The sequence below is a fragment of the Chitinophaga sp. H8 genome, from assembly GCF_040567655.1.
GTDB classification, from domain to species: domain Bacteria; phylum Bacteroidota; class Bacteroidia; order Chitinophagales; family Chitinophagaceae; genus Chitinophaga; species Chitinophaga defluvii.
Genome location: NZ_JBEXAC010000002.1, coordinates 288,358 through 346,028, shown reverse-complemented (window position 1 = coordinate 346,028; position 57,671 = coordinate 288,358). Strand labels below are relative to the sequence as shown.

At 42.8% G+C, this 57,671-nt stretch carries 50 protein-coding genes and 1 pseudogene (1 of these 51 running past the window's edge); 21 read left to right on the top strand and 30 right to left on the bottom strand.

Annotation, left to right across the window (positions count from 1 at the left end; all coding sequences use genetic code 11):
• Positions 1-27 precede the first annotated feature (27 nt).
• Positions 28-702 carry a FadR/GntR family transcriptional regulator gene (locus tag ABR189_RS15185; protein WP_354661366.1) on the bottom strand — a complete coding sequence of 225 codons (675 nt, stop codon included), beginning with the start codon at positions 700-702 and terminating at the stop codon, positions 28-30.
• 125 nt (positions 703-827) lie between these two features.
• On the opposite strand from ABR189_RS15185, the gene ABR189_RS15180 reads away from it, so the two are divergent.
• Complete coding sequence (locus ABR189_RS15180; protein ID WP_354661365.1) at positions 828-953, top strand: hypothetical protein; 126 nt, start codon at positions 828-830, stop codon at positions 951-953.
• A gap of 132 nt (positions 954-1,085) precedes the next feature.
• Here ABR189_RS15180 and ABR189_RS15175 read toward each other — a convergent pair whose 3' ends face one another.
• From ABR189_RS15175 to ABR189_RS15135, 9 genes are all read right to left on the bottom strand, one after another.
• Positions 1,086-1,391, bottom strand: coding sequence for a hypothetical protein (locus ABR189_RS15175; protein ID WP_354661364.1), 306 nt, complete (start codon positions 1,389-1,391; stop codon positions 1,086-1,088).
• 203 nt (positions 1,392-1,594) lie between these two features.
• Positions 1,595-2,557 carry a hypothetical protein gene (locus tag ABR189_RS15170; protein ID WP_354661363.1) on the bottom strand — a complete coding sequence of 321 codons (963 nt, stop codon included), beginning with the start codon at positions 2,555-2,557 and terminating at the stop codon, positions 1,595-1,597.
• Between the two features lie 13 nt (positions 2,558-2,570).
• Entirely contained in the window at positions 2,571-3,668 is a 1,098-nt protein-coding gene (locus ABR189_RS15165) for a toxic anion resistance protein (protein WP_354661362.1), read from the bottom strand.
• A 32-nt stretch (positions 3,669-3,700) separates the two neighbouring features.
• Positions 3,701-4,312 (bottom strand): TerD family protein, encoded by a 612-nt coding sequence (locus tag ABR189_RS15160; protein WP_354661361.1) that lies wholly within the window; start codon positions 4,310-4,312, stop codon positions 3,701-3,703.
• 18 nt (positions 4,313-4,330) lie between these two features.
• Positions 4,331-4,885 carry a TerD family protein gene (locus ABR189_RS15155; RefSeq protein WP_354661360.1) on the bottom strand — a complete coding sequence of 185 codons (555 nt, stop codon included), beginning with the start codon at positions 4,883-4,885 and terminating at the stop codon, positions 4,331-4,333.
• A 317-nt stretch (positions 4,886-5,202) separates the two neighbouring features.
• On the bottom strand, positions 5,203-7,284 hold the full coding sequence (locus ABR189_RS15150; RefSeq protein WP_354661359.1) for a putative phage tail protein: 2,082 nt from the start codon (positions 7,282-7,284) through the stop codon (positions 5,203-5,205).
• Positions 7,285-7,393: 109 nt separating this feature from the next.
• Positions 7,394-7,762 (bottom strand): DUF1801 domain-containing protein, encoded by a 369-nt coding sequence (locus tag ABR189_RS15145; RefSeq protein ID WP_354661358.1) that lies wholly within the window; start codon positions 7,760-7,762, stop codon positions 7,394-7,396.
• A gap of 98 nt (positions 7,763-7,860) precedes the next feature.
• Complete coding sequence (locus tag ABR189_RS15140; protein WP_354661357.1) at positions 7,861-9,402, bottom strand: FAD-dependent monooxygenase; 1,542 nt, start codon at positions 9,400-9,402, stop codon at positions 7,861-7,863.
• A gap of 41 nt (positions 9,403-9,443) precedes the next feature.
• Entirely contained in the window at positions 9,444-10,262 is an 819-nt protein-coding gene (locus tag ABR189_RS15135) for an AraC family transcriptional regulator (protein WP_354661356.1), read from the bottom strand.
• Positions 10,263-10,352: 90 nt separating this feature from the next.
• Here ABR189_RS15135 and xth point away from each other — a divergent pair, with 90 nt between their 5' ends.
• Positions 10,353-11,126 carry an exodeoxyribonuclease III gene (gene xth, locus ABR189_RS15130; RefSeq protein ID WP_354661355.1) on the top strand — a complete coding sequence of 258 codons (774 nt, stop codon included), beginning with the start codon at positions 10,353-10,355 and terminating at the stop codon, positions 11,124-11,126.
• A gap of 197 nt (positions 11,127-11,323) precedes the next feature.
• On the top strand, positions 11,324-12,763 hold the full coding sequence (locus ABR189_RS15125) for an AAA family ATPase (protein WP_354661354.1): 1,440 nt from the start codon (positions 11,324-11,326) through the stop codon (positions 12,761-12,763).
• A gap of 285 nt (positions 12,764-13,048) precedes the next feature.
• Here ABR189_RS15125 and ABR189_RS15120 read toward each other — a convergent pair whose 3' ends face one another.
• A complete protein-coding gene (locus tag ABR189_RS15120) occupies positions 13,049-13,360 on the bottom strand; it encodes a hypothetical protein (protein WP_354661353.1) in 312 nt (103 codons plus the stop codon).
• Positions 13,361-14,536: 1,176 nt separating this feature from the next.
• Between ABR189_RS15120 and ABR189_RS15115 the strand changes: the two genes are divergently transcribed.
• On the top strand, positions 14,537-16,705 hold the full coding sequence (locus ABR189_RS15115) for a TonB-dependent receptor (protein ID WP_354661352.1): 2,169 nt from the start codon (positions 14,537-14,539) through the stop codon (positions 16,703-16,705).
• A 170-nt stretch (positions 16,706-16,875) separates the two neighbouring features.
• Here ABR189_RS15115 and ABR189_RS15110 read toward each other — a convergent pair whose 3' ends face one another.
• The 17 genes and pseudogenes from ABR189_RS15110 to ABR189_RS15030 all read right to left on the bottom strand — a co-directional run bounded on the left by ABR189_RS15110 (position 16,876) and on the right by ABR189_RS15030 (position 36,036).
• Complete coding sequence (locus ABR189_RS15110; RefSeq protein ID WP_354661351.1) at positions 16,876-17,457, bottom strand: hypothetical protein; 582 nt, start codon at positions 17,455-17,457, stop codon at positions 16,876-16,878.
• Positions 17,458-17,609: 152 nt separating this feature from the next.
• Entirely contained in the window at positions 17,610-18,593 is a 984-nt protein-coding gene (locus tag ABR189_RS15105; protein ID WP_354663595.1) for a DUF6371 domain-containing protein, read from the bottom strand.
• A gap of 165 nt (positions 18,594-18,758) precedes the next feature.
• Positions 18,759-18,917 (bottom strand): annotated as a pseudogene (locus tag ABR189_RS15100) (PG0870-related protein); the annotation flags it as partial.
• Between the two features lie 88 nt (positions 18,918-19,005).
• Positions 19,006-20,634, bottom strand: a complete 1,629-nt coding sequence (locus ABR189_RS15095) for a DNA primase family protein (RefSeq protein ID WP_354661350.1) — start codon at positions 20,632-20,634, stop codon at positions 19,006-19,008.
• Between the two features lie 3 nt (positions 20,635-20,637).
• Positions 20,638-20,934: a helix-turn-helix domain-containing protein gene (locus tag ABR189_RS15090; RefSeq protein WP_354661349.1), complete on the bottom strand. Its 297-nt coding sequence runs from the start codon at positions 20,932-20,934 to the stop codon at positions 20,638-20,640.
• Between the two features lie 74 nt (positions 20,935-21,008).
• Positions 21,009-21,872: a hypothetical protein gene (locus ABR189_RS15085; protein ID WP_354661348.1), complete on the bottom strand. Its 864-nt coding sequence runs from the start codon at positions 21,870-21,872 to the stop codon at positions 21,009-21,011.
• 88 nt (positions 21,873-21,960) lie between these two features.
• Positions 21,961-23,238 (bottom strand): site-specific integrase, encoded by a 1,278-nt coding sequence (locus tag ABR189_RS15080; RefSeq protein WP_354661347.1) that lies wholly within the window; start codon positions 23,236-23,238, stop codon positions 21,961-21,963.
• Positions 23,239-23,723: 485 nt separating this feature from the next.
• Positions 23,724-26,177, bottom strand: a complete 2,454-nt coding sequence (locus ABR189_RS15075) for an HD domain-containing protein (RefSeq protein WP_354661346.1) — start codon at positions 26,175-26,177, stop codon at positions 23,724-23,726.
• Between the two features lie 11 nt (positions 26,178-26,188).
• A complete protein-coding gene (locus ABR189_RS15070) occupies positions 26,189-26,833 on the bottom strand; it encodes a Shedu anti-phage system protein SduA domain-containing protein (RefSeq protein ID WP_354661345.1) in 645 nt (214 codons plus the stop codon).
• A gap of 3 nt (positions 26,834-26,836) precedes the next feature.
• Entirely contained in the window at positions 26,837-27,991 is a 1,155-nt protein-coding gene (locus ABR189_RS15065; RefSeq protein WP_354661344.1) for an RNA/DNA-binding domain-containing protein, read from the bottom strand.
• A complete protein-coding gene (locus tag ABR189_RS15060; RefSeq protein WP_354661343.1) occupies positions 27,979-30,633 on the bottom strand; it encodes a TrlF family AAA-like ATPase in 2,655 nt (884 codons plus the stop codon). The genes ABR189_RS15065 and ABR189_RS15060 overlap by 13 nt, the downstream gene beginning before the upstream one ends.
• Positions 30,633-30,938, bottom strand: a complete 306-nt coding sequence (locus ABR189_RS15055; protein WP_354661342.1) for a helix-turn-helix domain-containing protein — start codon at positions 30,936-30,938, stop codon at positions 30,633-30,635. The genes ABR189_RS15060 and ABR189_RS15055 overlap by 1 nt, the downstream gene beginning before the upstream one ends.
• Before the next feature lie 276 nt (positions 30,939-31,214).
• Positions 31,215-33,206, bottom strand: a complete 1,992-nt coding sequence (gene mobC, locus ABR189_RS15050) for a conjugal transfer protein MobC (protein WP_435575327.1) — start codon at positions 33,204-33,206, stop codon at positions 31,215-31,217.
• Positions 33,207-33,217: 11 nt separating this feature from the next.
• Entirely contained in the window at positions 33,218-34,525 is a 1,308-nt protein-coding gene (locus ABR189_RS15045) for a relaxase/mobilization nuclease domain-containing protein (protein WP_354661341.1), read from the bottom strand.
• On the bottom strand, positions 34,513-34,902 hold the full coding sequence (locus ABR189_RS15040; protein ID WP_354661340.1) for a plasmid mobilization protein: 390 nt from the start codon (positions 34,900-34,902) through the stop codon (positions 34,513-34,515). The genes ABR189_RS15045 and ABR189_RS15040 overlap by 13 nt, the downstream gene beginning before the upstream one ends.
• A 40-nt stretch (positions 34,903-34,942) precedes the next feature.
• Positions 34,943-35,140 carry a hypothetical protein gene (locus ABR189_RS15035; protein ID WP_354661339.1) on the bottom strand — a complete coding sequence of 66 codons (198 nt, stop codon included), beginning with the start codon at positions 35,138-35,140 and terminating at the stop codon, positions 34,943-34,945.
• Entirely contained in the window at positions 35,137-36,036 is a 900-nt protein-coding gene (locus tag ABR189_RS15030) for a DUF8464 domain-containing protein (RefSeq protein ID WP_354661338.1), read from the bottom strand. Before ABR189_RS15030 ends, ABR189_RS15035 begins: the two co-directional genes overlap by 4 nt.
• 174 nt (positions 36,037-36,210) lie before the next feature.
• Between ABR189_RS15030 and ABR189_RS15025 the strand changes: the two genes are divergently transcribed.
• Positions 36,211-36,498, top strand: a complete 288-nt coding sequence (locus ABR189_RS15025) for a hypothetical protein (RefSeq protein WP_354661337.1) — start codon at positions 36,211-36,213, stop codon at positions 36,496-36,498.
• Between the two features lie 34 nt (positions 36,499-36,532).
• Here ABR189_RS15025 and ABR189_RS15020 read toward each other — a convergent pair whose 3' ends face one another.
• The gene (locus tag ABR189_RS15020) at positions 36,533-36,931 is read right to left on the bottom strand and encodes a hypothetical protein (RefSeq protein ID WP_354661336.1); all 399 of its coding nucleotides are present in this window, start codon (positions 36,929-36,931) and stop codon (positions 36,533-36,535) included.
• A 33-nt stretch (positions 36,932-36,964) separates the two neighbouring features.
• Positions 36,965-37,171, bottom strand: coding sequence for a PH domain-containing protein (locus ABR189_RS15015; RefSeq protein WP_354661335.1), 207 nt, complete (start codon positions 37,169-37,171; stop codon positions 36,965-36,967).
• 368 nt (positions 37,172-37,539) lie between these two features.
• Here ABR189_RS15015 and ABR189_RS15010 point away from each other — a divergent pair, with 368 nt between their 5' ends.
• From ABR189_RS15010 to ABR189_RS14935, 16 genes are all read left to right on the top strand, one after another.
• Positions 37,540-38,145, top strand: coding sequence for an RNA polymerase sigma factor (locus tag ABR189_RS15010; RefSeq protein ID WP_354661334.1), 606 nt, complete (start codon positions 37,540-37,542; stop codon positions 38,143-38,145).
• Between the two features lie 57 nt (positions 38,146-38,202).
• The gene (locus tag ABR189_RS15005) at positions 38,203-39,321 is read left to right on the top strand and encodes a FecR family protein (RefSeq protein WP_354661333.1); all 1,119 of its coding nucleotides are present in this window, start codon (positions 38,203-38,205) and stop codon (positions 39,319-39,321) included.
• A gap of 195 nt (positions 39,322-39,516) precedes the next feature.
• Positions 39,517-42,963: a TonB-dependent receptor gene (locus tag ABR189_RS15000; protein ID WP_354661332.1), complete on the top strand. Its 3,447-nt coding sequence runs from the start codon at positions 39,517-39,519 to the stop codon at positions 42,961-42,963.
• A 6-nt stretch (positions 42,964-42,969) separates the two neighbouring features.
• A complete protein-coding gene (locus tag ABR189_RS14995; RefSeq protein ID WP_354661331.1) occupies positions 42,970-44,502 on the top strand; it encodes a hypothetical protein in 1,533 nt (510 codons plus the stop codon).
• Between the two features lie 23 nt (positions 44,503-44,525).
• The gene (locus ABR189_RS14990; RefSeq protein WP_354661330.1) at positions 44,526-45,380 is read left to right on the top strand and encodes a hypothetical protein; all 855 of its coding nucleotides are present in this window, start codon (positions 44,526-44,528) and stop codon (positions 45,378-45,380) included.
• 52 nt (positions 45,381-45,432) lie between these two features.
• Positions 45,433-46,797: a DUF5689 domain-containing protein gene (locus ABR189_RS14985; protein ID WP_354661329.1), complete on the top strand. Its 1,365-nt coding sequence runs from the start codon at positions 45,433-45,435 to the stop codon at positions 46,795-46,797.
• Positions 46,798-46,950: 153 nt separating this feature from the next.
• Positions 46,951-47,199, top strand: a complete 249-nt coding sequence (locus ABR189_RS14980) for a hypothetical protein (protein ID WP_354661328.1) — start codon at positions 46,951-46,953, stop codon at positions 47,197-47,199.
• Positions 47,200-47,269: 70 nt separating this feature from the next.
• Complete coding sequence (locus ABR189_RS14975; protein WP_354661327.1) at positions 47,270-47,617, top strand: hypothetical protein; 348 nt, start codon at positions 47,270-47,272, stop codon at positions 47,615-47,617.
• Between the two features lie 88 nt (positions 47,618-47,705).
• On the top strand, positions 47,706-48,200 hold the full coding sequence (locus tag ABR189_RS14970; RefSeq protein WP_354661326.1) for a hypothetical protein: 495 nt from the start codon (positions 47,706-47,708) through the stop codon (positions 48,198-48,200).
• A gap of 11 nt (positions 48,201-48,211) precedes the next feature.
• Positions 48,212-48,526: a hypothetical protein gene (locus tag ABR189_RS14965; RefSeq protein ID WP_354661325.1), complete on the top strand. Its 315-nt coding sequence runs from the start codon at positions 48,212-48,214 to the stop codon at positions 48,524-48,526.
• Positions 48,527-48,631: 105 nt separating this feature from the next.
• Complete coding sequence (locus tag ABR189_RS14960) at positions 48,632-49,855, top strand: hypothetical protein (RefSeq protein ID WP_354661324.1); 1,224 nt, start codon at positions 48,632-48,634, stop codon at positions 49,853-49,855.
• Positions 49,856-49,910: 55 nt separating this feature from the next.
• Complete coding sequence (locus tag ABR189_RS14955; RefSeq protein ID WP_354661323.1) at positions 49,911-50,435, top strand: hypothetical protein; 525 nt, start codon at positions 49,911-49,913, stop codon at positions 50,433-50,435.
• Between the two features lie 232 nt (positions 50,436-50,667).
• The gene (locus ABR189_RS14950) at positions 50,668-51,144 is read left to right on the top strand and encodes a hypothetical protein (RefSeq protein ID WP_354661322.1); all 477 of its coding nucleotides are present in this window, start codon (positions 50,668-50,670) and stop codon (positions 51,142-51,144) included.
• 133 nt (positions 51,145-51,277) lie between these two features.
• Positions 51,278-51,619, top strand: coding sequence for a DUF4134 domain-containing protein (locus ABR189_RS14945; RefSeq protein ID WP_435575325.1), 342 nt, complete (start codon positions 51,278-51,280; stop codon positions 51,617-51,619).
• 72 nt (positions 51,620-51,691) lie between these two features.
• Complete coding sequence (locus ABR189_RS14940; RefSeq protein WP_354661321.1) at positions 51,692-52,063, top strand: hypothetical protein; 372 nt, start codon at positions 51,692-51,694, stop codon at positions 52,061-52,063.
• 92 nt (positions 52,064-52,155) lie between these two features.
• A protein-coding gene (locus ABR189_RS14935) for a helicase-like domain-containing protein (RefSeq protein ID WP_354661320.1) crosses the window boundary here: on the top strand, positions 52,156-57,671 show its 5' portion. Its footprint extends 19 nt past the window's final position; the window shows 5,516 of its 5,535 coding nt (coding positions 1-5,516); it begins with the start codon at positions 52,156-52,158; the stop codon falls past the right edge of the window.

Below are 57,671 nucleotides of genomic sequence, written 5' to 3'. Positions count from 1 at the left end.
ATACAGAGGTTGTTTAAATACTTTCAGTTAGTCCCTGTGGGTAATAATCTGGGTAGCCCAGTGCAGCGCCTTTTCGGGCTCCTGATCAATGATGCTCTGCAGCAGGGCTTTATGCAGGTCCTGTGTTTGGGCAAATGTATCCGTGGTAGAAAAGCGGGCTATAAAAGACTTTTTCAAATGGCAGGCTACCGTTTTATAGAGATCTACCATGATTTCATTTTTTGATGCCGCTGCAATACTGGTATGAAAGTCAATATCTGCCTGAATACATTCGTCGGGCTGATTGGCGATAGCCATCTCTTCCCGTTTCTGCAATAATGCCTGCATCTTGCTGATGTCACTTTCCGTACGGTGCAATGCTGCTTTTTCTGCAATTTTTACCTCCAACAGCTGTCTGATCTCATTCAGATCATTGAACTGCGCTCTTTGAAAACGCTGTGATAAAGGCTCGCTGATGCCTTCCTGTGATTCCACAAAAGTGCCTACACCCTGTTGTACCCTCACCAAACCAGCATTGGCGAGTATCCTCACCGCTTCCCGAATGGTAGAGCGTCCCACACCAAATTGTTGCATTAACTCTGGTTCTGTAGGTAGTTTTTGCCCCGTTTCATATTGCCCCAGGGATATCTGTTGCTGTAAACGACTGGCTACCTCATCGGCCAGGTTCTGACGCCTTACCGGTAAATTATTTGCATTCATCATATCATCTGATGACTCAAAATTAGTTATTCTTTTTAGATTTTATAGTAGAATTATTCCATCAATTTTGGAAACAGAGTATAATTTATACTGCCAAAGGGTTATTTATGCCGTAAAGGGTGTGGATCATGGGACGCAGGGATGATGCGCAATTCTTTGAAAAACAGCAGCTTAAGTGGAAAACAGATGGGGTGTTGGTGGAAACAGCTCAGCGATACCTTTGCGCAACCGGTTGCTGCGAAACAAACGGGTAAAATCGTAATAAAGATCCAAAAGAAGGGCCGGTAAGAAAGCGTACGGGAAATAATACTTTTGCCAATACTATTTACCTGCAGCTTTTTAACCGGCCTTCCATGCCTGTCAGCACATATCAGGAAACTTATTTCCTAATTCTCTTTCTTATCATGGGTTTGTGACTTCTTCAGATAGACCTTCTTCCCTTTCTCATCTACAATATATTTCCGGTCTTTCTTATCTATATAAACGGTTTCTCCTTTAGGGCCTTCTTTCCCTTTATAAGTTTTATCTGTGATCTTGGAAGCTCCTTTTACTGCCACAGAAGCTGTTTTGTTACCTATTTTCTTCACGGTACTATCAATACCCTGGGCAGTAGCATCAAAACTGAATAATGCAACACATATACCTAATACGGTGGCAAAAGATATGGCCTGCATTTTTTTTGTTGAGATCATAACAATAGATTTTAAGTGAGTATTATCAGGGATAATATCCCGGGAGTAAAGAATTCAAGAATGGTGCCATGAAATATACCCGGAAAGGTATTTTAGTAGTGGTGCAGAAGTGCGTAAAGTGCGCTACACATTGGGGAAGGCATCAAAAAAGGAGCAGACAGGCTGCTCCTTTTTTATCACTTATTTAACAATACTCATACCGGTTAAATAATATCCGTATTGAGCATGGTCTTCAAAATATTTGCCTGTACATCAAAATTGCTGATATTCTGGAGGAAGTTCACATCATCTATTTTCTCATAGTATTCTGCCAGCAGGCTTTTGATTTCAGGGGGTATGGCCGTTTTCATAATTCCTGCAGTGCTTTCCAGCTGATTGTTTTTATCCTGCAGTTCCTGGATAATCCGGCCTTTTTTGGAAAGCGCATTGGTCCAGTCGATATCCGTTATTTTAGACAGATCACAAAACAGGAAGAGATTCCTGGAGGGAAGGAACAGGAAGTGTTTATTTTCATGCATGAATTTATATACTTCAATAATTACATTCCCCGCTTTAAGGCCACAGAAAAACTCCGTTTTAAAGTCTGCTTTACATAACTGTCCCAATAGCCTTCTTTGAATAGTAGCGTACGTATTCCTGTATACTTCATTAGGCTGGTATGCTACTAATTCATTGAATAGTTCCGGAGAGATGTCATAGTAGAAATCTGCCGAGAACCGGGCACTGAATGCATTGATATTTCTGGAGAACGGAGATTCATCCTTGCTGTCTGATAATAGTTCATATAACTTTCGCAAGGATAAATTGATCTTCAGGGCTTGTTTCTGTTTGTCTAAATTGAAATTTTTATCTGTAAAAACAGAGCTGTTTATTTTCTCTATCAGGTCCTTGTTCAATTGAATTTCATCGAACATAAGGCTGACATTTTTTTCATTGGTTGTTTTTATCTTCCGCAATAAGTCTACTACGGTAGCAGTGTACTGAAGATGAAACAGTTCCAGTTTATTAAAGTCCAGCTCCGGATTACTTTCAAATAATTTATGAATCACCTGGCTACGCAGATATATCATATAAATCACTTCCTCTCCAAAAAATACGGACAGTAGTTGTAATCTATTGATAATCTTTAGTGAGTCTTTTAATATTGTTGCCAGATCTTCATCCATTACCTATTCCCAATTAAACATTAGTTACATTTTTCTTCAATTCAGCTTCCAGGTTTTGCAATTCGCCGTTCAGCACTTTCCTGTTTTCAGCACCTTGTTCGTGAATTTTCTTTACTTCATTTAATGTTTCAATTAAGGAAGCTGTAGTTTTCTTCAATGTTTCAAGCGATACTACCGTATTTTCATTTTCTCTTGCCACGTCAATACTGTTTTGCCGCAGCAGTTCAGCATTACGTTGTAAGATGGTGTTGGTAGTTTCAGATACCTTACGCTGCATTTCCACATTTGCTTTCTGCCTTTGAAGGGCCACCGCAATGGTCAGCTGGTTTTTCCACACCGGAATAGTAGTAGAAACAATTGACTGTGCTTTTTCTGCAATAGAGGTATTATTATTTTGTACCAGTCTGATCTGTGCCAGTGATTGCATCATGATGAAGCGGACGATCTTCATATCTGCCAGCCGTTTATCCAACCGGTTTACAAAATCTCTCAGATCCGCAATCTCATAATCATTATAGTTGGCCGGATTAGCTTCCATCTGAGCAAGTGTTTCGCTCAGTTCCTTGTGCTTGAGGTGACCTGAAATGATCAGGTCTTCCATTTGTTTAATATAATTCACATTGCTGTCAAACATGGTTTGCAGTGAACTATTGTCTTTAATGGAATTGATCCTGCCAGCTTTTATTTTATTGGTAATCTTGTCAACGTTGTTAACTACCGTATCGTATTTCTGGAAAAGTTTTTTGGCATCAAATACGATCTTCTTCAGAAATGGTATTTTAGACAAAAACTGTTTAAAAGCACCTTGCTCAAGCTCATCTACATCGATGTAGTTCAATTCGGTGAGGAGGTCATTGATTAAACCACCTACTTCACCGGAGTTGAAGGTACGTACAGAGGTGAGGAACTCATTACTGTACTTTTCCATTGAATTCTGGACATCAGTACCGTAATTTAAGATAGAGTTAACATCACCTGGCACCAGCCCTTTGCTGATCTCTCCATATTTCTTTGCCTCGTCCTGTGTAACTACTGTTAAATCTACGTTGCCGTCCCTGTCTAATCTGGGGGAAGTAACAGTAAGCCCGGTGTTATTAGTATTCATTTCCATAGATACGTTATTTAAATAAGATGTGGAAAATGCTATAAGTAATTCTTGGTAACGGTATCAATTGTTTCCTCCAATTTCCTGTCTTTGGTAGGCTCCCCAATGGCATTGAATTTCCATTCGCCGTTTCTTTTATAAAACACGCCCATTACCATCGATACATGTCCGGCAAAATTCGCTTCATGTGCAATGTCATACTTCGCAAACACTTCAGCTACCCTGGAAGGGGTACCTTCATAAATACGGATAGATGCAAATGGGATCGTACCAAAATCATGCCCTCTGAAGCTGTTCAGCACAAAGGCTACATAGTTTATGGAAGGATTCAGTCTGGAAAAATCAAGGGTGATTACTTCATTATCCAGTCCGTCATCTCCGTTCATGTCGCCGGTCAGATCATCACCGCTATGTTTTACAGCGTTGTCTTTGGACACGAGATTACCAAAGTAAACTACATCCAATACCTGTTTTTGTTCGTTAAACAAGGCGCAGCTGCCATCCAGGTCCACTGCTTCTTTTGTTTTAGATCCGAACAGGTTTTTCTTCTCAATAGCGCCCCAGTTGATGCCTACACAAATGCTCTGCAGTTTGGCGCCATTATTTTTTTCGAGTGATATTCTTTGCCCTTTTTGAAGATTAATAGCCATGCTGATAATATTATTGAATTAGTTGTACTTGTTTAAATAGTCTTGTAAGCCGCCTTTCATACCTACGCCTATGGCTTCAAACTTCCAGGTATTTTCACGCTTGTAGATCCTCCCGAATTCAACGGCTGTTTCAATGGAAAAATCTTCTTCCAGTTCATATTTTACCAGCACTTCATTGGTGGCGCTATCAAATACTCTTACAAAAGAGTTTCTTACCTGGCCAAAATTTTGCCTTCTGCTTTCCGCTTCATGGATGGTTACCACAATACAGATTTCTGTTGCCTGGGCATCAATTTTGGAAAGGTCTACCTTGATCTGTTCATCATCGCCTGCACCATCACCTGTCAGGTTGTCGCCGGTATGCTCAACACTACCGCCCGGAGATTTGAGATTGTTATAGTAAACAAAATGCTGTTCAGAGAGTATCTTTTTATTTTCTCCCAGGATGAAAACGGAGGTATCCAGGTCGAAAGCAGTGCCTGTAGAAGAGCTATTTGTATCCCAGCCTAAGCCGATTGTAAACTTCGGAGCATTTATCACTTCCCTTTGACCTTTTTGCAAATTTATTGCCATATGGTATACTTTTATTGTTTTTTGTATATGTAAAATAAGCAGGCTGTTATAACTGTATTTTATGCTTGCATTAAAAATAATGAGTTTGGGTTACTTTTTATAGTAAGTCAGGCATTTCACAGCAAGATAATATTTTTTACAAAAATCACATGGGATTGGCCTAAAAGGGAGGGAAGAGAGGTGGAAAAGGAGGATATCCGGAAAGATGCTGGTGTGGGTGCCGGTTTATATATGCAGGAAACCGTCTCCATTGATGAAGACGGTTTCCTGAGGTATAGGGGTTAACAAAATAGGCCCGGTCTTTAAGAAAAGATGAATTATAATATCTCCGCGAAATCACTGAAGTATCTGTTGGCCGGTGGGGTGGCAATAGTGTATTCCAATGATTTCCTTCCGATCTTGGAAAAGATATTGGTAGCCGAGATTTTATCAATATTCAGGTCATAGAGGGTAACGGCATCCGCATTATATGCGCTGACCCCATTAATGGTAATGGTATTACACTCCCTCAGCAGTACTGCAAATGCAGCGCCTGTAGGAACGTAATCATGTGAGGCTGTGATATTATTGATATTCACCTTGGAGCATTGCAGGAGCTGTATGAGCCCTTGTGAAGGTTGCGCATCATTGGTGCCGATATGGTGAATGATAAGCTGAAGATCAGACAAGGCCAGCTCTTTGGCGGTAATCAGCATTATCTCATCATTCGTTTTCGTGGTCTGACTGTTTGCACTGAAATAACAATTGCTGACAATAATGCCGGTAAGCTGCGGATTAGTTCCTGTCGTTGCTCTTAATAAAAGATGCCTGCTCCCGGTAGCATACTGCTGCCTTTCAAATTTACTGGATGAGATAGTGATGTTATTGGCGGTGGATAAATTATTCTCCGTACAAACAATAGCTGATCTTCCATAAAACAGGCTGGAGTTGCTCAAACTAAAATTGGGCGTATCCAGGATGGTAATACAGTCTATCGTTGGCGTATCTATCGTGATAAGCTGACATCCTGCAATACTTACATCAGGGGCTTTACTTATCCTTACAAAAGGGCTTTGTGCTGTTTGTTGTACCGCATGGCAATCTGTTACCCGTAAGCCATTGCAGGCAAACGTTCCTGCTCCTTTTTCAATATTCAGGAATCTTCCGCAGGTAATATTACTGTCACTGATGTCAATGTTTTCGCAATCTTCCATAACCTGAAAAGCTGTTTCAATCATACTGGTTTCCAGGTTACTGATGTTATGGAAATGGATATGCTTACTACCCCGCGCATACATCAGGAAGGTGCAGGATCCATTATATAATACATTACTTACCAGTACATTTTTTACAGGTTGAATACGAAAAGCACCTACCATAGGCCTGGTCGTCATTTTTTCAGTTGAAATGACACTGTTAGTCAGCACAAGCCCATTAAAGTTCCCGGCCTTAACACATGATTTCTGAATGTCAATAAACCTGTTTTGATCTATTAATATATTGTGGTTAATGTCAAAACTGTCATTATAGGAGGTGATTGAAATCCTGATAGCATCTGCATCCGTATCAAGTGCTCCTCCATTTAGTGGATGTTTCAGTGTATAGATATTCTTAAATATACAGTTGGTGATACTGATTTTGGAAGGGTCACTGTAAACCTTTTGGTAGTAATCAGCTGCTGTCGGGTCAAGATACGATATTGTTTTTTCTCCAAACAGGTATATCCCGCCGCAGAAGCCGTTGTATGTTTCACTACCATCCGCATCTCCCATAGCAGAAATGTTTTCAAAGCAAACGTTATCAAGCATCACATGGCATCCGGCCATTTCTGATATGATGCCGTATTGGTTGGCCATATCCTCACTGAAACTTGATGGTGGGGTAGTGGTCTTTATGTTTTTGAAAGTACAGTTACTGGCTGTAATACTTCCAGAGCGACCATACAAGAGAGCTGTCCGCACAGGCTGCTCCAACGCGTCGAATGTGACTTGCTCAATGATCAGATTGGCATAAAGTGAAATCCTGGAACGCAGAAATAGTGAAATCACACCATTTGTAATACTGGTATCATTTGTAATACTGATGTTTGATACCTTAAAATTTCTTCCATCCAGATCAATCTGCGGAAAGTTATTTAGGCAGTAGGACAGTAATGCAGTATCATCAGTACTACCATCACCCTTTGCGCCAAACCAGGTAGGGTAAACAGCTCCGGAATACAACCGCTTCCACCTTCCCGGTGCAGAAGAGCCTGTTATAGCGAAAATGGTACCACCATCGTCGTCTGCTGTAGAAGTACTGTCCCAATAAAACTCACCTCCACCGGTATCTCCGGGAGCGGTATAGCCTAATACGTGACAATGATCATTGGGATTGGTACCAGCATTTTGTTTTAACAAATAAATAGTTTCAAATTTCATAGTTATAATTGGGGGTTAACAATTGTGAGTATCAAAAATGCGCCCCCTGCACGCAATAGAAATGCGTATTAAAAAAAATCATTGTTATTTTTAGAACGGCGAGTTGCTGCTACTTGATTTTTACAACACCGGATTTATACAGGTTGAGTGCCTCTTTGAGAATACTTTTAATGGTTTTAACCGGCAGATCTTTATTGGGGTCCAACAGCATGATTTTCATCCGGGCACGTTTTTCAGTAATGAGTTGCGGATGTTCCAGCCTTTTACCTTCTACAATACCAATGTAAGGCAGGTGGTGGGTTTTATGCACCCACAGATAACAAAACATTTTCCCTTTATAACAAAAGAAGGGCATACTATATTTCCAGGCAACTGTAATGTCTTTATCCTGTTGTAAGATAATTTCACGTAATGCTAGTAAACAACCTCTTACCGGCTCTTCTTTCTGGAGATAAAAATTTTCAAGTGGGGTAGTCATGGTTCATATATTGATTGCGAAAGTAGCGATTTATTAAAATACTTGTTTCTGATTATACTAAGGGAACATACTTTTGTAATAACATTTCAGGGCTTTATTCAAACAAACCAGTGGTTGGCAGCATTTTGAAGTTCGCTATAATCCGGTTCTTTGTCAGATGCCCAGGCGATGATGCCATCTGGACGTATCAGAACGGCGCTTATATTTAATTGGTCTTTTATCTGCCCTGAAATATATTTAAGCTGACTGTCATATTCACCTGCGAAAGTTTTTAGAGCAGCATTCCCGTCAAAATCAAGCAGTATGCCTTGTCCTTCGTGCATCAACTCACCAATATTTACACCGGCTGCGATCTCAAAATTGGGGACACTGTAGCCTGCCAGTGGATGGTTGCCATTGAGATGGTAATGCATACAAACGCCCCATACCCTTCCTGCGAAATAGGTGGCGCCATCCTGCGTATCCATCAGATCGCGGATAATGGCGTTCAGTGCGCGGGCTGCTGGCTCAGGTTTCATGATGGCTACCTGCGCGCGTGACCAATCCAATACCTGGGCACCAATGGGATGTCGTTCTATGTAATAAGTGTCTAGCAAGCCCTCCGGTGCTTTCTCCCGGATGGCGGCGGCGAGCTTCCAGCCCAGGTTCATAGCATCACCCAATCCAAGGTTAAGTCCCTGGCCTCCCAATGGTGAATGAATGTGTGCAGCATCACCTGCTAAAAGTATTCTACCATTACGGTAGGTGGTGGCTTGTCGTGCCCGGTCTGTCCAGGTAGTAGCGGTGTGCAGGGCACTGATAGTAACATTTGTATTTGAGATGCGGCGTAGCACTGCCTGTACGTGTTCAAGCGTGAGTATTTTTGCTGAATGATGAAAAGCGCCACCGTCAAAATCCTGCATCAGCAGATAACCTGGTTGCGATTGCAAATACATACCGGTAGATGTCATATTGCGGCCCGGACGTAGTTTTTCCGGATCAGCAATATCTACATGAGTGGAATAGCCGGTGAATTCCGGCTCCGTACCGGCAAATTCAAATCCACCTGCTTTGCGAATAATACTACGGCTTCCATCACAACCCACCAGCCATTTACTTTGAAAAGTTTGCTCACCTGCCAGCACAGTTACACCTTCTGCTGTTTGATGAAAGTCCGTAACAGGGAGCCCGCGCCTGATTATTACGCCCATAGCTTCGGCGCGGCGGGCCAGCACGGTTTCAAGCTCCTCCATTGTAGTAATTAAACTGGTGTCTGTAGAGCCAGGCAGGCGGTATTGCCATTGTGAGGTATCAATATTGCCATCATGGAATGGAATGCCTGCGAAGTGCCCAGCCTGACGGCGCGGCCCCTGTACAGCATTGGCGTGTGGGTTTTTAAGCCGTTTGGGGATCTCCAGTTCGTTGAGTAATCCCCTACGATAAAACGCTTCAATACTAGGGGCGGAGAGTCCTCGTATTCCAAAAGGAAGTTGTTTTAATGGAGAATGTGGATGCGCAGCTTTTTCCAGTATCAGCACGGAACATTTGGCCAGGGCCAGCTCGCAGGCAAGGAATAGCCCTACAGGTCCGGCACCGGAAATGATGACATCATAAATGATTTGATTTTGTACAGCGGCCTTATCTCCAGATGTTGCTTTCATAATTGAATCATTGAAACACAAAATTCCGGAATGTTCGTGCTTCAGGCTTGTACAAACGCGACAAAATCGTTGTTTACTACTTGCTGGCCTTTCTTCGCTTTTCGGGCGAATGCTGCCGGGGTAGCGCCACTGTAACGTTTAAATTCCCTGCTTAGATGGGATTGATCCGTATAGCCCAGCTCCTGCGCTAAGCCGGCAATATTTGAATCCGGATAATGCCATAGCCGGTTGCGTACCTGCTCAAAGCGCATCAGTCCCGACACGTCTTTTACGGTATGACCGGAAGATTGCTTGAAATTTCTTTCCAGCGTACGCACTGTGGCATGTGCTGCTGCTGCAACCTGGCTTACCGGTAACGTGCCGTTTGCTTTGCTCATAGCCACGCCTGCCTTGAAGAGCATACTGTCTATCGCAACCTGCGACTGCAGCTGCAGGAAATATTGTTTTACCTGTGTTACCGCTTCATCTATCTTACCCGCTTCCATACAGGTATTCAATGTAGCTTGAAGCCGGGCTATCGGATGCTCAAAGATGTGCACGCTATTTTTACCAGAGGGCAATCCGAGCAGATCAAACACGGTCCAGGGAAAACACCTGATACCAATAATTTCCAAACGGTTTTTCGTGTAAAAAAGAACAGGCTGATTGAGCAGCCCCATCATAAATGGAGAGGGTAATGGTTGCAAGTCGCCATTGTTAGCAATACGATAGAGGTTTCCGAAATAAAAGATAATTTCAGTATAACCATCAGGTAATACTTTAAAAGCCGTTACTTCTTCTCCAAAATCTCCCCGGTTGTACCAAAAGCACTTGATGGTATCCCGCAGAGTTTCAGGAGGTTCAAATTCCTGGTGCTGCATATGGAAAGATAACATATTTGGGTGTACTGCATTACACCGATGGATAATTAAAAAATATTACCCGTAATTTAGAACCTTCAATGTCACCATATGAAAATAGCGACTTATAATGTTAATAGCGTAAACGCCCGCCTACCTGTACTGCTTCGCTGGCTTCAGGAATCCGCACCAGATGTGGTATGCCTGCAGGAACTAAAAGCTATCCAGGAAAATTTTCCTGAAGAGGCGATCCGGAATGCAGGATATACTGCCATCTGGCACGGACAAAAAAGCTGGAACGGAGTAGCCATTCTCTCACGTGTTGGTAACATCACAGAACGTTGCCGTGTATTGCCGGGTGACCCGGAAGACTTGCACAGCCGTTATATTGAAGCCGTAGTGAATGGCGTGATAATCGGCTGCCTTTATCTGCCCAATGGTAATCCGGCACCCGGACCAAAATTTGATTATAAGCTCAGCTGGCTCAAACGATTTGCGATTCACGCAAAAGCATTGCTCACCGAGGAACTGCCTGTGGTACTGACGGGCGACTTCAATATCATTCCCACCGGAAAAGATGTTTATAAGCCGGAACGTTGGGTAGATGATGCGTTGTTCCGCCCTGAAAGCCGTGCGGCTTTTCAGGAACTGATAGCGCAAGGTTGGACGGATGCTATTCGTCAACTCCATCCCGAAGAAACGATTTATACTTACTGGGACTTCTTCCGTAACGCTTTTGGTCGCGATGCCGGGCTACGTATTGATCACTTCCTGCTTTCTCCCCAGCTGGTGCCACAGCTGCAAAAGGCTGCGGTAGATAAACAGGTACGTGGCTGGGAAAAAACCAGCGACCATGCGCCGGTGTGGATTGAACTGAAAGATTAAAAGAAGCGCGCGCTGCCAGTAATGAAAAACGCCCAACCTTAGTAAAGCTAAAATTGGGCGAAGTAAGTTTTTTGTATCGCAGACCGGGAAGTTGTTGAACATAATTACGGACGATTATGAAGATTTATATTTGTCCATAAGTGCCTAAAATGGTATATTTATGGACGATTATAAAAAAATAAACTTGTCCATAACTTATGGAAGAAATGATCATCGGACGGGATACCGAAAAGAAAATCCTGAAGGAGATGCTCAGTTCCAAAGAGGCAGAGCTGGTTGCTGTATTGGGACGCCGCCGTGTGGGAAAGACTTTCCTGATCCGCAATTATTACCAAAAACACCTTGTCTTTGAATGCACCGGCATTCATGAAGCCGGACTGCCGGAACAACTATTTAATTTCAGCAGGTCATTACAACAGGCAATGCAATCGGTGCTCCCGCTTGCTACTCCGGACAACTGGGTACAGGCATTCACCTTTCTCAGCGACTTTCTTGCCACCAAACTAAAAGGCCGCCAGCCTGTCGTTGTGCTGTTTGACGAATTCCCCTGGATACATACCGCCAAATCAGGGTTCTTAACTGCCTTCGGCCATTGGTGGAACACCTGGGCATCCCGCCAGCCTCTACTGAAAGTAGTGATCTGCGGTTCAGCAGCGTCATGGATGATCGAAAATATCCTCCATAATAAAGGTGGCTTGCATAACCGGATAAGCAGGACTATCCAGCTCTTACCCTTTAGCCTGAAAGAGTCTGAAGATTACCTGATCAGCCGGGGACTAAAATTGGACCATTACCAGATTTTGCAACTCTATATGGCTATGGGGGGGATCCCCCAATATTTAAAACAGGTAGATAAAGGTCAGAGTGCCCATCAGGTCATCGATAAACTTTTCTTTGAAAAGAACGGAATGCTAAAGGCGGAATTCAATGTGCTCTACCGCTCACTTTTCGACAATGCCAGTCACCATGAGGCCATCGTCCGGGAACTTGCTAAAAAAGCGAGTGGCCTAAGCCGCACCGAAGTTATTAAAGCTTGCGGGCTTACTACCGGTGGCACAACCACTCGCTTGTTTGAAGAACTGGAGCAGTCCGGTTTCATCACGCAATATATTCCCTTTGAAAAAACTTCCCGGGACGGGATCTATAAACTCACAGATGAATACTCTCTGTTCTACCTGAAGTTCATCGACCGTACCCGTGCTGCTGGGGCCGGCACCTGGCATAAAATTGCGGAAGGCCAGTCCTATAATAGCTGGAGCGGCTATGCTTTCGAAGCCATTTGTCAAAAACATATACAACAGATCAAGCAGGCGCTGGGTATTGCAGGGGTATACACCGAAGCCTCAGGCTGGCGATATACGCCTAAAAAAGGGGAAAAAGGTGCCCAGATCGATCTGCTGCTGGACCGGGCTGATCACAGTATCAATGTATGTGAAATGAAATTTGCAAATGGCGAATTTACCATTGATAAAAAATATGCAGGTGAACTGGACAACAAGGTGAAGGTTTTCCAAGCCCAAACCAAAACGAAGAAGACCATCTTTCCTACAATGATCACGACCTATGGAACGAAGCAGAATATGTATTATACCGGGCGTATAGTGTCAGAAGTAAAGATGGAAGACCTGTTCAAATGACTGCACTAAACCGGAATATATTTAAAGCGAAGTTTGACCAGCGTGAACAGCCGGCACTCGAATCACTGTTCTATATGCTGCTCTACTATGAGCATTTGCTTTTGGGCAGCAAATAAAAACGCCCAACCTTAGTAAAGCTAAGATTGGGCGAAGTAAGTTTTCAGTAGTCCCGACAGGGATATTTGCTATTGTCATAATTAATTGATAAATAATAGTTTGTAATGCTGGTTTTAGACTTGGGGTAAGGTTTTGGGGAATTACAATTTAGGGCTCTATCTTTTGTGGCTATTCTTTTTTAGCATCTATTCTGCTATTATCGCCCCCTTTTCTATAACGGCTAAAGTAATCCCAAAGTCCTTTTAATAGTTTGTCATTTAATTGTGCGATTTTTTCTTTATCAGCATTACTAATAGCGGGGATAATTTTATTCTTCCTGGTAGAACTCGGCTTATCAATAGCCCGCATCTTTCTATAAAATGTGGGAACGCTCCAGCTACATTCTTCACAAACAGTATCACGAAACACGATTGTCAATTCGAGAAATTGTTCATGAGAATCTTTAAGGATGTTTGCATCTGTAAGGGGATTAGTACTCATGCTGTAAAAGAATTTAGAAATTAGGAATTTTTATAAAAGCCGAGTACCTGAGCTTTAAGATAAAAAGGCGCAGGACTCAACTTGCTTTGGCCGGAGAGCTTGGCCGCGCCCGGTTACTAACAAGCGAGCCCATGCGCCTACACTAATCCAAAGGATCAGTAGCTACATGAGCATCGCTATTCGCACTCCACGCGCGGCCAAGCTCTATGGAGTGAAAAGGATGGATGCAATGCGATCTATAAGAATAGGGATCGCAAAGCTAATCAATATCATTAATTTTCACACTTAAGGTGTGTGTAAAGAGTTTTTTAAATAGCAATATACATAAAATTTAATAAACCTAACATGTTAGGTTGTTCTTTCGTCAGATAAACGGTTGCTTACACCCAAAATAATTATGGGGAAGCCACACGCAACAGACATAGATTTATATGTAATAAATAGAGTAAAGGAGAAAAGAAAAGAACTTAAGATATCACAGCTTACCTTATCGCAAGGTATAGGTGCAGCGGATAGCTTTGTGTCTAATGTAGAAAGTTCAAAATATAGGACAAAATATAATGTTCGGCATTTGAATGAACTTGCAAAGATATTTAAATGCTCACCAAAGGATTTTTGGCCCAATAATCCTTTATAAAAAATATTCTAAGAAGCCTTATTGAATAGGCAAAATAAGAAAGCCCTAACTTACTATGCATTAGAAAGTAACTACAGAATAATTTTCTATCCCCGATTAAAGCCATTTCTAATAAGTGTAGTATATTGTGCTTATGAAATGGTTTGTCTACCTTTTTTCATGTTATATATTGATTCTGTCTGCTGTTCCCTGTAATACAGATGATGACTGCTGTTTGGATGAAATTAGTATAGCTACCGCGCACAATAAACAAGGAGGAGATGCTGACCACAAACCGGTATGTCCTTGCTCACCATTCTTTGCTTGCAGTATTTGTCATGGGGTTGTAGTACCCAGTATTATTAGTGATGCTCCTGCAATTTGTACGCCTATTTCAAATTTGCAATATTTCTACTCAGAACAATCTTTAAACGACTTCCCTCCCTCTATTTGGCAACCGCCACAGGCAGCCTAAGAACTTTCTTTTATTGTACTGAATGAAATCTAATAAACACTAGGATAGTGTTATTTTTCTATTCTATCATATATATACATTGTTAATGAAAAAAGTGTTAAGTGTAATGCTATTGCTTTGCATAGGAAACTTGTGCATAGCTCAAAATATATTAACTGCTATTATAAAAGATGCAGATTCTAAAGAATCATTATCAGGCGCTACTGTTTTACTAACTGGAACAACAAAAGGTGCTACGGCTGATGAAAGGGGAGTAGTTGTTTTTTCCGGCATTCCTAATGGTAAACAGGTGTTTTCCTTTCGTTCCGTAGGCTATGAGGAACACACAGAAACCTTAACTTTTCCACGTACTAATGATACATTGGTGATCATGTTAGAAGCTGCTAACGAAGGTTTGGAAGAGGTAGTAATATCTTCCACGCGTAGTACCCGGACTATACAGAATATTCCAACTCGTGTAGAGTTTATAGGCGGTGAAGAACTGGAAGAAAAAGGTAATATGAAACCTGGGGATATTCGTATGATGTTAAATGAAAGTACAGGGATACAGACACAGCAGGTATCCGCTACTTCTGCTAATTCAAGTATTCGCATACAAGGGCTTGATGGACGTTATACTCAAATATTGAAAGATGGCTTTCCTATGTATGCTGGATTCTCTGGGGGGCTTGGCCTCCTTCAAACCCCCCCGCTTGATTTAAAACAAGTAGAAGTAATCAAAGGTGCATCTTCTACTTTGTATGGTGGTGGGGCTATTGCCGGATTAGTTAATTTAATCTCTAAAGTGCCCACAGAAGAAAGGGAATTGCGTTTTTTGATTAATGGTACTTCTGCTGGCGGGCTGGATGTTAACGGATTCTATGGCCAAAAATTTGAAAAAATAGGTTTGACAATATTTGCATCCCGTAATAGTAACAAGCCATATGATCCTTCCAGTACGGGATTTACGGCTATTCCTAAAACGGAACGCTACGTATTTAATCCTAAATTGTTCGTTTATTTCAGTCCCAAAACAACGATGAATATCGGAGTTAATACAATCTTTGAGGATCGGATTGGCGGGGATATACAATATATTAAAGGTAAAGGCGATAATATCCATAACTACTTTGAAAAAAATAAAAGTAGCCGGGTTTCCACGCAGTTTTCATTGGAGCATCGATTTAATGATAACAGCAGCTTGACCTTAAAAAATTCTGTTAATAACTTTAATAGAACTATTACCATACCTGATTATACATTTGACGGGAAACAATGGTCTACATATTCAGAAATTACCTACAACCAAAATCGTGAAAAAACAGATTGGGTAGCAGGTTTGAATGCCTATACAGATAATTTTAAGGAATACCCAAAAGACAATTTTTCTAAAAGAAACTACGATCAAAGCACCATTGGTGGGTTTATTCAAAACAATTTGAAAGCTACCAACTGGCTACAAATGGAAACTGGTGTACGGGGCGATTATGTGATAGATTACGGTTTTGTGTTTCTACCTCGTATTTCGGCTCTCTTTAAAATATCTCCAAAGGTTTCTTCCCGGTTAGGTGGTGGTTTTGGCTACAAAACACCTACTATTTTTACAGAAGAAACAGAGCGGATACAGTTTAGATCAGTGCTGCCAATGAGTGTAGATAATAATAAGCTGGAAAAGTCTTACGGTGCCAATTTTGATGTGAATTACCGCACATCTTTGTTTGATAAGATTAGTGTTAGTTTTAACCAGCTTTTCTTTTATACCCGTATAAATAACCCGCTATTAATGGAAAATGTACCCGGAAATCAGTATCAGCTTATAAATGCAGATGGCAACATAAATACAAAAGGATGGGAAACCAATTTAAAATTAGGCTATGGCGATTTCAAACTATTTATAGGCTATACATTCACTGATGCACAACTTAATGAAGGTGGGAGAAAAAGGGAGAACCCTCTAACAGCAAAGCACCGTTTGAATAATGTATTAATGTATGAAATTGAAGATAAATGGAAAATAGGATTAGAGGCATACTATTACAGTAGGCAATCCCTGAATGATGGCACAACGGGAAAACCTTATTGGACATGTGGCTTTATGGCAGAAAAGTTGTGGGAACGTTTTTCATTATTCGTGAATTTTGAGAATTTTACCGATATACGGCAGACAAGATTTGATAGCATTTACACAGGTACCATTACGCATCCTGTATTTAGAGATATATATGCCCCGTTAGATGGATTTGTAGTAAATGGGGGAGTAAAACTAAAATTATAGGGTCGTACTTAATTAACACTTCTTTGCTTATAATACTTTCTAATAGTTACAAGGGCTTGGTCTATAACCAGGCCCTTTATAGCTAAGTAGGATTAACATAATAAATAATGATGCAGATGAAATACTTTAATATATATACTTGATGAACTTAAAAGGATATACCGGTGCCATTATAGATTATTAATAAAATCCATTTCGCTTACTCCTTCCGCTGCTTTTAACTGTAACATAATCTTTAGATACCGCTTTGTTGGCTTACCCTTATAAAACATTCTAAAATGTCTGCTGTACAATTCCTGATACAATTTATCAACACGGAAAGCGGGCCCGTATAATCTTTCTAAATCCCGGTACTTTTTAGACTGTATTTGTTTTTCATAATATCCCTTAATTACTGATCGGTGGAGAAAGTAATTATCATATTGGTATAGCTTACGGCAAAGTTTATTGGTAAATGGGCAATGGAAATACCATACATAACCCTTGCCTAAATTGCTGGCCGCCTTTATAAGGGAAACGTTGTACTTAATAGCTTTGTCTTTGTTAACTGTGTATGATAGGGTTAAATAGGCTTCATTATCATTAATCACCGCAATTATGCCTATACTGCCATTGGGGGTACCGTTCCGGCTCCATGTTAAAGTACCAGTTTTCCAGGTGTTAGGCTCCAGGTACTTCCATTTGCGAAGATCAGTAATAGAAATACTCTTTCTTTCTTCAAATGTAGTTGGATAATTACCTATTCGTGCCATAGTATTTAAATTGTATCAAACCGAAATAATTAGGGAATGTGCCATTTTCATCGTCTTTCCTCACGTAGAATGCTAGCATTTGTTAGTGTAAGGAGCTTGCAACCCCCCGTTTAGTGTCTTATTATGTCATATAAAGCGTGAAATGTCTATTATTATCTAACGTTTAGTAGATGCACCAGACAGTCAATACCATTTAGTTTACCTGACTGAAACACTTTATTAAATGTGTCCTGGATAGCTGTTAGGTAACTATCTATTATAGTGAGTTCACCAGCACCGTTAAATAGAATATCCCCTAAATAACCTTTTTTTAAGGCTAAAGTTATCATGGTGTAGTTTCCGAAACGTTCGCCCAGGTGCGTATTACAAACCAGGTTGGTAACGGTATATACTTGGTCATTCAGGGTTAATAAGTAATCAGGTTGAGGATCTATTTTGAAGGTCTTTTTAATATCCTGAAATAACCTGAAATCAAACCGGGTTAAATAATCCCGGAGGTCAAGCCCTTTTAGTCTTTCTGCTTTGGTTGCGGCCTGTTCCAATAAGTCCGATACTATAAATGTAGTTATGTGCGTAAGCTCTTTTGCTTTCCTGCTCCATAAGTCATACGCTTTGCCATCCTTAGATATGTCCGGGAATAGGTATACTGGTCTACCTTTCAAAACCTTACACCTTTCTACAGTTAGGTAGGAAAGGCTACCGGCTGCCAACCAAATAAATTGTGGTAAATACACACTGGCCACTATAGCCGTGGCCGGAGCTTCTACAATGGCCACCGGTTTAGCCTGGTTACCTTTTAAAAGATGTTCACCAAATAGGCAGCTAACATAATTACCCTGTTTCTGGTAATCTATTAGCCAACCTGGTACCGGTAGCTTTTCCATTTCCTGCTTGTACTTAAATATAGTATGTACCCAGGATGTACAGCTTTTTTGTTCTCCATTAGTATTACTATGTTTGGCAGTATGCCCTGCGCTATCAAATAGCTTTACCTGGCCGGCCCGGATATTACCGTTAATATCAATAAACCAAAATACGGTAGCACCAGGCCAGCGGCTATTTGATGTGCCTAAATGATAGGTAGTAATCAGTTCCTTTGTTTTATCAGTGCCAAATAAGTGGAGCAGATATAGCACAAGTTTGTTTTGCTCATATGCTTTCCTACTTTGCTTTAAAAGGGTAAAAGGTATATAAGTTGGGGATGTTTTAACCTTCGGCTTTATCAACTGATTATTATAAGTAGGGAGTATCCATTTTTGGGCGCTCTTTAACTGTGCTATTGTGCCAACATCAGGCTTTAGGATATACCCGCAGTTTACTTCTCTATCACAACGCCCAAACCGATCTGGTAAGTACTGTTTAGTTTCATTGTGAATGAATCTAACAAAGCGTTTCTTACCACAACCAGGGCAAATATGTTTTTTACTGCCTACCTCTAAAGAATATCTATACTCTACCATAAAAAATAGTTTTTGTTTGAGCCTACATTTGCTACACCTCCTACACCCTGAAAATGATCATTGGTGTAGCAGGTGTAGCTAGTGCAGTTCATAAAACATCTTTTATTTTTTCAATGAAAAGGGCCATTCCATAATTTTTCCTTTCCAGGACAAAGTTTTGATTACGTAGCCGGTCGCTGAATGTTTTTAAAGAACATGCCCGGTAACCACTATCCATACAATAAATCCGGTATTCACTAAAAAGATCTTTTAATGACCTGGTTTCGCATGTGGAAGGCTGGTAATTTTCATCTGTTAAAAACATCTGCACGCTATCAGACTGTTTTTTATACTGTTCTACCTGCAAACGTGCTGCTTCACAGTCGGAAAACTTCTTTTGTTTAATTAGCCGGTGCAGTCCTTCCAATATCCAATTAAACACCCCTGATAGCTCCGTAGCAATGATCTTTTTTGATAGTTCCTTGTCTTGTTCTTGTTCCGGAATAATAATATCAAAGGGAACAATCATAAAGCGGCGGAAATAGGCGTTTGTATGTTCTACATCCCTTGGTAGCTCGTTACAGTTAAATATCAACTTTGCATAATGGGTGAGTGTAAAAGGATCGCCATAAGGTAACCGGGCCTCTACTGGTTCCCCGGACACCAGTTGCTTAAAGATGGCAGTTTCCAGGCTGCCATTTATTTCGCTGGCATAGTTAACCAGCATATTAGCCAGCTTGGCCCGGTAGTAGCCGTTTTCATTGGTTAGGCTCTGTAAAGAGTAGCTACTCACATTCTCCGGCCCTAACAAAGCGTTTACTACCTCAAAGAATACAGATTTACCATTTGCGCCACTACCATACAGTAGCAGCGTTTTTTCTAACTTTAAAGTACCTGGTGGGATAAATACGTAGCCTAAGTACTCGGCTAAAATGTATTGACGTTCCTTGTCGGGCAGTACTTTGTTTAGATAGGCTTCAAACATTGGAGCCCTGGCATTACTATTATATTCAAAAGGTAATTGGTAGGTAATAAAGTCCTCCCTGGAAAACCCTCTTAATTTGGTTCCTTTGGGGGTAATTTCAAAGGTGCCGTTTTGCAGATTCACTAAAACAATATCGGTTGGCCTGTGGGGGGTAGGTAGATTGGCTGCTGCTAAAAACTGCTTATGTAAATAGTCCTTAAATAGATAATACTGGCTTTTGTATTTATCCAGGCCCATTTTTTCACTGGCCATTCCTAAGAAGGTTTTTAATTCCTCTACATCAAGCAAACACCAGTAAGCCCCATTATACAGGTAAATAAAATTATGATTCCGACAAATACCCCACCTGTTTTCAATTGCCAGCCTTAATATTTCCTCAATGGTGATAATCAAATAATGGGGCTGCTTTAGTTTATGCTTGTCAAGCTGGGTCTGTATGTCCTTTATTTGTGTTCTTAGTGCGGCATCATCTTTAAATTGCCCATTTGGCCCAATTAATTGCTTTTCCAGTTCTTCCAATTTATTGCGTTTTCCTTCTATATCAGGAAAAGCCAGTAATTGAAAATCTACCTTTTGTACCTTTTCCAGTAGTTCCGCTAAGACTTCCCCATGTTTCAGGGGAGCACCTATTTTTAGTAAGTCGGTAGTATGGGCAAGGATGGATACAGGTGTTATTGCCGAATTATTGCCGAGTTCAGCAAATAAAAGCTGGTCTTGTTCGGTGAAATCGGGGGTAATATTTTGTTCTTTCATCCTTTACCCCCTTCTTGTTTTAATAGATTTTATTTCATTTAATGCCTGTTCAAGCTCTGCACGTTTATAGCGTACACGCGTACCAATGCGATAACCAACAATTTTACCAGTTTTGGTAAAGTCTGAAAGGGTGGGGAGTGAAATACCGAGGAAAACGGCTGCTTCTTTACGGGTTATTAATTCTGTTTGATTGGGTTGGTTAATACTATCTAACCTCTTAGATAGTTCCATCCTTACAGAATCACAAATAACTGCCTTTAACTGCTCCAAGGGGATGGGCGATAAAATTAAATTTTCCATTGTATCGATTTGATACAAAGTTGCTTCCGCTTTATTCCTTTTACTGTCGGGGAACTCTCGGTTACTCTCGGTTTTTATCTTTTCAACTCATTTCTATGGGGTATTTTTTGGAAACGATCTATAACGGTGGGGTCACTGATGGGGAAACGGTCTTTGTGCAAAAGCTTTCCCAGGCTTTCTTTGGTTGGGTTGTGCCCTGTAAAATTGAACATATTTAATAATTGTTCTGCCGTGCGTTCACCAAATGGTGTGGGCTGCTGTAAATACCCTTTTTCAATCAATAGGTCAACTACAAGGGCAAGATGGGCCGGAGTTCCGCACCAGGTTAGTTTGTTAATAGGCTGACTTTCGTTTAATGGAGGTTTATCAGGTATTACATTGCTGAGAGCTTCAATTTTGGAATTAACGAATCTTATCCTTTCCAAAAGTGCCAAGTTGCTTATTTCATCGTGAAATTTACTAATATCAAACTTGGTTAGATCATCAAAATTAATATGCTTCTTTTCTATCCAATGACATAGCCAACTTTCAAAATGAGTTTCCAAAAAGTTAAATATCGTACTTCTAGAAAACTCTCTTAACTCGCAGGAATAGCCATAACCGTCCCTACTAATCACATTAGCTTTTAAATATTGTAATTCTCTATATAGTACATTTAACTGTCTTTCTGATATAGCAGGTTCAAGCGATAATTTATTTGCCAAATCAATTTCGTAACAGTAAACACTATATTCTAGCTCACTTTTTATATAGAAATCAAGGGCTTTACAGATTTCATCATTAAAGGATTTTGTAGCATAATACATGCTACGCCCTATATTGATTTTTAAATAACCGTGAAAATCATTACCATAAGGTTCATAGGGTGATTTGTTAAATTCTGTAGAGGTAATTAGTTGCTGATCCTTAATTAATTGCTTTAGGGTCTTGTTATTCATCTTTAGGGGCTTAAACAGTGTAGTGACTAAGTAAATACTTGCATAACTTTCATAAATTACTTAACCACTACGCAGTCTATCGGCAATATTACACTACTTTTAATTCCTGCCTTTTATCCCAATGCATTTTTAGTAGCTTGGCATGTTCATCAGGTGTCAGTTTAATGTACCGTAAAAACGCTTTTTCCGTTTTATGGCCAGTTATTGCCATAATGGTAATAACCGGGGTACCTGCAAGGTATTCGTTAGTAGCAAAGCTTCTGCGTGCTGTGTGAGTGCTTATCATAGACCATTTTGGGTAAATTTTGGTGACCTCTTTACCCCCTTTGGTATAGGTTATGGTTACAGGTGACTTCAAAGCCGGTATTAATTCACCTATATCTTTAAGGTAATCATTCATCTTTTGATTACTAATCACCTTTGGTAATGCATAATTGTACTTTTCCCGAATCCCTTGTACTACAGGGTGGACAGGAATTACAACCTTGCTGTCTGTTTTTACTTGCTTTATCTCAATGAATCCATCTTTTATATGCTCAGGGTTTAGTATTGAGTAATCAGAAAAACGTAAACCTGTGTAGCAGCCAATAAGAAATAAGTCCCTTGTTCGGTCTAATTTGACATTTTTTGATAGATCCAGCTCTTCTATTAATTTTAGTTCCTGTTCATTGAGATAAATACTATCTGTTTCTTCACCAGGCTTGAAAAAGTAATTGCTTTTGTAATCATCTGAAACATCTATTTTCCGACTTTGGGCCTCAGCCATCACGGTTTTAATCCGCTTAATATGTGTACCAAGGGTGTTGGTACCAAGTTCTAACTTAATGCTTAGGTATGCCAGGAAGTCACTATGAAATTTAATATCAATGGTGGTAAAGTCTATTAGCCTGGCATACGTTTTTTGAAATTCTTTTAAATGATTAAGGGTTGTTACATATCCTTTGTTTGTGTTTGGAGATGTTTTCTTTTTGGTTTTGGGACTAATCCGCTCGCCTCTTTCTGAGCGGTTATTAAAATCTTCAAAGTAGGAGAAGAAAGTAACCTGCTTAAATTCTGTTTTGCCAGTGGCAATATCCAGCAACATTTTTAATTGTTGGGGAGCAGGGATGCTGTGGTTATTATCATTCCGGTATTTACGGTAAGTACTTTTTATGGTATGGTCTAAAAAATCCAGGCGAGCGTTAAACTCCGGGTATTCGGGGAAATCTTTCGGCATTTTTAGTGCCCGTTGGGTTGCCTTATTCCAGCATACGGTGGGTATTCGCTCTGATAGGTAATACCGTAGTGTTTTGCCTTCATAGCTGATATTGGCAAAAATGGTGCTTTCGGTGTCTTTCGGCCTTTTTAAATAAAATTTGATCTCCATGTTTATAAGGTTAACAGGTTAAAAAAGGAGCATTTGGGGAAAATAGTTAGTTACTGCCGCTGGGAATAGTAATAGAGGCAATGTTTTGTGGGGAATCTCATGGGGAATTTTAGGTAAGGTTTTGGGGACATTTTTGCTTAATTCCCCTTTACCCCTTTTTACCGCTCTTTTCCCTGAAACCCACTGCCAGTAATGAAAAACGCCCAACCTTAGTAAAGCTAAGATTGGGCGAATTAAGTTTTTTGTAGCCCCTAACGAACAAATGTTGAACTTTTTTCTGCAAGATTTGGCTCGTTTAGAGAAGTTGGTAGCCTAAATCGAGGGGAGAAGGAAGGGAGTAATTTTTTGCAAAAAGTATCAAATGGAGATACCTTTCGCCAAATATTACTCTTTCCCTAAACTTATAATCATTTTTATTCATACGGTTTTTACCACAAAATCTATATATAGGTTTGCTAAATTCATAGCCGTTATAGAATGATCAATTAAACCGTGTCTGTTGAAAGCCTACTCAATCCCTCTCCAAATTGAGGGCTTTTGTTGTTGTCCAACAAAATTTTCTTTAATTTATCCCAATAGTTTTTTGAAAGTGTTTCCGACAATTGTTTGCATATCAAATAAGCCAGGTTTTCTTCAAAACTTAACCATTTTTCATCATACAGTATTTCCGTGCGAGCTGAATTCAGATTTAAATCTTTCGTACCTGCTATATCAATAATCAACCGAAGGGGTATTGGCCACTTTATTTGAACCTGCTGATTTCTTGCACTCCAGTAGTCGGGAAAAATGTTAAATGGCACCTCTATTCCATGTAATGCCAGAATAGCTTTTGATGTAGCCAGTCTCGATGATGACGGGCTAAGGTTAGCATTTCCATCTTCATCAATTTCAATTGTCTTAGATTTCTTTTCGATTTCGTTTGTTCCGTACTTTATTGACCGTTCTAAGGTGTAGTCATCACCATCAACATTTACTTCCTTAGCATGTAATTCAATTTCTGAGACAGGTTCACCATGCTCTTCTAATATTGCGACCATTACTTTACCGAAAATGCCATATCCATCATCAGAAATGGTGAAAGTAATTTCTTTGATATTTGGTTCAGCACGCCATGTATAGTCCCTCAGGTCATCAAAGGATAAATTCTTAAACCTTTCACCGTTATGGATATAAGTCTCTGTTGGAGTAATAATCTCAATGGCAAATGGTGGTCTTGGTATTATCTTACAAATAGAATCAATCAAGTCCTTGTCCTTTAAATTTTTCCAGGGGTGTCCTTGTCTTAAGGCCAGTTGAGTTGAAGTCCCGGGTTCAACCATATTACCTTCTCTTACCCAAAAAATACTATCCTGTCCTTCAACAATAATTTCGTAAGCATCGCTGGATTCATATGGGCCTTTTAGCCTTTTTGTATTAACCATCAAATAATCAGAAACCATAAAGCAGGATAATACACCAATTCCAAATCTAGAAATAGGTGTATAATCTAACTCAACTGTTGCTTTTAAATCATAAAATTCTGAGGATTTGTAATAGGATGTTCCAATGCTGGAATAGAACTTATTGATAATGTCCAAATCCATTCCGGTTCCGTTATCGACAATTTGTAAAAAGTCATCACCATCCGTGTAGAATCTAATCTGTATCTTCGGTGCATAGGCATTTTTCCAACTTTTTGCCATTGCTTGCCGAAGCAAACATGCGTCAATAGAATTTTGCAACAGCTCTCTTAATGCGACTTCAGGATGGCCATAGAGTTTTGTGCCCATCAATAAATCTATCACCTGGGTTTTATTAAGTGTAAATTTTGTTTCCTGGTAATTGTAAGCAGGCTTTCCTGTCGGTAGTTTTTTGGCAGGGCCAATTTTACTCCTGTCTACTTTTAATGGCAAGCTGATTTTATAATGTTCAGGAAATGGATTTCTCACTGAGTCGTTCAGCCTGTTGAGAATAGTATTTGCGGCTGCGAGTTCCTTATCTATCTGATCACAGAATTGCCTAATAGATGATTCGATAGCTGGATGCTCGCAACGCGCCTGAAATCTAATATTTATGTTATTGATATCCCATGCGTCTATATTTCTATGTTTTTGCCACTCTCTTATAGATATAGGATTTCGAACAAATAGATGGGAAAACAAAACGGAGGGCGTTCTTTTTCCATCAAAATCAAGGATGTCCGCAAGCCTTAATATCACCCCTATAAAAGGAATGCAAGCATAAGTGCCTGGGCCACAGAGTAACGATGTGTCAAATTCCAACAATGTTGCGGCATCTTCATTATGGCTAAAGCATAATTGAGCAAATTCGTTGGTTAAGTCTATGTCTCTATATTTCACCTTGCCATTCCAATCTTCATCGATAATAGTACGAGCTCTTTCTGCATGTGTGGATCTAATATATTCCGAAATCATATGCTTTTTGAGCAGTTCGACTTTACTCGGCAGACCTTTGGATTTTAGACCTTCAATTTCATCAAGAATTGACGGGAAGCTCTGACAATACTTTTTAAACTCCAGATATTGTTTTGAAGATGTATCTTTTAATAAATCATCATCCCATAGAGAACTCCATATAATGGTATCTTGTTTTGATGCGGCCATTCCAATATCATGAAAGAAAGCGGTCAGAATTAAAAGCATCAACTCAGGAACAGAAAGTGCAGATATTGTAGCAGACGGAATAATCTTTTCCATTAATCTCAACACCCTGAACAAGTGATCCCCATCATGTAGAGTATACTCACCCATATGTAACATGATGGTTTTTGTTCTCTGGTAAGCATAATAAACAGCCTCATCCACTAAAGATATAACATGAGATCCAGCGGGATCTGATGCACATTTAGCTTTTAAAACTTTGTACAATTCACTCGATTCCAATCCTAGCTGCGTTTCCTGACGCCAATCATCGGTGCTTGTTTTATTTTCGATATCCATTAAAGTAAATTTTAAAACATCTTTCTCATTCTATCCATATAGCCATAATCTTTCCAATAGTTTTCAAGTTTGGAGTAGCCAAGCGAAATAGGGTTTTCCTGGAAACTCCAAAGTTCATCTGGATGTTCGCGCAGAATTGTTAGAGGTCTAACAAATACGTCACTCGACCTGATTTCAATATTTGATATTGTATTGTGATGGCTTCTCCATTTCATTGCGGTCTCGATTTTCCAATCATCTGAACTCCCCGCCACTAAAACATATCTAAACCGTCCTACAGCACCAAAAATTCTTTTTTTCTCGGCAGGATATTCATAAAAATATCTATCCCATTCACGTACTTGCTCCAATGCTGCATTGAGTTCCGCAGAGGGCTTCCCCGACGTATTGAATAATCTCATTCTGGGCTTTTCAACTTCAACCAACACCCACTCAGGACTATCGGAGTTGTCATTTAGCCAGGCAAAGTCACATCTCAATTTCGCACCAAACGACAATTCATGAAACAGCGGCTGTATGCCATATTTTCTTGAATACAGTTCATAGAAAAGAAAAGAGTTCCTTTTTAGAACTTCAAGTAATTTAAGCTCGGAGTTTATCTCAAATGCTTCATTAAGCTCCTTTTCTACTGAATCAGCATTCCAGGGCATACCCATACATTAAGGGCGTTTAATGATGACCCTGAATTGTTCAGCCTGTATATCGTTTACAAACTCTATTTCCGGGTATAGTGAAACAGCTCTAGATACTCCTGTTCCTAAACCTTTGTAAGGCAGCACAAATTGTGCAACAGACTGGAGAATGGGGTTTCGTGCAATGGATATACCATTTCTAATATTCTCAACGGTTAAAGAATTAGGTAATTTTCCCGGACTATGAATTTCAACCCTATTCCTGAAAATGAAAATCTTAATTGTTGACTGAATGAAGTAATCCCTATGTATCAGTGCGTTTACCAACAGCTCTTCAAATACCTCATAAGGTATTTCCCATACCGCCGGGCTGTTAAAGGAGGTTCCAGTTTGCTGCTTTCTCATATTTCTATCTACGAACCCGATTGCCTTTTGAAAAACAGTTAGCATATTACCCTCAATAGGTGTTTCACTATCAGCAAAAGTATTGCCGGTAATATCATCTGCATCCACGGATACGCATTGGATGGTAAATTGGGGACGGAAATGCTGCCGGCGGTCGCTAAACAATAGGAGCCCTGCCAGGGTCAATTGCCCTTCAGACAGAAGATTTAAATTTTCAAGAGATTTTGGTAAATCAACACCCATATCTTCAAGACTTCTCCCGTATTTAGTTTGAATAAACTTATTAAACAGGTCAACGTTAACATCAGCGATAGTGCTACCTACAACCGGCAACTCATCTGCGAACATGATTTTGCTGCTTTGTAAAAGCCTGGCGATTTCGTCATTAGACGTTACCCTTCTCTTGTCCGAGCCATTTTTCATGAAAATTGCACCATTTCGATCTTTATAAGGTTTACTGATACCTTCTTTAAGTTCTACGACCACAAGATTATGTTCATTGACCTTTACAGTTTCTGTCTTAATAACTATTGGTGGGAAGACACTCTGAGAAGCTACATTGACCAGTTGCTGGTTTACTGACTGTAACTCCTGGAATGAAAGCCCATTTAAGTCTCCTGTTTTGTCATTAACCCCAATAATTATTTTTCCACCTTCCGTATTTGAAAAGGCTACCATTTCCTGAGCAAGGGAATCGGTATGAGGCAAGCGTTCCTTAAACTGCACGCGAGAGCTTTCTCCTTGCTGGATTAGTTCCAATAATTCTAATGCTTCCATAATTCGTATATCATTTTACGCTGATTAAAGGCTTCTTCGCCGCCTTCCATAATATTTACAATCTTTTTCTGTATAGTGGTATCATCAATACTTCCCTCTATAGTAGAAATGACGCCATTGTTGTAAGAGCAACAAATAGTTTGCTCACAATCACCAAGAACAGGTATATTAGGATTGTGAGTCGCAAATATAAATTGAGTTTTATCCTTCAATTTTCGTAGTTCAGTGATTACGTCAGTATAGATCGTCTGGTTATCCAGGTCGTCCTCCGGCTGGTCAATAATAATTATATCATTTTCCTTTAGAGTCAGAATGAATAAAATAAGAGCTGATGCCCTTTGGCCCAGCGAGTGTTCGTTTAAAGGTCTTTCGTTATAGTAGATCACATATTTGTCCGGTACACGGTAGGTCAGGAATGCATTAATATTGTCCTTGAATTTACCTGTAAAATTTGAAAGGTTATTACCTCCGGATAAAATACCGCTTACTTTGCTACCGTCCACCCTAAGATCATTGTAGACCTCGATCAAATCAGTGTAGTGGTCTGCTATTTCCGATAACGCTGCATCACGTAAACCACTTCCCCGGACACTTGCTCTTATAAATTCTTTGAAACGATCCTTATTACCCTTAAAGTTAACTTCAATTCTTAATTTAGACTGATCGGTATTCAGCTTTTCCACTTCTTGCACTACCATTTGGTATTCGGCATGCCACAGTCCCTTGAGGTCTACAAGTGCTTGTTTTAGCTTTTGCAAAACTTGTTCCCTTCGCTGATCAAGCTTGCCGATTTCTATCAATTTTGCGTTTTGCAGATCGAGATCTTTGGACAGCTTGACATAAGCATCGGCTTCTATATTAGGTAAATTAATTTCCCTTTTTATTTTGGAAAATTCTTCTTTCAACTGATCGTATTGTTCTATAAATCCATCCTTAAGATTATCTATTGAAAGTTTCTCTCTTTTAAGTTCTTCAATGATACCTGAAATCTTCAAGAATGTCTCTTCAAACTTGCTGAACGCCTCATAAACAGAGACAAACAACGCAGGGTTTTCTTTTGACTGATAGTTTTTCTGTGCAGCAAATAATTCCCTGAAATCGTTTACTGTGTCCTGCAAGCCATTGATAACACTGTGCTCAAATTGCAATATCGTATCCAGCCGGTTGTTGTCTTTATCAAACTCGATCTGTTTATTCAGCTTTTTGTCAATTTCATTGTCTTTGAATATTTTCATATTCAATTCAATAGATGCTTTTCTTTCCTCTATCTCCTTTTTCTGAGACAGGGATTTGTTGATACGCTGTACATCTGTTAACAGTGTTGTTACTTCACTATTTTTCTCTTCAACCTTTTGTCTTATAGGTGCCAGTTTGTCCCCCATAAGTTTGGAGATAAGATCTTCGGTTGAAGTTTCACCTCCTATGTCCGACAAATCCTTTTGCCCATAATAAAGTGGTTTATTTAGAATAGCATTTATTTTTAAATTATGCTGTAATTGTCCGTCCTGATATATATTGGTGGATTCTCCCATGATTTTTTCGGCGATAAAAACCTGTCCATATCTATTGATAAGTTCAACTCTTAACTTTCCACCACTGCCCAGAAAATTTTGCACAAGCCGTTCCTTATAATTAGGCTCATGGGAATTAGCTCCCAATGGTATGTCAAGTGCATAACGTATAGTTTCCAGTAGGGATGATTTTCCGCTCCCTCTGATTCCAATAAGATTATTCATAGCCGAACTAAAAGCTAGTTTTCTATCCTGCCATTTGCTGGTGGTAAAACTGATTGATTTTAACCACGCCTTTTCTATATTATGGGGAGTATGGGATACCCTTTCTTCATGATCTAGCAACGCATATTTCAAGGCATCAAAATTAAATGCGCCTATTTTTATGTAAGTTTTCTTGTCTTCGCCATTCTGTTTGTGTGCTTTACCAACATCTTCAACACATTTGCAGTCTGAACCTTCTACAAAAGCCGGCAGTCTTCCAGAAAACCATTGGTTCAGTCCCTGTAGTTGATCATAACTACGGAATTTTTGAAATGCTAAGACAAACTCCCTAAAAAGCTCGCTACCCGCGAATTGCTGTTTTCTTCCCCCGTCCAACTCTTTTAGAAAACCGCTATCCTGATCGACATGAGCCATCACTATAAAAGAGTCCCTGCCTTGTAACTTATGGCTGCTTAGTTTTTGAAGTACGTTTTCAAGACTATAGTTGCAGCGTATGTTTTCATTTTCCCTATTGGCAATACCTTCAAAAGCAGACGTCAAAAACTGGTTTATATAATCTTCCTGACTGGTAATCCAGGATGAATGATCAAATACAATCAGGCAATGAATTCCATTTGCACCATCATTCACAGATAGCTCTACACCCGGTAATATCCAAATATCTTCCTTCCAAGCCTTTTTTCGAAAATTAACAAATTCATCCCGATCAAATTTGTTGTGGTTTGTAACTACCGCAATATGGACGTCTTCCTCTTTGAGCCTTTTAATACACTGATTAAAAAAATCATTGGGATTATCAAGAGGTTTAAACTCCTTGTCCTTGTGCGTATGTAAATGAAAGTCGGCACGAAGCCATGTCGCACCGTTTTCAAATATCATTGGTTTTGACTGTTGTTCCTGATTCATCACTTGTCGAGTTTCTTTTTCAGTATATCAATTTTCTTTTCTGCTGCTTTTAAAGCCTCCTTTGCGACCTCTTCTCCCGCAAGATCAGAAGCTACTTTATCACTCAAATAGGATATCAGGAGTGCCTTCTCATCCAATTTAAGTGCCTTTGCTAGCAATCCGATCTGCTCACGGGTAGGTTTACGTTCTCCTTTCTCAAACTTACTTATCATTGCTGTGTCAGCATTGACAGCAGCGGCTACCTGCCGTAAGAGTAGGTTTTCCGATTCTCTGGCCTCTTTTAGTATTTGCCCTAACGTTTTCAATTTGTCGTATTTGTTCTTGTCAAGATATGCCAAATTTAGTGAACTTTTCTGAAATTTGTCCCAATGATTATCGTTATGTTGGAAAGCTGTTTGTGCTGAGGTAAGAGTTATTCTCCCGGCTATTTGTGAATTGTGTCGATAGTGTATACACAATTCAATTAGAACATCAGTTCGCTTCTTGCATTAACTCAAATGTTAGCTAAGTTTCTGTCTGCAATAAGGGATACAATCAATCCCTTTTCGCAGACGAAAACTTCAAGTACCTATGCGATTGTACTATCCCTTCCTCACCACCAAATGGCTTAACCCCGGATCGTTCAGCAGCCGTTCCATTTCCGATTGGATGATGTCCTGAACGTCCTGTTTAATTTGTAGGTAATTTCGCTGCACCATGCCGCTGTCCAGCTTGCGGATAACTTCAATTTCCCGGTAACCATCCTGTTCTTTTTTCAACGCTTCGTGATCGTTGATGATCTCGCAATGAAAGGCCTTCAGGTCAATTTTATTGTCCGGGTCGTCAGCCACCATGCCCACGAACTCGCCGGAACTCAATGCTGAAATCTTGGATGGCGGTATGGCAGATTCCAATTGTTTGGAGCGGCTGATGGACGTATCACCGCTGTTAATGGAATAGCTTTCCCTGTCCTGCATAATCTTGCCAAAACGTTCCGACAATTGTTTGGCAGTATCTCCCGTTACCTGCCCGGCAACAATGTTACCAGTGATGTTCATAATCACATCTGCCTGCTCACGGCCGTAGTCCTTGCGAAGCTGGCTGAAGTCCTGGATACCCAAACAAGTAGATACTTTGTTGCTCCGCGCCGTTGCGATCAGGCTGTCCATATTGTTCAGGTAAATGGTCGGGAACTCATCAAATATTAAACTGCTTTTCAGCTTACCCTTTTTGTTCACCTGCTTGACCAGACGGGTCACGTACAATGACAATACAGCCCCATAGATCTGTATTTTTTGCGGATTATTTCCCATGCAAACGATCTTCGGATCATCGGGATTATTGATGTCCAGGTTAAAGTCGTTGCCTGATAGTACGTAATATAATTGTGGTGATGATAATCTCGCCATCGCCACTTTTGCAGCGGCTATCTGTCCCTCCAATTGCTCCATGACATCATTGAGATAGGCATTGACAAAAGGATTGATGAGTACCTCTATTTCTTTCTCGGTGCGGAGCAGCGTAAACAGGCTGTCATAATCCACCTGCATCAGTTCGATGACGTGGGGCAAGGTACAGAACTCACCATCCTTGTACTTGCATAGATACCAGATCACAGCGGATAAAAAGTTGATGGGACTTTCCACGAAAAAATCTCCCTGGCGTTTGATCCACTCGCGGTTCAGTCCCATCAGGATAGTCCTTGCACTTTCCGCCGCATCGGTGATGTCGGTCATGGCCGATGGTTCCAATGGATTGCAGCGGTGGCTACGTGTCAGGTCATCAAAATTGATCACATAAAATGCCGGTGGCTTTTTATAATGCTGTCTATTTTTCAGCCAGGTATTGTAAGCGATCTTGGAAAGGTCGTCAAACTTAAAATCGTATACGAACATAGTAAAGCCCTTACGGATATGCTGGGTGATCACATGCCTTATCACGAAGTAGGATTTGCCCGATCCCGGTGTACCCAACACCATCACAGCACGAAAGGGATTGATGATGTTGATCCAGCTTTTGCGCACCTTATTTTTCAACATATACCGCGCAGGCAGGTTAATGGAATACTCGTTTTCCAGCAGCCGTTCCTCCTGGGGAAAGGTTTCGTTCTCCTTGTTGAAAATATCCTTGTTGTTCAGTTTGTTCTTGATGATCCGAGAAAGTAATGTACCACCCGAAAGCATCAGCAAGAAGCCAATGCCGGTAATCCCCATGTACAGCACCGCCGTACCCGTTGTTTTTATTTTCACCAGCAAGGTGAGGTAGCTAAAGCAATAAATCAGCAAGCCCGTAATGATGTAGGCAAAAGCCGTTTTGTAATTCAGCTTTTCGTTTTTTCTTCCTTTGGCTCCCAATAAGGAGATCACCAGAAACCCTAATGCGATCAGCTTGGAACGATAAAAATCTGCAAACAATCCCGTGTTACGGATATTACCCAACAAGCGGTCTGAGAATTCGCTGACCAGTTGCCATTCCCTGAACGCCGTATAGCAGAAATAATAAAAATGCAATCCCAATATGATGATACTGATCAACCTGGTCATATCCAGTATCTTCCTCAATGCCTGTTCGTTTTCCCCTGTCTGCATAGCCATGATCTTTTCTTTTACTGGTTATTGGATAAATTCTTTTTCTTCTTCTTTTTACGTTTGCGTTTCAACTGCGCGGCTACATAATCGCCAGCCTGTTCGGGTTGCAGTAACACTTCCAATGCATTGCCGGGCGCATTAATCGTTGCAGCAGGCTGTAATGCCTTTTCGGAAGCATTGGTTTCTGCCGCAGTGTGCTGTGGCTGTAACCCAGTATCCCGTTCACGGTCTGGATGCAGCGGACGCAAATCCTGTCCGGGAAAGCTTTGTGGCAGGCATCTTTCCTGTATCGCTTTGGCACTATATTGTTTGCCGAGTGCGCTCCCGTTGAATACGCAATGGGTACGGTGGTCAACATAGGTAATGCCGTAAAGCAAGCCTTCTTCATTTCTGCGAAGCACCGTATCAATGCCCTGCTTTTTCAGGGCTTCAACCAACTTGTCAATAGGCAAGGCTTTCCTGCCGAGTAAGACCATATCAACGGCATTCTTTACCCTTGCTTTGTGCGGCAAACGCCCGGTTTCATTACCAGCATATTTTTTCTCTAGTGACTTCAATACCGGCTTGCTGTAAATATCGCTGGCCTTGATCGGCACACCGATGGGATTGCCCTGCTCATCCAATACCCTATACACCAATCCGCCGCTTTTAAATACCCTTGAATTTTCATTGCCACGGTCTGCCATTACGTTGTACTGGCGCAGCACGGCATTGAGTTCGGGCAGACTGGTGTAGCGGTATTTTTCCAGCACCGCATCCAGCACATTGGTGATCGCCCGTCGGGTATCGGTACGGCCATATTGCACTTTGCGAACGTCTACCGGCTTTAGCTGGAATACCTCTTTTTTTTGGCGGCTGTGCGCTTCCACCAGACCAAACATTTTTTCGATTTCTTTACGTGCCGGTTCGGACTTTCTTATGCCCAGGTGATGCAGGTTGATGGTACTTCCATCAGATTGAATATTGGTGGTTACGAGGTGGAGATGTGGATGCCCTGCGTCGTGGTGCTGGTACACTAAATAAGGTTGTTTACCAAAGCCCAGTTTTTCCATGTATACCTTTGCGATGTCCATCATCTTTTCTTTGGACATACCTGTTTCGGAAGTGTCGAAATTGAGCGAAATATGTACGCTGTTGCGCCGGACATTTTCGTTCAGTTCGATACGTTTCAATAAAAAATTGAGCTTCATTTTTACACTCATATCACCGGCATCGAGCGGATAGTTTTCGGCACCGATGCACTCCGCCACACCTTCCTTTACCTTGTTCTCGTTGTAGTTGAAAATGCGGTGCATGGAGTGGCCTGCCTTGATTACTGCAACCATAATTCCAACATTTTTTTGATGCTGTTTTTTACTTCGTCCATCTTGTTCTGGAGTACCTTTTTCTCCACTTCATGCGCCATCAGCCAGCTCTTAAATTCCACAAGCTGATGCAGTGTATGCAGCTTTTTTACCGACTGGTTGAAGTTGTTCCCGACCGCATTCAGTTCTCCCCGAAGCCTTACCAGTTCTGTCATTACGTCATCCTGTGAACTGTTCCGGTAGGTGGTTACAATAGGCTTTTCAAAAAGCATCCTGCGCACATATTCGCTTAGCTTGCGGCAGGTGGAAGCCTTCCATTTCTTTTCTATTTTAGCATACTCATCCGGCGTTAAGCGGCAGATGATCCGCCGGGTTCTGTTTGTGTTTTTTCCTTCCATCACTTCATCTTTTATCACGTTACAAACTGTATTTATACTTTCATCCAGCAAAGCCATCGAGTTCCGAGATAAAGGCTAAAAACCCGGTTGTCTGACAACCGTTCATCTTGCCGATTGCAGGAACAATGCAATCTTTCAGCCTTTCCCATGTGCTGGAAGACTTTAAAAAGGCTTTAGCGCATTCCTGCAGGCTAAACGCTTTGCAGATTTGAGGTTTTACGGCCTGCTGCCATCTCATAGTCTGGGCTTTAGTTGTTTCTTTTGTGCTTTACCAAAATTCATAACCCAATCATTGAGGTCTTTGTGGTTTTGGTAGAGGGTGCTTTCATCTTTGTACTTCTCGTTTAATGAGAGTGCATAGCGACTGTAATTTCGTCCGGTCGTATCCCGGTCGAGATACAGGCGGATGCTGTCGTGCTGCTCCATGAATGGGCGGGCTTTTTCAAAGAAGGAAACAGAGTTGAGTACCACAAAATCAAAGCGGTCTTCCGGTTCATTTTTATGGATGCTTTTGAAGGAAAGAAAATCGGTAAAGCCTTCAAATACCGCTGCCTCTTTTGCCCCGTTATTGATGGTGGTAATTGTCTTGGGTGAGCTGCTCGCCTTGAAGTAGGGATTGCGGATTTCAAAGCCGCCCAGGTCATTTTTAAAACCGATGCCGTAATAGTTTTTTCCAGCCAGTTCATAGCGGATCTCGCGGCAATATTTATCAGCAATATCAACAGGTATGCGGCGCTGTTCCAGATAACGCAATAAAGCGTAGGATGACAAACTAAATTCCTGCAATACCTTGATCTGGTTTTCCGGTTTATCTTCATCTACAGCTTGCCGTATCAGGGGCTTTTGAAGAGAAAGATCACCGCCAAGCTGCTGAAGAAATTCTCCAACGGTGCAACCATGATACAAGATGGCAAAGTCAATGAGGTTGCCACCTTTGCCCAATCCATGATCGTACCATTTGTTCAGTTTGCGATTGACCTTGAATGAAGCTGTTTTTTCCTCCCGTAACGGGGACGGGTACCAGAAATCGGGATACCTGATTTTTGAGGGTTCGTAACCTAACTTAAACAGGTAATCCACCATGTCCATTTCTTTTACCTCGGCAATGGAAAGCCGGTTGCTGCTGAATTTCATAATCACACATTTTCGTTCTACACTTTCAGTATTGTCATACGAAGTTAATCAGCTTGTATGGGTTCTACCTATCCAGACCATATTTTGCGTAGGATGCCAAAGAGCTTAATAGTTAGTTTTGTATAGTGAGTATGTTTAATCAGTCTGCCAACTGGCAGGCATAAAAGAGGAGTTATGATGACAACAAATGATGTAGCCAAAGTGTACGATACAATCCTTAGTATCCCTGGCATGAACGAGACCGTGAAGATTGACCTGAAGATTTCCAGAAGGAATGCCTTACTACTTAGCCATGTAATTGAGCGTGGATTGAGTGCGAAGGATGACGAGAAAAATCCGGGGCTGTTATCCAGCATTGCAACCGAAAGTCTGGAAGAGCTGAAAACCATTGCAGGCGATTGTTTACAAAAAGCAGGTCTGGTAGAGCTAAGTGAAAAGCTGAATGCACTTGGAGGAAAGTAAAACCTGAAAGTTGGCGGGGCATTTTCCGTACCCGCTAACTCAGTTTTTTCTTAAAGATGATCAAGCCTATCAGAAAGGCAAAAAGAAAAGTCAGTATCGCAAAATACTTTTCAAAGCTGGTTACAGCAAACAGATTTCCAACTGTATTAAGTGCGTAGATAACGAAAAAAATCCAGAGCAATACCTGAACGGTTTTGGACGAAAGCAGCGGTCTGATAAAGTTTCCTTTTATCAATAACGTGAAACTGAAAAGCAGATTGATCAGGATAGATATCGCTTCAAACACATACATTTCACTGTCTGTCTTTAGGCTTCCGCCCCAGGCGATATTATAAGGGGCAATTTTGGTAACAATGGCAATATGGAATAATAAAACGGCCGTGTTCAGCACCAGCAGTGATACGATGGCAAATCGGGATTGTTTTGTGTTCAAATGGATGGATGACATTAGTTGAAGCGAATGAGTTTAACGGGTTACCCAACCATCCAGTTTGCGGATGTCGGGGATGTTGTGAGCCGTAAGCCACTTACGGAAGTCATCCGGATCAGACGCCGTGAAATGGATGATATCGCCATCGTCCAGCAGGATGGTAAAATAATCGTATGCTGCAATGAACTGGTAGAGTTCCTTTGCCGCATAAGCAAAACCATGATAAAATTGCGGGGTATCCATATCTATCAAATAATAATTACGCTTATCAAAATCCCCGCTTAAAAAATAGGCGAGGCAACAGCTTACCGAACTGAGGTCTTAGGAAACCCGGCAACAATAAGTGCGCCCACGCCATAGCTGGGCGTCCTTCACTTATCATCCCATTGCCTTTGAAAGTTCCTAAGTTTCAGTCCGGGAATTAAAGCAAAAACGCTTTACAATATTTTTTCACAGACAAAAATAGAAATTGCCTGCCAAATATTATCATACTCCCCACAGACTTTGTGCAAAAGTCTTCCTTGTGATCGCATTACAAATCCACTTTATAGAAACTTAATGTTACGTTAATATTAAAATGGGCAATTTTGTAACGGCAAGTTTTTATTTCCATGAATTATAAGCAGTCATCCGATATAGAATTATGGCAACGTTGTCAGCAGGATGACATGCGGGCTTATAATGCACTGTTTGATCGATATTTTCCAAAGCTTTACAGCCTTTCCCTTCGATATGTCAAAGACAGTTCAACTGCCGAAGAGCTGGCAATGGATGTGCTTTGTAATCTTTGGTACAAACGAAACGAGTTAACAATCAGAACGGATATTTCGACCTATTTTTTCCGGTCGATGAAGAACCATATTATCAACCAACTGAAGAAAAATATTCCTGTAACCTCAACATTAGAACTGGTAGGAGAACACCAGCTTGTATCCGACAGCCAAGCAGATAACGAAGTACTTATTTCAGATCTTGAAACAATTTATCGTGAACAGCTAGATCAACTAAGCCCTCAGCGACGCAGGGTATTTCAACTTAGCCGGGAAGAGCATTTAACCTACGCCGAGATCGCCCGGGAAATGAATATTTCCGTCAGTGCCGTCGAAAAATATATGGGCGCGGCACTTAGCAGTCTGCGAAACGGTATGAAGGACTACAGTTTGCCTTCCCTTCTATTCCTCTTCGGATCACTATCCGTCCTTGTTTATTTTTACTAAAATCTTCCAAAATTTTCTTACTGAGAATCAGTTACTTATTCGGTAACTGAAAAATATTTGAAAAAAATATCGGATGCCATGTGTGGTGTCAAACCTTTTTTCTTGTCTTATATTATTGAAAGCGCAAAATTTATTATGAAAGCTGAAGAAAAGCTCTTATTACAAAAATTTCTGAAAGGTCGCTGTTCCGATAAAGAACTCGCCCAGGTCAAGGTATTACTGGAGCAGCCGGGTGTAGATGGGGTGTTGGATGAACTAATCACCATCCAGTCGGGTGAGCAGTGGTATGGTACCCTTGAACCGGACCAGGCCCTTTTAGATCTGACAGCACGAAAAAAGGCAGAGGCAGCTAAACGGTTTGCTGAAGGCAAATCAAGTCAACCAGAATTAAAGAAACGTTGGTTGTTTGGCAGATTGAATATTCTACAGCACGCCGCAATTTGGGCGGGGGTGATATTAGTGGGAACGTTGGCGGTATGGCAATATAAAAATGTAGTGCACCATACAGAACAGGTAGCCTATGTAGAACGGGTTAACTCTAAAGGATTACCACTGCGTTATGTGCTACCAGACAGTTCCGAAGTTTTTCTTGGAGCTGCTAGTAGCCTGCGGTACCCCGAAAATTTTAAAGGAGACACAAGGGAGATCGAATTACAGGGTGAAGCCTTTTTCCAGGTTAATCGTAATCCTGAAAAACCGTTCATTATCCACACGGGAAATGTACAGACAAAGGTATTGGGAACTTCCTTTAAAGTGGAAGCATTCGGGCAGAATCCTATAGTAGTATCCGTTGCGACAGGAAAAGTGGGAGTCAGTCAGCATACTGGAAATACCAGTAAAACACTCGCACTGTTAACACCGGGCAAACAAGTAATATGGGATCAGCAGAAGCAGGTTGCTTCAGAGCATAATGTAGATATATACAGCTTAGAAAGCTGGAAAACGGGAGATCTTTCCTTTGAAGAACAACCTTTATCTGCAATTGTCGGGGAGATTCAAAGACGTTTTGGGGTGAAAATACATTTTGCAGACGCTACATTGGCAGAAACCCGGGTCAGTGTTACGTTTCCTGCCGGTAAGCCCATTGAGAATGTCATGTACATCCTCTCTGAAACAGGACGATTTAGTTATCAAACAACAGATAACCTCGTATATAAAATTTATCCGAAAAAATGAGCTGCTTATGTAAAGACGAAAAGTAACTAATAAATATTTAAAGCGCTCCCGGTTGTAGCGGGAACGCTTTGTAAAAAGACAAAAAGCCGGATGACTTGCAATCTGTACGGCTCAATGCAAACTTCTCCCGCCTTAAAGCAGGAGGCTTACAGACTATTTTCTTATATGAACTTAACCCGTAATTATTACAAACATATGCAAAAAGTAGTAAAAGTACTTGATGCCAATGGATTTATCGCCCATAGAAAGCGATTCCATCTTTTCCTGATCATGTCTATTTTCCTGCTTTTTTCGCAGTATGTCAATGCACAGGATTTAAGCAAAAAAATAACCGTTACCATTCAAGACGCTTCCATTAAAGAGGCGTTTAACAAAGTAAAAGAACAAAGCGGAATTCTATTTGCCTTTAATGCGGACATCAACAAGTATGCTGGTAAAAAAGTCAGTATAGACCGGAAGGACATAACAGTCAGGCAGGCTATTGAATTGATTATTGCTGGCACAAACCTACACTTTAAAAAGGTTGACGACCAACTACTGATCGAAGAAAAACCTGCTGTTAAACAACAAGTCAGCCCAAACGCAGCAGCCGGTCAGGGTCAGGGAACGGGCGGCCTTAAAGGCCGTATTGTGGAGTTTGAAACTTCACAGCCCCTGCCCGGCGCATCTGTACAAATTTTGGAACTGAACAGGGGAATTACTACAGATAGTACGGGATATTACCGCTTTACCGGTATAAGAGCCGGACGTTATACCTTAAAAGTCTCTTTTGTAAGTTATGCCACCGAGAACCAAATTGTTGAAGTAAAAGCTAACAGGGATGAGGTTTACGATATCAAGTTGCAAGGCAATAACCAGTTGGGAGAAGTAATCGTGACCGCTACAGGAAAAACCCGTAAGCCTGTGGCGCATGCTTCGGAGAAACAAGTATTACAGGAAATCAAAGCCGCACAATCTGTTGTAAGTGGTATTTCCAGCCAGGAAATCAGCCGTTCGGCAGACCGTAATGTGGCCGATGTAGTAAAGCGTATTTCCGGAGTATCGGTAAAAGACGATAAGTTTATTATAGTCCGAGGTATGAACGAACGTTACAACCTTACCTACCTTAACGGGAACATAGCCCCGTCAACCGAGCAGTATTCGCGGGCCTTCGCCCTCGACCTTTTGCCCACGCGGATTATTGATAAGATCCTGATCTATAAGTCCCCCGCGCCGGACTTAATGGGCGACATGACAGGCGGTGCCGTGAAGATATTTACCAAGGATGCCAAAAATGTTAAGCATTTTGATATTGAACTGCAGAGCGGTTTTCTGCAAAACACCAGTTTCAACAAAAATTTCCTGACCTACACGGGTGGCAAGTACGACTTTCTGGGATTTGACGACGGGACACGCAAGCTACCGTCCTCCGTTCCGGGATACGGCGATTTTACCCGTGCGACCATATCGCAAAAGGAATATGTCAAAAGTTTTTCCAATATCCTGACTTACGGGAAAAAGACAGCGCTTCCGCCCATGCAGCTTACGGCCAACTACTACAACAGTTTCAAGGTCGGCGGCCGCCCGCTTTCCGTACTCAGCTCGCTCAGTTATAAGAATGAATCAAAGAAAATAAGTGTGGAGCGGATGACAGGCAACCTCACTTTGCATGGGGGCACAAGTCTGAAAAACAAAGGCGTTGACGACCAGAACACCGAAAACGCGCAACTTAGCCTACTGCAAAACTTCACCTATCGCCTCGGTGACAGTACCACTATCTACTTTAAGAACTTTGTGCTGCAACAGGGCCAGACCAACACGATCCTGAAAAACAGGGAAGCGGAACTTTATTACGATATAAACCAGCAGAAATGGGTTATGGGGGGAGAGGGAATAAAGAAACGGGATATCATCCTCTCTTATAACCAGCGCTTTCTATACAGCGGGAACCTGGGTGGCAATACTTCGATCGGATCAAAAGGCAAACAAAAACTGGATTGGAATACCGGTTATACGTATAGCAACCTGACTACGCCTGATCAACGGGTGATCCATTTGCAGCAAAATGACCGGACTAATATACCTGTTGTTGGTGACCCCGGACAAAATTGGGTGCCGGTATGGCGCGAACAGCAACAAGAGGAGTTTATGGGTAATGCGCTGGAACAGGGTATGATTTCCCGCGTTTGGATCAAAAATATAGAATCCCAGTACAACGGGTCTGTAGATTATTCCTATAAATGGCGTCCCTGGGCAACCTTCAAAGCGGGAACTTATCAGCAATGGAAAGAACGCAAGGTCTTTCGGAGGGTATTTACCGTTAACGAAGGGGACTTGAACAGTCTGGGTCAACCAGTAGACTTCTCTTATGACGCCATAGGCCGTCGTAATCCCGACATGGACATGAACCTGGTCATCTGGCGTCAGCAGGATCTGGGGCAGCTTTGGAGTGATGATTACCTGCGGGACGACGGCACTGGTTTAAAAGTATATGATCGTACCAAAGGTGGCGATGCCTATACCGCTACAGAACAGAATAACAGTGCATACCTGGCGGCAAGCCTCCTGCCCATGGGAACAAAACTAGACATCTACGGGGGCGTTCGTGTGGAATATAACCGGCAGAAAGTGGCCGGGGCATTGGGCACTTTAGGCGATATTCCCGGGGCCGTCAACACGCCGGTACTGGCCGACCTGAAATCGACGGAAATTCTGCCTTCGCTTAATATCGGTTACCGGCCATCGCAGCCATACGTATTCCGATTGAGCTATGGAAAGACGGTTAACCGCCCCGAATTCCGGGAGCTTTCGCCTTACCAGGAACTGGATTACAACGAAAACCAGCGCATAAGGGGAAACTCCAAGCTTCAACTGGCCCGTATCGATAATTACGACCTGCGTGTGGAATGGTATCCTAAAGAGAGCGGAGCAGGCAACGAGAGCTTTAGCCTGGGCGGTTTCTATAAAAAGATTGAACATCCTATAGAACGGGTCATTTCAAAGTTAAACCTTGACAACGGCGCAGCCAATATACAGTACATGAACGCGGACAAGGCCGACGTGTACGGGATCGAACTGGATTTCCGTAAGTACTTCAACTTTATCCCCGGCACTTTCTTCCGCAATCTGTCCTTTATCGGTAATGCCTCTTACATCTACAGCCGGGCGGAACGTACGCCTGTAAACAATGATGGTACCAACAACCTGAATGACCCTGTGATCCGCAGACAGCTTCAGGGACAATCCCCCTACACCGTTAACGGCGGATTGTATTATGAAAATGCCGGTTCAGGAACTAAACTAGGAATTATCCTGAACCAAACCGGGCCACGCATCTATGCCGCCGCGATAGGTCGCAAAGCAGCCACAACAACAGGCAACTATCCTGATTTTGGAACACAGCCCAGTTTGATTGAACTCGCCCGCCGCCAGTTGGATATTTCCGCGACACAAAGGATCGGCAAGGGCTTGCAGCTCAAATTTTCTGTCCAGAACCTGCTGAACGATGCAGTACGGCTCGCCGAGGACGCCAATTTTACGTACAAGTACGAAAAGGCCCAGTACATCCGGTCCCCCACGAACGCCTACTTTTCCGGTGACCTGTTGGCTTCTGATTACCGTCCCGGCCGGTATTTCATCATCACATTTACTTATTCATTATAAAATCACATGAAGGATATACAAAATATTTTTAAGTGTAGCAGCCTGTTTCAGAAAGCAGGCATTGCTTGCTGCCTTTGCCTTGCCTTGCTATACGGATGTAAAAAGGCGGATAATTTTTATGAAACGCTGGATGGGCTGCTCCAGGTTGACGGTAGCGCTGACCGGGCCTATCGTACCAGCTACGTGGTCGGAGATACACTCCAGATCTACGGATTGCTGAAGGCGGATAAAGACCTGGAGGTTTGGATCAATGGCATTAAAGGAAACATCATCGATAAATCATTGGTAGACTATCGAACCTCTGAAGGAGATCAGCGCAATATGGATCGCATCCGTGTACTGATCAGCGAAGAGATGATAGGTTCCAACCTGCCGGTGGAGTTCCGCAATGGTGACCTGCGTGGAACAGGGCCAGCGATTGATGTCCTCAGCTATTATGGCAATAATAGTTTTACGCAGGAACTCACCCAGCAAACCACCTACACCTTTCCTGACCGGAGCAATATTTTTCTGTACTGCGCCAGCGGTAAAGGTGATGTGTACTATTATTCGCAAACAGACAAACGTATCCGCCATATCGGCAAAGACGGCACATCGGCGGTCATAAAGGATCTTTCGCTACCGCTCCCTGATGGTGCGAATGTGCAGGAGTTTCTGGCAGGCGGGGTAGATCCGGGAAAGCAAAACCTGTATTTCTCGGTACATACGGACAAGGGCTATGCGCTATACCGCATGATACTGGCCAATCAAAACCTCACGCTACTTAATTCTTCCGCATCCATTGGTGCACCCTTTAGCGGTCAATTATCGGCCGTGCAGATTGCGGTGACCAGCATTTACCCCGACAAAAATGGCAACCTGTTTTTGGGCATTGGAAACAGCACAATCCTGAAGAGCCTCCCGGTCGCATTGGCTTATTGCACAGCCGCCGACCAGTCCTTCTCCTATTTATACAAATGGGACGGTAGTGTTCCAGGATTACCCGCCGAATTATTACCTCTGGGTACGGACCACCGCGGGTGGCGGCTTAACCCGGATGAAAAGCGGCTGTACATTTTGGGCTTTTCAAATATCACAGGTTTTGCCATTGATGTATATGACACGGAATCCAGGGTTAAGCTACAAAGGGTCTCTTTTGCAGGAGGGAACGATCCTTTCACTTTTGTAGGCAATTTCCCCAGCCTTAAAATAAACTTGAGCAATGGTAATACCAACAGCCCCGACCTGTGTTTTGGGCTCATGCCCATGCCGGGAAACCGCCTACAGGCCTTGTTATACCAATATTATCAATACCCGGCAACCAATGAACTGGCTTCTGGCCGGGATTTCCCCAAATGGACAGTTTTTGATTTTGACAGCAACCGCACTTATGCCTACGCGAAAGGAAAGTTTGATCAGGGCGCAGTTGTATTTAACCCCAGCACTTATCTTTTTCCGAAGAACAGCGCTGTGGATGAACTGCTGAATTGGGACGAGGACGGCCACTTGTACATGAGCACCAACGGGAAGAAACTGCTCATCAAAACCAAAACGCAATGATACATCCAAAAACATTCGAGCGTATGAATATGAACAGTATAAAAAATAAAATAAAAAGATGGTTTTCCCTCGCGCTGTTTTGCTGTATGGCGACAGCCTGCAAAAAGAACGTAGAAGCGGTACTGCCTGACAACCAGCAGGACATCCGTGTCAACTATTACGGCGCTTCGGACGTGTTGCCGGAGACGGATCTCAACGTGGACATTTCCCTGCTATTGGACGGCAAACAGTACCAGCAGTATCAAGCCGCCTTCCGTTTCGAAAGCGACAACGATATACACGTTTATCCCAGGACTTTTCAGAATTCCGACGACCGGCAGATCGGCTATGCACGCTACGTGGCGCAACCCTACCGGTTCGCCTTTGCCGGGGAAAACATAAAACTGGTGGATACGCTGTTAAACCTGGAGCCTGCAACTTTCCACTGCCTCTATTTAACCGATGTGTTAACTGCGCAAAATTCAGCGCCCAAATATGGCTTGCTTGCGGTAAAGGAAACCCGGCAAGCTATACCCGATGGACAGATCGGCGTGCGTTTTATCAATCTTAGTCCGGAAACAAACTCTTTGGAAGTGGTACTTACGACGGTGGGCGGAAACGATAGGCCTTTAGCTGCCACTGCGTTTCTGAAAGCTTCGGAATACAGCTACCTGGATCCGAAGGACGCCACGGAGGGGCTACTCCGTTTCAAACTGACCGATACGGATGGGAGTGTCATCTATACGGCGGTACCAGCGACTGCAGGCAGAAGTTATGCTGTTATTGCCCAGGGATTTAAAACGGACCAGCGCAGGCAGATAGCCAACGGTAACGGGCAGGGCGTTTCCACTCTAACCATTTCCAACAATTTACGTGCACTCGTGCGCAGAACTTATTAAACAAATAACAATAGTCAATAATTAAATCATGAAATCGAAAAACAGTTTTACTATGAACATTAAACGTACAGCAAGGCAGTTCCTAGCCCTACTGGCTATTGCGGCGAGCTTTACCGCGTGTAAAAAAGACAAAAATGTTGAACCCACCCCGCCTCCCCCCGTAGAGGTCGTTGCCATCAGCTTGCAGGATTTGAAAGCATTGGCAAAAGATGAGGCCGTTACCGTACCTGACGGACGTAAAATATCCGGTATAGTGATCTCAGACGCCGGCGGTAAGAATATCGCGGCTACCAGCCTGATCTTACAGGAAGAAACAGGTAAACCGGGTATCATCGTTAACCTTGCGGAGGCCAATGCCTTTAAGACCGGTGATAAACTGGAGATCAACATCTCTAAGCAGAAGCTGGAAAAGATCAACGGAGAGGTGACCCTTACCGGTATTCCGGTAGCCAATGCCAGCAAGACGGGCACCGGGACGATAACGGCCAAAGCTACGAATGTCGAAGAGCTAACCACTAATGCGGCAGCATGGGACGGTACGCTGGTATCATTGGGAGAAGGACGCTTTTACGGCGGTAGCGGGAAATATGCTACCGAAGGCGTGGAATTTGCGGATGCCAAAGGCCGCGTAAAAATTGGGGTAGCCAGTACTGCGACATTTAAAGACCAGGCTTATGCCGCATCTGTTTCACAGCTCATGGCTATTGTGCGTGTGGAAGGCACAAAAGTAAGATTGGACATTCGCAACGCGACAGATGTAACCGGAGGTGAGATCACCAAAATATTAACAGAGGATTTTACTGATATATCGCTAATAGGTAATCCCCACGCCTATAATCCTGATATAATAAATGCTTTTACTACTGATTTTGGAGAGTGGGGGGTTATTGAAGGGCTTTACGTGCGAGGTGATCGTTATGACGGCAGTTTTTTATCCTCTACCAGAAAATATTTCTATTCCGTTAACTCAAAGAGCCTAGGGAGTATTAAGTATACCAATCCTAATTTGAAAGGCCTGAAAAAAGTGTCTATCACTTTTGCGGGCAGTAAAATAGAAGGCGATAAAGCGATTTTAAAAGATCCAGAATATGGTGGTGTATATGTTTCGGTTCCCCCCTTTAATATTGCTACTGATTATTTTCAGGTAAGATTGTCGGGACAAGTTTCACAATTCGGCAGTTTCGGGCTTGAATCTCCAAAGATCACGAAAACCGGCGAATTTACCACCGTTACCTTCACCATACCTTCCAAAGAGGAACTGCTGAAGATTAACGGTGTCACTCCAGAGGATGTGGACAAGTTTTTAGCAAACCCTCAAATTAGTTTTTATAATAGATCGCACCGGGAGGGCTTTGGTAATTGGGACACCGTTGCACCTATAGTATTCGATAAAATAGAGTTTTCATTTGCAAACTAATTTTTAATGCAGGGTATCAGCCAATCGAAGCATCAGCATCTGGTGGATGCCTGGGTTATTTGGACGCTGTAACTTCTCATAAGCAGTTAGTTTTGAAAAGCCCTGCTTGATTGTAAGCGGGGCTATTTTTTAAAATCCAATATCTTTTCCATAGTGGCAGCGATTAGTAAAGCAGTACATCAAAAATTTCTATTGGCACTGGAAGAACGCCTTCCGCAGGTTTCAGAGCCATTTGTATCCCTGCTGCAAAGCGAAGTGAGCCGACTGGAAACAATCTATGCAGATTACTTGCAACACATACAAACTGCGCAACAATTGATTGTAAAGTACGAACGACAGCAAAAGAACATTAGGACCGAGCTCAGACGACAGCAAAGTAGAACGAAAGAAAAACCCGGTTGAATTAGTCGATGAATAATATCCTTTGTAAAAAAGCCAGTTACCCTGAAAACATCATAACCGAAAATGGTGTATGACAATAGCACGTAAACAAAAGATACTTTTTATACAAGAACAGTTGAACCGGTTGCAGCTATACGGCTCTTATGGTTATGAGGTATTGGAGGAACTGAGAAGCCGGTTAACAAGAGATATCGAAGAACGTCTGAATGAAGGAATATTTGAGTTTTGTTATAAAGGAAAACTTCTGTGTGCTTTTGATTGGAAAGCTGAAGATATTATAGAAATATCGGTGTATGACAAAGGACAATTAATAGTGTATGAGTATAGCAAAGAGAAAATGATCGGATTTGAGATTATGATTAATATCATCAATAATCATATCCGTGAACTGGATGGCAAATTAATAATGATCGGGTAAAAGAAGTTTAGATAAGGTTCTGAACACAGGTAGCCGGTGTATTCATTTTGGGATACGCCGCCGCTACCGACTATTTAGAAAAGTAGGAATGAAAAAAGTAAGAATATGTTTGTTATTGTTGGTGTTATTAGCCGCGCAAATGGTTCACGCCCAGCAATCGCGTGTAACCGGTTACGTGAGTTTTACCCATCCGGTTGGCACCTGGAACAAAGAAGGTATGAAGTATAATTTTAGAGATAGTTATACCCTCATCTTTCCGGTAGGACTTAACCTGATGAAAACAGAGCGGTTTGGATTTAGCTTTGAGTTGTCGCCCGCTATTCGATCAGACAGTACCGGCACGAAGGTAACTTCTGTTCTTTTCCATCCCGGAGCCGTGTTTAAATTTAGACAGGGTTTTGGCATGGCAGCAAGACTGGCCTTTGAGACGAGTGGAAGATTTGGATTTACACCGGTGTTCAACAAAGTGCTTATCAGGAAGCAAACTCATAATTATTGGGTAGCAATTCCCTTCCCGGTAAGGTTTGGCAATAACCAACCTGCATCTATCGGAACGGGGCTACAATTTGGTGTCGGTTTTTAAATAGTACGGTTATGAAAAAACTCATGGCATGGTATCAAAAATTTATCCGCAAACATATCATTTGCTGGCCCGAAGAATATTTTAACCCCTGCTGCCGACCGTCCGATCCAGAACCGGTGGCTGATGCAAACGTCCTGCGTTCATCAGTGCACCGGTATTTTAAGTATAACCAGGCAGGTGATAGCTATGTCATTCCCTTTGAACCGCTGTATATGCAAACGATGGAAGATATGCGCAACGATGGTTGGCAGGTGGAGCTGCAATGCGGTGCCGGTGGAGAACTGTTCTATACCATCTCATCCAAAATAAAGAACAAAGCTGTGTGACCCCGTTTTTAAATCCATTGATATGAACAAAAAAATAATGATCAAAATATTGCCTATGCTATAAATAACGACCCGAATTTTTCCTGTGAACTAAAGCCGGTGGTATTGAAGAAAGAAAATACACATATCGAAGGGCAGTCTTATCCTATGGAGTGGCTCGACCTGATCATCACGGTCACGTTGAACCCTGACAGCACCAGTGTGGACACGATCACCGATGCACAGGCTACCTGTATATGCACCCAACTGGACAGCGAGGCATCCCGCCTGAAATCACTCCTGAAAAACAAGGTATTCTCCCTTACCAAACCCGGCAAAATACGATTGCTGATCCGCCATTATCATCATACCCTTATTGTGCTGCTGGATCATGCCATCGCTAACGGGCAGCATCCCGCTTTCAAAACAACACTGCTACAACCTGTACAGGAAAAGGCTATTGATACGCTGGACAACCTGTTATCCTTTATCGAAACCCGTTTTGCCGCTTACCTGGGACTAGAAGAACGGGTACCGGCCACCTATCTTTCGGTAGTACAGTCGGAACTCAGTGAGCAGTTGGATAAGGTCAGGCAAAAACTGCAGCCCTCACTGGGTGAAAAATACGTGCTGGATATGGTCTGGAAAGTACTGGAGACTTTTACCGATCCCGAGGTGGAAAGGCCTGCACCGATTACCTTTGCCGACGTGCTCTATCACCGGGAACTGCTGCGCAGCCTGGAGCAACTGGAAGAGGGCGACCGCATTTCCACCCGTTATACCCTGCTCGAAGAAACACTGATCGGCATGAACTTCAACCACCGTGGCTTCATCAGCAGCTTTACACAAAAAACAGCCGACCGGGTCAACATGCAGCAAGACCTGAAGGAACGTATCACCCTGCTGGCTTTATATCAAAAGGAACTCAAACAACTCATTGCCGAACCGGACAGGTGTTACCAGACCGGTCATCCCGGTTTACAAACCACGCTGGACAATTGGTTCAGCCAGGAACTCTTCTTCCTGGAAAAGAAACTCCACCTGAACATCGTACCTATCGGTGCTGACAACGAAACGGCCGATGAAAGAAAAAATACGTACAAGCTACTTTGTACATTGAGCGAAGACCAACTAGGTATTTTACTGAAAGCCGCCGATGACCTGAAAGTTATCATTTCCCGCTCACTCAGTAATGTCTTCAACCAGATTGTACCCTATCTGTCCACACCTTACAAAGAAGAACTTTCACCCAACAGTATGCGCAGCCATACCTACGCCATGGAAGAAAGGGACAAGCAGGTAGTGATAGAAACATTGGAGAAAATGATCGAAAAGATTAAAGAATATTGAGCAATGCACAGAAATATTTGAATAAAAACAATAGATAAAGTAAACGTAATACATCATGAAAACAATCCTGATTTTTATAACCGGCCTGCTACTCGTAGCGGGATGCAATGAACCGAAACTGGACAACGCAATGGCAGCGGATATTTTAAAAGCAGAGCAGCGGTATCCACGAGCGGTGGACTATGATCTGTACTGCGCTGATCCGACACATGCCAGACGGGTGCTGGAAGGCGGGCTGGAAGAAAAAGGCCTGTTGACCGTCGCCCGCTCGCAAGAGCTGGGTGATGCTGGCGCACCGCTGATCCAACTGACAGCAGCAGCCAAGCCCTATCTGCTGGAAACATCTGATAAAGACAAAGCCATCCATGTGCAAAAGGTAAAACTTGCTGATGAGGTACTTGACAATGTTCAATCTGTCAGCCTTGCAGATGATGGAAAATCGGCAACCGTGTCGTACAGTACCTGCTATACCAATTTTACGCCCTTTAATGTGCTGCGTACTGCACCGAAAGACAACAAAGCCTATACGGTAGCATTTATACTTACCAATAAAGGCTGGCAGGTAGAGCGAAAGAAGTGATCCTACAATTCATTTGTATCAACAGGAGCAGAAAATTTCTGCTCCTGTTTTGTTTATGTGCAGCCTGCAAACGCTGTTTTCATCAGGGGTGCAACAAAGTGCAAGTAGGTGCAACTTTATCTTGAACTTGTAAACGCTTTTGTATGACCGTTTCTTTGCTAAGAGAAAATTGTAAACAACCCGACTATCAAAGCCGAGTTGGACTAGTGTGAAACGATAAAATGAGAAGCGTATGTTTACAGGAATATCATGGACGACTTATCTTTCGGCAGTAGCCATACTGCTGGTGATCTATTATTTGTATGTAGGGGTACGGTATTTTTCCGGTGACCTCAAAGACCTGTTGGCAGGAAAGAAGAAATTCAAACTGCGACCGGCTCCACCGGGCGATGCTGACGACACGCCTGTTTCCCCCTTTCAACCATCAGAAAATACGTTGGCTTTTGAAGAAGCTACCGACAGCGATTTCCAGGAAGTGGAGGAACTGATCGGCCGGTTGAAAGATGTCATTGCTGACGCCTCACAGCGGGAGCTGATCCCACAGGAGTTCAGGCAATACCTGCGTATGACACTGAAGGAATATCCCGCTATAAAAAATTCCCCGCTCCGTTTATCGGTCAATGAACTGATCGTTTCGGAATGCGAGAAATACGGGACTGTTACGCTGAGTGCGGAAAAAGTGGACGAGATGTGGAATGGTAGCTTGTAACAGTCCCGGCGGAGCGTGCTTCCCCGTCCGTCCCGGTGCGTGAGGGCAATGTGAGATGGATGAGTGGGTACTGCGACGGCGAGGCCGCTCCGTTTTTCATCCCCGATTTTTTTTGAATTTTAATACGTGTGATATGGAAAAGTGCAGAATGAAAATTAAAATCAACATCGACCGGAAACGGTTACAATCATGGGGCATGACCCTTTTGCTCACCGCTGTCAGCGCAGGCGTTATGGCGCAGGACGGCATTCAGGGCATCAACGAAGCCAACTCCAAAGTCAGGAGCTATTTTGATGCAGGTACCAACCTGATGTACGCCGTGGGCGCTATACTTGGCCTGATCGGTGCGGTCAAGGTCTATCAAAAGTGGAATAGCGGCGATCAGGACACCAGCAAAGTAGCCGCGGCCTGGTTCGGCAGTTGTGTCTTTTTGGTCGTGGTTGCCACGGTCATCAAATCATTCTTCGGCGTTTAAATCCTTTTGTTTATGCAAACTGTGCTCCAAGAAAAGCTGTGGGCGTATATCGTCCACCACAATCCCGAGCTGATGTTCCATTTGCAGGAGGACTATTCGGTAACCCGCTACCTCGAAGAAAAGGTAGCGGGCATACTGCCCACTGTGGCGCAGCTCCTGTCGGAAAACAGACCCGCCTATGTCATTGAGGAACTATGCCTGAATGCGATGACCGAAGAGCTGAAACCTTCGCGTTATCGCTACCTGCGTTCAGTACTCGAAGAGGATTTCAATACCGAATACGAAGCGTGGAAAGAAAGCGGAACGCTGACCTATGAACTCTGCAACCTCATTGAGACTTGTAAAGAAATTTTTGATGGGCAGGGTTTCAGTAGTGCAAATGAACAAGACCGCTATCTGCGGTATGCCATTATCGGACAGGTACAGGCATACCTCGTTGAATAAGCTAAGAACGTAAGAGTGCAGGTATGGAACGGTTGGGAAAGAGCTGTTCCATCGCCATAAAAGAAAACGTGTAGTGTGAAAAATGTGTGGTTATGGCTTACAATGTCTCCCAGAAATTACAGGATAATATCCATGCAATCCGTATAGCGTTGGATCATGAGCGTGGTGTTCCGCTTACTGCGGAAGATGTCAGCCGCCTGAAAAAATATGCAGGCTTTGGCGGCATCAAGGCCATTCTGTATCCCTATGGTACTACCGAGGCCTGGCTGCAGGCTGGTGCGACCAAAGAAGACCTGAAGCATTACGGTAAAATGATGCAGTTGCATGACCTGCTCAAAGCAAACTATGACGATACCAACTATAAGGAAATTATTGCTTCGCTGCGTAACAGTGTCCTTACCGCATTCTATACCCCGGAGGTCGTACCACAGACATTATACAGTGTATTAAAACAGCAAGGCATAGAACCCAAACGGCTGTATGAACCGTCTGCCGGTTCGGGTGTATTTGTTAGTGAAGCAGTGACAGCCTTTGCCGGGTTGGAACAGGTTACCGCCGTGGAAAAAGACCGGTTGAGCGGACTGGTGCTGTCTGCAATCAACAGCAGCCTTTCCGTTGAGACCAAAACACATATCACCGGATTTGAGCAGGCTCCCGTAACCGATAACGGCAGTTACGATCTGATTGTGAGCAATATTCCTTTCGGCAATTTTTCGGTGTATGATGAAGCGTATCCCGATAAAGAGCTATCAGGTAAGATACACAACTATTTTTTTGCCAAAGGACTGGACAAGCTGGCTGAAGGCGGCCTGATGGCCTATATTACCACTGATGCTTTTTTAAACAGCCCGTCCAACCTTTCGACAAGACGATATCTTTTTGACCGTTCTGATTTTGTGTCGCTTACGGTCATGCCCGACAACCTGATGAAAGATACCGGTGGTACCGAAGCCCCAAACCATTTACTGATCGTACAGAAAAACACGGACAAGAAATCGCTTAGCAAAGATGAACAGATCCTGCTCGCTACCGATAAACAGCAAAACGAATATGGTAGCTATTACAGTAACCTGTACCTACAGGAACATCCCGATAGTATTGTCGGCAATAACATCAAGCCGGGTAAGAACCAGTACGGCAGGGCGACCGAAGTGATCTGGCAGGATGGCGATATAAGCCATATCAAAGACGCCTTGTATGCAAGCCTTGTTCATCAGTTTAACATCCGTTTTAATAACGAACGTTATAACCAGGCGCAGGCAGTGCAACTTGGCTCGCCGGAAACGGCAAAGCAACAACTGACCTACCTGCCTATGCCGGAAAGCAAGGCGGCCAACGTATCGGTACAGTTGGGTCTGTTCGATACCGCACCTGTGGAAACGATCAACCGGGCAATAGACTACATCAACCCACTGGATGAGACCGTAGTGCAAAAGAACAGTGCCCGCATTATCGGTACGATCCGTACCACCGATAATCCCGGTCATGAGAACGTGGTGCTGCTTACCGCCAGGCAACATAAGTCGAGCCGTTTTTTGTATAAACTTTATTCCAACGTTAAGGAAGTAAACCACCTGTCGGCCAATTGGATGAATGCCGGACTACTGGCGCATGAGCTTACAGGTATCCATAATTACCTTCAGCAGTTTAATCATGCGTTCCGCTTTGAGGGGGATCGTACACTGGAGAACTTTTTTCGTTTTGACCAGCGGGCACAGCCGTTTACCGAGCTGAAGGCTTTTTACAAGGAAGGAACGCTCATTGTCCATATGGGACAGGTTGGAAGGATCGGTAATCCTGATGCAGCATTTAAACAGGCCGATTTTCAGCCCATCGGACTACAGGCAAGCCGGGACTTTTATCAAAAATACATCGCCCTGCGTGATGGTTACCTGGAGCTTTCGGCAAAGGAAGTATCGGGGAGTAAAATAGAGCGAACAGAACGGGATGAACTGAATGCCCGGTACGGCGAATTCGTTTCGCAATATGGTGTGCTCAACAGTCCCGATAACCGCAGGCGCATATTGAAAGATACGGCCTTTGGTATGGCTACGCTGGCCTCACTGGAACGCAGGGAGGGCGAACGTTTTGTGAAGGCTGATATACTAACGGATGCCATTGTGCAGCACCGCGAGAAATTCCGGACGGAAGATCCGCTGGAAGCCCTTGCCCATAGCCTGAACGATACCGGCAAGGTAGATATGGCTTTTATCATGGCGGCAATGGGAACAGACGAACGGGAAGCAATCCAGCGGTTGGGCAACCATGTTTATCTTGATCCGGCAAACGATATCTGGGAAACCGCCGACAGGTACCTGAGCGGAAATGTTGTCGAAAAATTGCGGCAGGCAGAACAAGTGCTGGAACAAAACCCCGACAATCCGCAATACCAACGGAGCTTTGAAGCCATCGGCCATGTACAACCGGAGCGTATCCCCTTTGACTTGCTGGACTTCAATCTGGGTGAACGCTGGATACCGTTATCCTTTTACCAGCGTTTTGCTTCCGGTCTGTTTGAACAGCCAACCGACATCAACTATTTCCCATCACTGGATGCCTTCAAGGTGAGCACCGGAATGAATATGAAGATTGTCCGTGAGTTTGCCGTTACCCCTAAAAGCGGCAGAACCACCTATGGCTATACGTTACTGGAGCATGCACTGGAAAATACCACGCCCTTTTTTACCTACGAAGTGAAAATGGGTGACAAGACCCTCCGTATGCCGGACAACGAGGCGATACAACTGGCGCATCAGAAAATCGAACAGATGCGTACCGGTTTTATCGACTGGCTGAAGCAATTACCGGACGGTGAAAAGAAGCACCTGGAAAACCTGTACAACGATACCTTCAACTGTTATGTACTGCGGGAATATGAAGGTAGCCACCTGAACTTTCCGGGGCTGGACAAAAAGGCACTCGGCATCGAAGACCTGTACAGCAGCCAGAAGAATGCGGCATGGCGCATTATCCAGAACCGGGGTGCGCTGATCGACCACGAAGTGGGACTGGGTAAAACGCTGACGATGATCATAGCTGCACAGGAAATGAAGCGGCTGGGCATCGTTCATAAGCCGATGATCCTGGCCTTAAAAGCCAACGTGAACCAGATTGCCGAAACCTACAGGAAAGCCTATCCTAACGCCCGTATTCTGTTTCCCGGTGAAAACGATTTTACACCGACCAAGCGGTTGCGGCTGTTCCATGAAATCAAGAACAACAATTGGGACTGCATCATTCTGACACATGACCAGTTCGGTAAAATACCGCAGTCGCCTGAAATACAAAAACGCATCTTCCAGTCTGAACTGGATAATGTGGAACGTGACCTGGAAACGGTAAAAGACCTAGGCGGCGATATTTCCAAAAAGATGCTCAAAGGTTTGGAGATCCGCAAGAACAACCTGGAAGGACTACTGAAATCCGTGTTAAAGAATATAGCGGAAAAGAAAGACCAGGGTATCAACTTTAAGGAAATGGGTGTTGACCATTTGTTTGTGGATGAAAGCCATAAGTTCAAGAACCTGACTTTTACCACCCGTCACAACCGGGTGGCCGGGCTGGGCAACACGGAAGGCAGCCAAAAGGCACTCAACATGCTGTTTGCGGTGCGCACCTTACAAGAACGCTTTGATGCTGACCTCTGCACCACTTTTCTTTCGGGTACGCCCATCTCCAACAGCCTGACAGAAATGTACCTGCTGTTCAAATACCTGCGGCCAAAGGAAATGCAGCGGCAGCAGATCGAGAACTTCGATGGCTGGGCAGCGGTCTTTGCCCGCAAGACCACGGACTTTGAATTTTCGGTCACCAACGAAATCATTGCCAAAGAACGTTTCCGCCATTTTATCAAAGTGCCGGAACTGGCCTTGTTCTACAACGAGATCACCGATTACAAAACGGCCAAACATATCCGGCTGGACAAACCGGAGTTGCAGGAAACACTCGTCAACATCAAGCCGACACCTGATCAGAACGAGTTCATCAAAAACCTGATGGCTTTTGCCAAAACCGGAGATGGCGAACTGATCGGTCGTGGTAAGCTGACACCTGAAGAAGATAAAGGGCGGATGCTGATGGCCACCAACTACGCCAAAAAGATGGCTGCCGATATGCGGCTCATCAATGATGGGAAATACGGCGACCATCCCGATAACAAAGTGAATGTATCCGCCCGGAAGATCGCAGCAATTTACCGCGAAAGTATGGTGCATCAGGGAACACAGATCGTGTTTTCCGATATCGGTACACCAAAGCCCGATGCGTTCAACATCTATGATGCCCTGAAAGAAAAGCTGGTCAGGGATTTTAATATCCCCGAAAGGGAAATCACGTTTATCCACGACTGGACGGACAGGAAAAAGCCGGAGCTGTTTTTGAAAATGAACCGTGGAGAAATCCGCATCCTACTGGGCAGCACCGAAAAAGCCGGAACGGGATTGAACGTACAGCAACGTGTGGTGGCCATGCACCATTTGGACATCCCCTGGAAACCCTCCGAACTGGAGCAACGCAACGGTCGTGGGGCCAGACAGGGCAACCAGATTGCCAAAGTACATTTTGACAACAAGGTACAGAACTATGTCTATGCGGTGGAACAGTCGCTCGACAATTATAAGTTTAACCTGCTGAAGAACAAACAGACTTTCATCTCACAGATGAAAAACTGCGAACTCAATGTGCGCACCATTGATGAAGGGGCTATGGATGAAAAAAGCGGAATGAATTTTTCCGAATATATCGCCATCCTCTCGGGTGATACCTCACTACTCGAAAAGTCAAAGCTGGAAAAGAAAGTGGCCGTGATGGAAAGCCTGAAAGTATCGCACTTCCGGGAAGTGAGCCGTAACAAATACCAACTGGAAGGTCTTCAAAATGAAAAGGCTTCCACTACAAAAACATTGTATAAGCTGACCGCAGATGAAAAAGTGTACAAAGGGGCTTTGCAGTTGGAGAAAGATGGTGTAAAGGCAAATCCGGTGCAACTTACCGGCGTAAAAGCAACAGATAGCGAAGTCATCGGTAAACACCTCATCGACCTGTATAAAAAATGGACACCACCGGTGGCAGGTCAGCAGGAACAGCAGATCGGCAAGCTGTATGGTTTTAATCTTTATATCCGCAGGCAGCAGGATGCCTATGAGGAAAACGGGCTGTTTGAATACCGTTATTCCAACAGCTTCTATGCGCAGCGTGAAGCGGATGGCATCAAATACACCTACAATAACGGACTACCGAATACGGATAATCCCAAGCTGGCCGCCAGGCATTTTCTGAATGCCATTGACCGGGTGGAAAGCCTGAAAGAAAAATACGGCCGCAGTTTATCGGAGCTGGAGATAGAGATCCCCAAGCTGCATCAGCTTACGGTTAAACCATTTGTACAGGAGGCCGAACTACAGCAGATAAAAAGTGAGCTAGCGGGTCTGGAAAGAGAGATAGCCATCAAGATACAGGCAAACCAGTTAAAGCAGTTACAGGGAGATGAGCATAAAACGGAGCCATTAACGGAAACACCAATTGTCCCGATGCTGGAAAGAAAGATAAACGGACAGGACAAGGCAACCGAAGTGGCACTTGTGGCGGCGCAACATGCGGAACGTCCACG

Bases quoted from the DNA above. Each gene is read 5' to 3' on its own strand.
- ABR189_RS15185 (WP_354661366.1), bottom strand. From the start codon at position 702: ATGATGAATGCAAATAATTTACCGGTAAGGCGTCAGAACCTGGCCGAT.
- ABR189_RS15180 (WP_354661365.1), top strand. From the start codon at position 828: ATGGGACGCAGGGATGATGCGCAATTCTTTGAAAAACAGCAGCTTAAG.
- ABR189_RS15175 (WP_354661364.1), bottom strand. From the start codon at position 1,391: ATGATCTCAACAAAAAAAATGCAGGCCATATCTTTTGCCACCGTATTA.
- ABR189_RS15170 (WP_354661363.1), bottom strand. From the start codon at position 2,557: ATGGATGAAGATCTGGCAACAATATTAAAAGACTCACTAAAGATTATC.
- ABR189_RS15165 (WP_354661362.1), bottom strand. From the start codon at position 3,668: ATGGAAATGAATACTAATAACACCGGGCTTACTGTTACTTCCCCCAGA.
- ABR189_RS15160 (WP_354661361.1), bottom strand. From the start codon at position 4,312: ATGGCTATTAATCTTCAAAAAGGGCAAAGAATATCACTCGAAAAAAAT.
- ABR189_RS15155 (WP_354661360.1), bottom strand. From the start codon at position 4,885: ATGGCAATAAATTTGCAAAAAGGTCAAAGGGAAGTGATAAATGCTCCG.
- ABR189_RS15150 (WP_354661359.1), bottom strand. From the start codon at position 7,284: ATGAAATTTGAAACTATTTATTTGTTAAAACAAAATGCTGGTACCAAT.
- ABR189_RS15145 (WP_354661358.1), bottom strand. From the start codon at position 7,762: ATGACTACCCCACTTGAAAATTTTTATCTCCAGAAAGAAGAGCCGGTA.
- ABR189_RS15140 (WP_354661357.1), bottom strand. From the start codon at position 9,402: ATGAAAGCAACATCTGGAGATAAGGCCGCTGTACAAAATCAAATCATT.
- ABR189_RS15135 (WP_354661356.1), bottom strand. From the start codon at position 10,262: ATGCAGCACCAGGAATTTGAACCTCCTGAAACTCTGCGGGATACCATC.
- xth (WP_354661355.1), top strand. From the start codon at position 10,353: ATGAAAATAGCGACTTATAATGTTAATAGCGTAAACGCCCGCCTACCT.
- ABR189_RS15125 (WP_354661354.1), top strand. From the start codon at position 11,324: ATGGAAGAAATGATCATCGGACGGGATACCGAAAAGAAAATCCTGAAG.
- ABR189_RS15120 (WP_354661353.1), bottom strand. From the start codon at position 13,360: ATGAGTACTAATCCCCTTACAGATGCAAACATCCTTAAAGATTCTCAT.
- ABR189_RS15115 (WP_354661352.1), top strand. From the start codon at position 14,537: ATGAAAAAAGTGTTAAGTGTAATGCTATTGCTTTGCATAGGAAACTTG.
- ABR189_RS15110 (WP_354661351.1), bottom strand. From the start codon at position 17,457: ATGGCACGAATAGGTAATTATCCAACTACATTTGAAGAAAGAAAGAGT.
- ABR189_RS15095 (WP_354661350.1), bottom strand. From the start codon at position 20,634: ATGAAAGAACAAAATATTACCCCCGATTTCACCGAACAAGACCAGCTT.
- ABR189_RS15090 (WP_354661349.1), bottom strand. From the start codon at position 20,934: ATGGAAAATTTAATTTTATCGCCCATCCCCTTGGAGCAGTTAAAGGCA.
- ABR189_RS15085 (WP_354661348.1), bottom strand. From the start codon at position 21,872: ATGAATAACAAGACCCTAAAGCAATTAATTAAGGATCAGCAACTAATT.
- ABR189_RS15080 (WP_354661347.1), bottom strand. From the start codon at position 23,238: ATGGAGATCAAATTTTATTTAAAAAGGCCGAAAGACACCGAAAGCACC.
- ABR189_RS15075 (WP_354661346.1), bottom strand. From the start codon at position 26,177: ATGGATATCGAAAATAAAACAAGCACCGATGATTGGCGTCAGGAAACG.
- ABR189_RS15070 (WP_354661345.1), bottom strand. From the start codon at position 26,833: ATGGGTATGCCCTGGAATGCTGATTCAGTAGAAAAGGAGCTTAATGAA.
- ABR189_RS15065 (WP_354661344.1), bottom strand. From the start codon at position 27,991: ATGGAAGCATTAGAATTATTGGAACTAATCCAGCAAGGAGAAAGCTCT.
- ABR189_RS15060 (WP_354661343.1), bottom strand. From the start codon at position 30,633: ATGAATCAGGAACAACAGTCAAAACCAATGATATTTGAAAACGGTGCG.
- mobC (WP_435575327.1), bottom strand. From the start codon at position 33,206: ATGGCTATGCAGACAGGGGAAAACGAACAGGCATTGAGGAAGATACTG.
- ABR189_RS15045 (WP_354661341.1), bottom strand. From the start codon at position 34,525: ATGGTTGCAGTAATCAAGGCAGGCCACTCCATGCACCGCATTTTCAAC.
- ABR189_RS15040 (WP_354661340.1), bottom strand. From the start codon at position 34,902: ATGGAAGGAAAAAACACAAACAGAACCCGGCGGATCATCTGCCGCTTA.
- ABR189_RS15035 (WP_354661339.1), bottom strand. From the start codon at position 35,140: ATGAGATGGCAGCAGGCCGTAAAACCTCAAATCTGCAAAGCGTTTAGC.
- ABR189_RS15030 (WP_354661338.1), bottom strand. From the start codon at position 36,036: ATGAAATTCAGCAGCAACCGGCTTTCCATTGCCGAGGTAAAAGAAATG.
- ABR189_RS15025 (WP_354661337.1), top strand. From the start codon at position 36,211: ATGATGACAACAAATGATGTAGCCAAAGTGTACGATACAATCCTTAGT.
- ABR189_RS15015 (WP_354661335.1), bottom strand. From the start codon at position 37,171: ATGGATACCCCGCAATTTTATCATGGTTTTGCTTATGCGGCAAAGGAA.
- ABR189_RS15010 (WP_354661334.1), top strand. From the start codon at position 37,540: ATGAATTATAAGCAGTCATCCGATATAGAATTATGGCAACGTTGTCAG.
- ABR189_RS15000 (WP_354661332.1), top strand. From the start codon at position 39,517: ATGCAAAAAGTAGTAAAAGTACTTGATGCCAATGGATTTATCGCCCAT.
- ABR189_RS14995 (WP_354661331.1), top strand. From the start codon at position 42,970: ATGAAGGATATACAAAATATTTTTAAGTGTAGCAGCCTGTTTCAGAAA.
- ABR189_RS14990 (WP_354661330.1), top strand. From the start codon at position 44,526: ATGAATATGAACAGTATAAAAAATAAAATAAAAAGATGGTTTTCCCTC.
- ABR189_RS14985 (WP_354661329.1), top strand. From the start codon at position 45,433: ATGAACATTAAACGTACAGCAAGGCAGTTCCTAGCCCTACTGGCTATT.
- ABR189_RS14975 (WP_354661327.1), top strand. From the start codon at position 47,270: ATGACAATAGCACGTAAACAAAAGATACTTTTTATACAAGAACAGTTG.
- ABR189_RS14970 (WP_354661326.1), top strand. From the start codon at position 47,706: ATGAAAAAAGTAAGAATATGTTTGTTATTGTTGGTGTTATTAGCCGCG.
- ABR189_RS14965 (WP_354661325.1), top strand. From the start codon at position 48,212: ATGAAAAAACTCATGGCATGGTATCAAAAATTTATCCGCAAACATATC.
- ABR189_RS14955 (WP_354661323.1), top strand. From the start codon at position 49,911: ATGAAAACAATCCTGATTTTTATAACCGGCCTGCTACTCGTAGCGGGA.
- ABR189_RS14950 (WP_354661322.1), top strand. From the start codon at position 50,668: ATGTTTACAGGAATATCATGGACGACTTATCTTTCGGCAGTAGCCATA.
- ABR189_RS14945 (WP_435575325.1), top strand. From the start codon at position 51,278: ATGGAAAAGTGCAGAATGAAAATTAAAATCAACATCGACCGGAAACGG.
- ABR189_RS14940 (WP_354661321.1), top strand. From the start codon at position 51,692: ATGTTCCATTTGCAGGAGGACTATTCGGTAACCCGCTACCTCGAAGAA.